The following is a 57671-nucleotide window of genomic DNA, read 5'->3' as shown; positions in this document are numbered from 1 at the left end:
GTACCGTACACTTTAAAGGTGAACTGGTTAATGCTGCATGTTCAGTAAATACTGATTCTTCCGAGCAGACGGTTAACCTGGGCCAATACCGTACCGCGAAGTTCACGAAAGTGGGTGACACCACCTCTAATATTCCGTTCACCATTGAACTGAATGATTGTGACCCGCTGGTTGCGAAAACGGCCGCAGTTGCGTTCACCGGTCAGATCGACGCGACCGACAAAACCCTGCTGGCGGTAACCTCTGGTAACAACGACAACTCCTCGAAGGGCGTGGGCATCGAGATCCTCGACAGCAAATCCACCACCCTGACTCCAGATGGTTCAACCTTCTCTGCCGCGCAGAACCTGATCGAAGGGACTAACACCCTGAACTTCACCGCGCGTTACAAATCAACGGCTGCGACCACCGAGCCAGGCCAGGCAAACGCTGACGCCACTTTCGTAATGAAATACGAGTAATTCCTCCGCACAGGGATGTTCAGGCCTCAGGGAAGAGGCCGTCATACGCAAAGGCCAGGAACGAAGGATGACAAGGACCGGAACACTACTGCTGTTAACCCTTGCGATGGCCTGCCAGGCCTCAGCACATACCGTGGTGATCGACGGCGGCAAAGTTCATCTCAGAGGTGAGCTGGTGAACGGCGGCTGCGCCGTGGCACCCGACAGCCAGAACATGCGCATCGAAATGGGGCAGTACCGAACCAATTCATTTTCCGGTGTGGGCAGTTTTTCCACGGTCAATGTGCCCTTCACCGTGCGGCTGCTGGACTGCAGCGTGGATGTCTCGCGCACCGTGGGGATCCAGTTTCAGGGCGTTACGCCAGCAGAAGATCCGCAGGTTTTTCTGGCGACATCGCGGCCAGGTGAATCACCGATAAGCAGCGGCGTCGGGCTGGCTCTTTTTGACGAACAACAACGTCAGATTATCCCGAACGCAACGGCCGTCAGCTGGTTGCCGGTGAATACCAGTGAGCTTGCGTTTCATTTTAGCGCCCGCTATCGGGCTATTTCCGAACACCTCGTGCCAGGCAATATTCAGTCGGATGTCTGGTTTACGTTGATTTATCCATAACACCTGCGAACACATTATTAAAGGTACGGTTGTGATGAATACCCTAATTAAACCAGGACTGTTTTTATCGTTAATTTTAATGATGGTTTCTGCATGCGCAAATGCTTCCGGCGGTATTGCGCTGGGGGCCACCCGCGTTATTTATCCGGCAGATGCAAAGCAAACTTCGCTGGCGATCACCAACAGCAATAAACAAGAGCGCTATTTAATCAACGCGTGGATCGAAAATGCGAACGGGCAAAAAGAAAAAACCTTTGCCGTGACCCCGCCGCTGTTTGTCAGCGAGCCGGACAGCGAAAACACGCTGCGCATTATTTATGCCGGGCCCGCGCTGCCTGCCGATCGTGAATCGCTCTTCTACATGAACGTGAAAGCGATCCCGTCCGTGAACAAAGCGAAAACGGAAAACAATAACGTGCTGCAGCTGGCTATCCTGTCGCGGATCAAGCTGTTTGTCCGCCCGACAAATTTGCCGATGCAGCCGGAAGAGGCGCTCTCGCAGCTGCGTTTTGAGCGCGTCGGCAACCACCTCAAAGTCAGTAACGCTTCGCCGTATTACATCACGCTGGTCAATATGAAGCTGGGCGGACAGACGCTGGATAACCTGATGGTTGCGCCTAAAAACTCGGCGCAGCAGGTACTGCCAGCCGCCGCAAGCGGTACGCTCTCCTGGCAGAGCGTGAATGACTACGGTGCCATTACGCCGGCGCGTAGCGTCAACCTGTGAGCAGAGTCAGCGCGATGAATAATCACCAGGGACGTTACTGCCCGGTCGCACTGGCGCTGATGGCAGCGCTCTGGCCACAGGCTGGCTGGAGCGAAAGCTACTTTAACCCGGCCTTCTTGTCCGATGACACCGCCAACGTGGCGGATTTATCGCGTTTTGAACAAGGTCACCAGCAGGCGCCTGGCGTTTATCGCGTGGATATCTGGCGTAACGATGAGTTTATCGCGACGCAGGATGTGCGCTTCGAGCAGGCCGACAATACACCGCCGGTTGCCGGTGGGCTGTCGCCGTGCATTACGCGCGTGATGCTGGAGCGTTTTGGCGTCAATATCGCAGCCTTTCCTGAGCTGGTTAACGTGAAAGGGGAGACCTGTATACCCCTGGCGAAGGCTATTCCCGGCAGTGAGATCGCGTTCAACTTTGCCTCGTTGCGCCTGAATATCAGCCTGCCACAGGTGGCGATGCAGAACAGCGCACGCGGTTATATTCCGCCCGATCAATGGGATGAAGGGATCCCTGCCGCGCTGGTGAACTACAGCTTTACCGGCAACCGCGGGAGCGAGGACGACAGCTATTATCTGAACCTGCAGAGCGGGCTGAACTATGGCGCGTGGCGTTTACGCAATAATGGCGCATGGCGTTACACGCAGAATAACGGGCAGCGGCACAGCAACTGGCAGAATATTGGCACCTGGGCGCAGCGCACCGTGATCCCGCTGAAAAGCGAGCTGGTGCTGGGCGACAGCAATACCGGTAATGACGTTTTCGACAGCGTGGGCTTTCGCGGCGGGCGGCTCTTCTCGTCTGACAGCATGTACCCGGACAGCCTGCAGGGCTACGCGCCAACCGTTCGCGGCATCGCCCGAACGCCCGCCAAAGTGGTCGTTCGACAAAACGGCTACGTTATCTATCAAAGCTATGTACAGCCTGGCGCCTTTGCCATCACCGATCTTAACCCAACCTCGTCAAGCGGTGACCTTGAGGTGACGGTTGAAGAAAAGGATGGCAGCCAGCAGCGCTATACCGTGCCGTATTCCACCGTGCCCCTCCTGCAGCGCGAAGGGCGCTGGAAGTATGACCTGGTGGCCGGGGATTACCGCAGCGGCAACAGCGAACAGGATACGCCATTCTTCACGCAGGGTACGTTAATTACCGGGCTTGGCGACGGCTACACGCTGTACGGCGGTACCCAGCTGGCGTCACGTTATACCGCGGTGGCCATCGGGGCCGGGAAAAACCTCGGTGACTGGGGGGCGGTGTCGCTCGATATCACCCATGCCCGCAGCCAGCTCGCGGATGACAGCCGCCATGAAGGGCAGTCGCTGCGTTTCCTCTATGCAAAATCGCTTAACGGATTCGGAACCAACTTCCAGCTGCTGGGCTACCGCTACTCCACAAAAGGGTTCTACACCCTGGACGATGTCGCGTGGCGTTCGATGGAAGGCTACCAGTATGCCGACAACCAGGATGATGACGGTGTGCCGGATGTGGAGAGTTATCACAACCTGACGTGGAATAAAAAAGGGCGTTTCCAGCTCAATATTTCCCAGTCGCTGGGGGATTACGGCTCGGTCTATATCTCCGGTAGCGAACAGACGTACTGGGGCACCGATGAGTCCAACCTCTGGTATCAGCTGGGGTACGCGGGCGGCGTGAAGGGCGTCAACTACTCCGTTTCCTGGTCATGGAACAAATCCGTCGGGATAGACGGCACGGACCGAATCGCGTCGTTTAACGTCTCCGTACCGTTCAGCCTCTTTACCCGCCAGGGTTTTCGTCGGGACAGCGCCATTGACCGTGCCTATGCCACGGCGTCAGCCAGCCGTAATAGTGATGGCGACACAAGCTGGCAAACCGGGGTCAGTGGGACGTTGCTGGAAGATCGCAACCTGAACTACAGCGTGACCCAGGGCCACACCAGCAATAACGGCTCAAGCGGAAGCGCCAGCGCGAACTGGCAGGCAACCTACGGCACGCTGGGGGTTGGCTACAACTACGCACGCGACCAGCACGATCTCAACTGGCAGCTCTCCGGCGGCGTGGTCGGCCATGCGGATGGCGTAACCTTCAGCCAGCCGCTGGGTGATACCAACGTTCTGATCAAAGCGCCGGGAGCATCGGGCGTGAGCGTGGAAAACCAGACCGGTGTGAAAACCGACTGGCGTGGCTATGCGGTGATGCCGTATGCCACCGTCTACCGCTATAACCGCGTGGCGCTGGATACCAACACCATGAGCAATAACACCGATATCGAAAATAACGTGAGCAGCGTGGTGCCGACAAAAGGGGCGCTGGTGCGCGCCAGCTTTGATACCCGTATTGGCGTGCGCGCCCTGCTAACCGTCACGCGCGGCAACCAGCCTGTGCCATTCGGTGCCGTGGTGCGTGAAACCCAGAGCGGCGTCACCAGTATGGTGGGCGATGACGGACAGATTTACCTGAGCGGCCTGCCGCTGGAAGGTGAACTGCTGATCCAGTGGGGCAACGGGATGCAATCCCAGTGTCGTGCGCACTACAGCTTGCCAGAAAAGAGCCTGCAACAGGCAATCACACTTAAGGGGATTCGCTGTGAGTAAAATCCATTGCCTGGCTTTATCACTTCTCTCTATTTTGCCCGTGGGGAATGCCTTAGCCACCGTGTGTGTGAATGAAAAGGGCGTCCCTACGGAGGTGCATTACGACCTGACGGATAAATTTAACAGTTCGAATAACCAGATCGGACAGGTGGTGACGCTCAGCGAGAAATCGCAGTGGGTGGGGGTGAACGCCGTCTGCCCGAAGGGTACCACCGGGAACACGACCAAACGTAGTTATGTTACTGATTACCCGGTCACGGGAACAAGTGATGGCTATCAGTACCTGAAGCTAAACGACTATCTGGATGGGGCAATGAAAATTACGGACAGCTTTGCTGGCGTATTTTATCCGCCCAAAAGTTACATCCAGATGGGGAGTCACCCGAACGTCTCTAAAAACAAACCGTTTGGCGTTCAGGATTCCAGCCTCGTCTTTCGCCTCAAAGTGACCCGACGGTTTATAAATATGGTGGTGATCCCGCGGGCGACCATGTTCCGCGTCTATGTCACCACTACCTCTTCTGATCCGTTAACCTCGCCGGTCTACACCATCAGCTACAGCGGGACCATTCAGGTGCCGCAAAGCTGCGCCATCAATGCGGGGAATATCGTGGAATTTGACTTCGGCGATATCGGGGCCTCCCTGTTCAGCAAGGCCGGGGCGGGTAACAAACCGGAGGGGGTAACCGCGCAAAGCAAAACTATCGCCATCAAATGCACCAACGTGGAAGCGAACGCAATGCTGACGATGCGCGTTGAGGCAGAAAAGGTCTCCAGCAACGCGGTGGTGTCGGATAACCCCGATGTGGGGTTTGTGATTGCCAACGAAAGCGGTACCCCGCTAACGCCCAACAACCTGACCAGCAAAATTCCGTTCCGGCTCGACGACAGTGCGCAGGCGCAGGTGGGGATCCGGGTCTGGCCGGTCAGCGTGACGGGGAATAAGCCTGCGGAAGGCCGTTTCACGTCGCGGGGTTATCTGCGTGTGGATTACGATTAAGGGGAAGAGATGCGGAACCGGAACTGGCATTTCGCCGCGATGACACTAATGATGCTTCACGCCAGCGCGCAGGCAGCCACTGCGCTGGGGGAGATCAATATTCAGATGTACGGCAACATTGTTGATTTTACCTGTGTGGCCGAGGGCAGCGATAGCGACAAGACCGTCACGCTGGGAACCTGGCCCACGAAACAGCTCAGCACCACGGGAAGCCGCACGCAGCCCATGCCGTTTACGCTGAAGCTGACCGGCTGTCCACCTGGTGCAGCGTCCATCACGTTTTCGGGTAAAGCCGACGGAAGCAATAATGGGTTACTGGCGCTCAATGACGCCAGTACGGCAAGCAACGTTGCCGTCGAGATCAGGGATGCGGATAAAACGCGTCTGGCACTTCAGGAGGCCAGCCAGCCGGTAGCGGTTGATGCGCAGGGAAATGCGACATTGTCATTTTATGCCAATTATATTGCCACTGCTGATAACCCTCAGCCCGGACGGGCTGATGCTGATGCCACCTTCATGATTAATTATAATTAGCGCTGACCGCACTCCCTGCAGCTCGGATAAGCTGCAGGGAGTGAATTCAGGTTATAGCAGTTCGTGTGCTTTGGCATAATCAATTAATTCAACGATGCTTTGCACACCCAGCTTGGAATAAATATTGGATTTATGTGCGCTGATGGTTTTGTTGCTTAATAGCAACTGCTCTGCAATCTCCTTATTGGATAAACCATTTGCCAGGTAACGTAATACCGTCACCTCACGATTCGATAATGGCATATCCGCGACCATCCCTTTCCCCGAACCCAAATGGTTTATAAAATTCAACGTTTCCGACGGGAAAAAAGAATAGCCCATCAGGATCATTTCAACGGCGTTGTAGATCTCGCCCAAATCTTTTCGTTTACTGACAAAACCATTTGCCCCGGCGCGAATGGCGCGTCCCGCGTAAAAAGACTCGGATTTTGAAGAGAGGAACAGGACCTTGATGTCTTTATTTAAATTTCTGATTCTCTTCAGTAAAGCGAAGCCATCTGTGCCCGTAAGTTCGATGTCCAGGATCACCAGATCGATAGGGTGGTTACGGATACAGTCAAGGACTTCATGGCTGTCGCCAGACTTGAGTTTGACTGTGATGTTTTTATTTTTCTGTAGCAGGACTTCTATCGACATTCTGACGATAGGGTGTTCGTCCATAATGATAACGGATGCCGGTTTCATTTTTAATGCCTCAGACTGTTAAAAGCGTTATGCCGAGTTTGGTTAAAACTCTCGAAATGCCGGAAGGATAAATGTGCAGATCCTTATACCGTAGTATTTCCCTGGAAAGAGCGAAAGCATCCTTGTTAACGTAGTGAAGAAATCTATGCCTCAGCGCGGTCATCTCATTTGGCTGGTGTTGGCAAAAAGGTTTTTCTTATTCATATTTGATACGCGTCTTATTATACCGTGTAAGTTTTTTCCGAAAACCCTGTAAATTACCCCTCGCTTATTACTTTGTATTATCTTCTGGATCCGAATAGCTATTTTTTTAAAATTAGATTAAATATCCTGTTATCTCATTTACCACATCTTTTGATCTTTATGTAATAACAAAAAATGACATATCACACTGTATGTTGATCAAATGTTAACAAATCGACGGCCGTTTTCAGGGGCTGAAAGCGGGATCGGATGGCGAAAAAGTGTTCACAGAGGGCACCAGACCTTCGTTTGAAAGTGATCGGGTCGCCGCCGGAAAGGGCACCCGTCGTACAGCAGAACATACTACAGACTTCGCTTTCGACTGCCAGGCAGTCTCGCCGAGCCGCTTGTTTTTACATCATTATCGTCTTATTAACTCCTTTATCAAACACTTAACGCACGGAGGAAAGTGCTGCAGATTATTCATTCTGTGACATTTCACATGGTTTAAGCCCGTAAATTAGGAATAGTTATAAAATTGAAATTATTGTTAAAATTTAACAAATAAGTAACATGATTGATAAGTAAATTCCTAAAGGTCTTTAGGAAATAAGGGCTTAGTGGGTGGGTTAGAAGGTGCAGTCTGAGAGGTTATTGAGAAGGTGCAGCAGTTCCTGGCGATGGGTCAGACCCAGTTTCAACAGAATGCAGCTGAGACGATAGATAATGCGGCTATAGGGGCGATTCTGCATCAACGCTATCTGGCGAAGGGTCTTCCCCCGCGATAACTCCTGCAAAATAGGCCATTCGGTGCGGGAGAACCAGTCTTTATCGCAGCCCTGGGGAGGGCTGGTATCCATCAGGCTGTGCTGGAAAGCAGACGGCGTCAGTTGACGTTCGAGCACGTGAAAAGGGCCCGCCGCTTTGCAGAACAGGCGAGTATCGTAATTATCCGCCCTGACTAACAGATAGGGCGTCAGAAAAGGGGGATAGAGGCTATGCCTTCTGAGCTGATCCAGCTTGTCGATCAGCGCAGTGGAGCGGCTTTCAATATCCACCACCAGACGGGCGGAAGGCCACTGGACCAGGGCGCTAAACGCATCCTCCAGCGTGGGATAGTCGCAACAGCTGCTCAGGGGAAATTGGCCGTTGAGAAAACCGGTGCGCAGAAAATGATCCTCCGTCACCAGAATGATAAACGGAGCGTCTGTTTTGCGGGGCTGGCTGATGGACTGGCTCAAAAATTCGAGCCGGTCGAAGAAGGGGGGAGCAAAAGGCGAGCGCGTAAATCCCAGTGCATCACTTCCTGTACGCCGCCGCCGGTAACGGCGCACTGTCATTCGCATGGCCTCCCCCCTGGAAATGGCTTTTTAATCCTCCGGCCATGTCCAGGACGGCCAGTAATAGCCCTGGCCGAGTTCTGCGCCTGCCTGCAGTGCCCAGGTACAATCCTGCTCAGTCTCAATACCTTCAATAAGCACTTTCCCGGCAAGCTGAAAGCACCGGGACACCAGTTGCCGTAGCGCGGGCGTGGCGCGTAAACGCCAGAATGCATCCTTATCGATTTTTACGCCGCTTAACGGTAACTGGCAGGATAAAAAGGGCGGGATGAGTGTTTCATCAATGTCATCCAGCCAGATACCGTGACCTTGTCTTATGAGCTGCAACAGGCTCCGGGTAACGGTCTGCCTCTGCGCGGCTGACAGCGTTAAAAAAGCACTGGGGTCGACAAGTTCAATATTCAGCGGCGGACATTTTATCCGGCTAATCCGCTGAAAAGCGTCGGGCTCTGTCAGGACGGTTATCGGCAGATTAATGAAAAAATTATTACAGTGCGGGGTATTTTTTAACGCGGTGAGCTGTGCTTCAAGCAGCGTTATCGACCAGTCTGCAGACTGATGGCGGAAAAAGGCTTCGCTATGTTGTGTTTCAGACAGGACGCTAAGGACCTCCACGCCGACCCTGCGTAAAGAGGAGAGGGCGACGATGGGCTCAAGTTTGATGCCGACGATGTCCTGAGAAAGGTACTGTAACCGGGGGGGCGTATAGGTCAGGTTTTGCGCTGTCACTCCATGGTCCTGTTGTCTGTCAGCCTCCAGGCGGCCGGGATACCTCACACTAGTGTGACGAGCTGACGCTCAGGAAAACAGCAGGCGTTACTTAAATGCAACTAAGCCTTTTCGCAGCGCGAAATTCTACGACGGAAAAGCGATGAATGTTGAAAAAACAGCCGTATTTACAATCGGCTAGCGGTAATTGCCCCTGAAAGCCGAAAAGGCATTGACTCACCTGTCATTGACCGTATAATTCCAGGCGTTTCACCACCGCGAAGTTCACTCTTCTCAGTGCGCCCTTAGCTCAGTTGGATAGAGCAACGGCCTTCTAAGCCGTAGGTCGTAGGTTCGAATCCTACAGGGCGTGCCATTTACTGCCTTCACCCTTTTTCGCTTCCACTCTCCCGTTTTACGCTAAATACACGTTTATGCCGATCTCATTCTGTCGATTAAATAATCGGGAAATAAATAGAACGCTAATGAATATTTGTTATTTTTCCAGCCTAAGGTTTTCTTAATCTTTATTTCATCCATTTTTATAATCTGGATTTTTATCATATTTATCCGCTGTATAAGAATATTTTACACTTTTACGACTAAACTTGATTGATACTAATTATCATTAGCGTTTTTGTATGCTTTAATCCTTTCCCACAACGCTATGCGTGGTAAATCACCCTGGTCTATAAAGGATATGTTCATGAATTCTCGCCTGTTGTCATGCTTCTCGCTTGCCTTGTTGTCTTCATCTCTTTTCCTTTCCACACAAGCACTTGCCGCTGATAACAACGAAGGTATCGTTGTTTATAACGCGCAGCATGAAAATCTGGTGAAGGCGTGGGTAGACGGTTTTACCAAAGAAACGGGTATTAAGGTGACGCTGCGTAATGGCGATGACAGCGAGCTGGGTAACCAGCTGGTTCAGGAAGGCACGGCATCACCTGCAGACGTGTTTCTGACGGAAAACTCGCCTTCAATGGTTCTGGTGGATAATGCCAAACTGTTCGCGCCACTGGATGCAGAGACCCTGAAGCAGGTGCCTGCGGAATTTCGTCCTGCGCACGGCCGCTGGATCGGGATTGCTGCGCGTAGCACGGTGTTTGTCTATAACCCGGAAAAATTAAGCGAAAAGCAATTGCCAACATCGCTGATGGATCTGGCGAAACCTGAGTGGAAAGGCCGCTGGGCGGCATCGCCGTCAGGCGCGGATTTCCAGGCGATCGTAAGTGCGATGCTGGCCCTGAAAGGCGAGCAGGCCACCCTTGAGTGGCTGAAGGCGATGAAAACCAATTTTGTGGCCTACAAAGGTAACAGCACCGTGATGAAAGCCGTTAACGCCGGCCAGATTGATGGCGGTGTGATTTATCACTACTACCGTTTTGTCGATCAGTCCAAAACGGGTGAAAACAGCAAAAACACCCAACTCTACTACTTCAAACATCAGGATCCGGGTGCCTTTGTCAGCCTTTCCGGCGGTGGCGTACTGGCGTCCAGCAAACACAAAGAACAGGCTCAGGCATTCATCAAGTGGATCACCGGCAAAGAAGGTCAGGAGAGCCTGCGCACCAATAACGCGTTTGAATATGCGGTTGGCGTGAACGCGGCCTCTAACCCGAAACTGGTTCCGCTGAAAGATCTGGATGCGCCGAAAGTGGAACCTTCAACGCTTAACAGCAAAAAAGTTATCGAGCTGATGACGCAAGCCGGCCTGCTGTGATCCTGAGAGTTAAGTGAACGCCTTATGTCTGGTCTGAGTCTCGACATCGGAAAAAACAGGATGCAGGAGCCTGCCCGCAGGCGACCTGCGCTGCCGATGGTTGCGTTAGCTGTCTTATTTTCATTAATGGCGCTTCTGCCTCTGGGTTTTATCATTGCCATTGGCATTGAGACGGGCTGGGAGACCATTAAGACACTGGTGTTCCGCCCGCGTGTTGCTGAGCTGCTCAGCAACACGCTGTGGCTGACGGCCTTAGCGGTTCCGCTTTGTATTGTGACCGGCGTGGCGATAGCCTGGCTCACGGAGCGTACCCGGCTGGCCGGGCGGGGAATATGGTCTGCGCTGGCGGTCGCCCCGCTGGCAATCCCCGCGTTTGTACAAAGCTATGCCTGGGTGAGCGTCGTCCCCTCCCTGCACGGTCTTTCCGCGGGAGTATTTCTCTCTGTTTTAGCCTACTACCCGTTTATCTACATGCCGGTTGCCGCGGTACTGCGCCGCCTCGACCCGACGCTTGAAGATGTGGCCGCGTCGCTCGGCACGCCGCCGTGGCGGGTCTTTTTCCGCGTAGTACTGCCGCAGCTCAAGCTTGCTATCTGCGGCGGGGCGCTGCTGGTCGCGCTGCACCTGCTGGCGGAATACGGCCTGTACGTGATGATCCGCTTTGATACGTTCACCACCGCGATTTATGACCAGTTTCAGTCTACCTTCAGCGGCCCGGCAGCCAATATGCTGGCGGGCGTGCTGGCCTTATGCTGTCTGGCCATCTTAATGCTGGAAGGGGTGACGCGCGGAAAAGCACGCTATGCGCGCATCGGCGGCGGGGCCGCACGTGAACAGAAACGCTGGCCGCTCAAGCCGGTCGCGGCCACGCTGGGCCAGCTGTTTTTCCTCACGCTGATCGTGCTGGCGCTGGGCGTACCGTTAATTGTGCTCTGTCGCTGGGTCTGGCTGGGCGGTATTGAGAACTGGATGAGCGTGGACCTCTGGCACTCCCTGCGCCAGACGCTCATGCTCGGCGTGGGTGGCGCACTGCTGACCACGGCCTGCGTGATCCCCATTGCGTGGCTCGGTATCCGTTATCCGCACCGCGTCTTCCGGATGCTGGAAGGGTGTATCTACATCACCAGCTCGCTGCCGGGGATTGTGACCGCTCTCGCGCTGGTAACGGTGACGATTCATTACGCCCGCCCCATTTATCAGACGGAAATTACGCTCTTCCTCGCCTATCTGCTGATGTTTATGCCCCGCGCGCTCATCAACCTGCGGGCCGGGATTGCACAGGCGCCGGTAGAGCTGGAAAACGTGGCGCGTAGCCTTGGCAGCACGCCTGCGAAGGCGCTGTGGAGCGTCACCATGCGGCTGGCCGCGCCGGGTGCCGCCGCGGGGGCTGCGCTTGTTTTCCTCGGCGTCAGCAACGAACTGACCGCCACGCTGCTGCTCTCCCCGCTGGGAACGCGCACGCTTTCCACCGGCTTCTGGGCGCTGACCAGTGAGATCGATTATGTTGCCGCCGCGCCGTACGCGATGCTGATGATCCTGATTTCACTCCCGCTGACCGCCATCCTCTACGTGCAGTCGAAAAAAATTGCAGGACTATGACATGCTTGAATTAACGTCCATTTCTAAATCCTTTTCCGGTGTGCAGGTGCTCGACAGCTTAAACCTGAGCGTTGCGCCGGGGAGCCGGACGGCGATAGTCGGGCCGTCCGGGTCAGGGAAAACGACGCTGCTGCGCATTCTTGCCGGCTTTGAAACGCCGGACGCCGGGCGGATAGTGATGCAGGGCCGAACGCTGTTTGACGAAAACAGCTTCGTTCCCGCTCATCTGCGCGGCATTGGCTTTGTTCCCCAGGAGGGGGCGTTATTCCCGCATCTCAGCGTTGCAGACAACATTGCCTGGGGGCTGGACGGCACGCGCCACGAAAAGCGCCAGCGCGTAGAGGCGCTGATGGAGATGGTGTCGCTGGACAGGCAGCTCGCGACCCACTGGCCGCATGAGATTTCTGGCGGACAGCAGCAGCGTGTGGCGCTCGCCCGCGCGCTGGCTCAGCGTCCTTCATTGATGCTGCTGGATGAGCCGTTCTCGGCGCTCGATACCGGTCTTCGCGCCATGACCCGCAAAGCGACCGCTGACCTGCTGGCGGAAGCGGGCGTTGCCTCGATTCTGGTGACGCACGATCAAAACGAAGCATTATCTTTTGCCACCCAGGTGGCAGTAATGCGTTCCGGGCGCTTTACCCAGGTGGGTACCCCGTATGACGTCTACACTCAGCCCGTTGATGAAGAGACCGCGCTGTTTCTGGGCGACGCGGTGATCCTGCCCGCTCAGCTTACCGCCGGCCATGCGGTGTGCGCGCTGGGTGAGATCCCCACCAACAATACGCATGCCACCGGGCAGGGCCGGGTCATGATGCGCCCTGAACAACTGCGCGTGACGGCGTGTGCGCCGCATGAAAGCCCGGTGTCGATAATTGATGTCGATTTTACCGGTCATTTGTCCACGCTCACCCTGGCGTTTGCCGGGCATCAGGAGCCTGTTGTTCTGAAGACTGTAAGCCAGCCTGGCTGGAATCCGGGTACGGCTGTGAGTATTGATGTTGCGGGAACCGCCCGCGTTTTATCGTTCTCCCGCCGCGCCTGAAAGACCGTCCCGGAAACGGGGCGGTTATGCCACGCTATCCCGTCCATACGTCCTCCTGCTTTCCCGCGCCTGTTAACCGATTTTCTCACGCAGTGACGTGCGTTTACGCTTGCCAACAATCATGTAATGCGTATAGTTCTCATTTGCATTGCACTTGATTACATTCTAAGGCCCGACAACGGGCCCTTTTTGCGCGCACGTTTAATGAGTTAATTATGAACAACACGAAAAGGCATAAAACGCTGCTGGCTCTCGCCATTGGCGCGGTCACGCACTCCGCCCTGGCGGCGGATGAAAAGAAAGAAGACACCCTGATTGTCCAGTCTGCGCCTGCCAGCGATTTTAAACCCGGCGGCGACCAGCTTGTGCCGGCGTTCCTTGACGGGCAGGTGGCGAACGGTGGACGCATGGGGATGCTGGGGCAGCAGAACGCCATGGACGTGCCGTTTAATATCATCAGCTACACCTCGAAGCTGGTAGAAGATCAGCAGGCGAAAACCATTGCTGATGTGGTCGCTAACGACGCGGGGGTGCAGTACGTGCAGGGTTACGGCAACAGTGCCGAAACCTTCCGTATCCGTGGCCTGAAGTTTGACGGAGATGACATGACCTTCGGCGGCCTGTCCGGCGTTCTGCCGCGTCAGGTGGTGGATGCGCAGATGGTCGACCGCATTGAGATTTTTAAAGGGGCAAACGCCCTGATGAACGGCGCGGCAAGTTCAGGCGTGGGGGGAATGATTAACCTTGAGCCGAAACATGCGGATGAAACGCCGCAGGCAAAAGTGGGCGTCGATTACACCTCCGATTCCCAGTTTGGCACTACGCTGGATGCGGGCCGTCGCTATGGGGACAACGACCAGTTTGGCGCGCGCGTGAACCTCGTTCATCGCGAAGGGGAAAGCGGGGTGCCCAACGATCGCCGCCGCACTACGCTGCTCTCCACCGGCCTCGACTACAAAGGCGACAATTTCCGCACCTCGCTGGATGTGGGGTATCAGAAGAAAACCTTCCATGGCAGCCCGACCAGCGTCAATATCTCCGCCGTGGATTTCGTGCCTGAACCGCCGAAAAACGATCGCAACTTCTCGCAGAAATGGGCCTACAGCAACATCGAAAATGAATTCGGGATGTGGCGCAGCGAGTACGACATTACCGATAACTGGACGGCCTATACCGGCCTCGGCGCACAGCACGCTCACGAAGAAGGGATTTACAGCGCGCCGAAGCTGCTGGATAAAAGCGGTAAGGCGACGGTCAGCCGTCTTGATACCAACCGCATCAGCGATTCCGTCAGCGGGATGGCGGGTATTCGCGGTAACTTTGCTACCGGCTTCGTAACGCATAAAGTCAACGTCGGTTACTCCGCGATGACCAAAAACGAAAAAATCGGCTGGAAAATGTCGTCGGCGGCGGATAACCCAACCACCAATATCTATCACAATACCGGTGTGGATATGCCGGACAGCTCCAGTTTCAACGGCTTAGGCGGAAATTACAGCGATCCGCTCACCAGCGGGCGTACCCGGACGCAGGGCTGGCTGTTGAGTGATACGCTGGGCGTGCTGGACGACAAACTGCTGTTTACCGCCGGGGCGCGTCATCAGAAGGTGGTCATTCGCGGATACAACAAAATTACCGGGCAGGAAAATAAAGCAGACGGTTTCGACGGCAGCCGCTGGATGCCTACCTACGGCGTGGTTTACAAGCCGTGGGAGGCGATCTCCCTGTATGCCAACCACACCGAAGCGCTGCAGCCGGGTCAATCAGCCCCTAACACCGCCACCAACTACGGGCAGAGCACCGGCATCGTTCACTCTAAGCAGAACGAAGTGGGCGTGAAGGCGGATTTTGGTCGCGTGGGCGGCTCCCTGGCGCTGTTTGAGATCAAAATGCCGTCGGCGATCCTCAACAGCAACGGTCATTATGGTCTTGATGCCGAGCAGCGTAACCGCGGCGTGGAGCTGAATGTGTTCGGTGAGCCCCTGCTGGGCGTCCGTCTGAACGCCAGCGCTACCTGGCTGCAGGCGGAGCTGACCAAAACCAACAACGGCCTCAACCAGGGTAATGATGCGATTGGCGTTCCGAATTTCTATGCCGTTCTGGGCGCAGAGTATGACATCAAACCGATTGATGGCCTGACCGCTACCGCGCGCGTGAACCACTCCGGCACGCAATACGCGGACCTGGCGAACACCAAAAAGCTGGACAGCTATACTACGCTGGATCTGGGTATGCGTTATCGCTTCGCCGTTAACCACAATCAAAATCAGATGACGGTGCGTGCGGGTATCGACAACGTGACCAATGAAAACTACTGGTCCAGCGTGGATGATTCAGGTACCTACATTACCCAGGGCGAACCGCGTACCTTTAAAGTCTCGGTGGGCTACGCATTCTGAGAACGCCGCTCGTTATCCGGGGCAGGGATGCCCCATTCCCTTGCTACCACCAGCCTGAAGTGTTAAAACGTGCCCCTTCTAAAAAAGAGACAGGGGTAGGGCGTGAAAGACGCGTCATCCGCTTCAGGCACCGGTAGCGCTGAAGCTTCGTCGGAACAGAATCCGACGCTGCAACGTGGTTTGCAAAATCGACATATACAGTTAATTGCCCTCGGTGGGGCTATCGGTACCGGGCTGTTTCTCGGCATCGGCCCGGCCATTCAGATGGCGGGGCCGGCGGTATTGCTGGGTTATGCCCTCGCCGGGATTATCGCCTTCCTGATCATGCGCCAGCTCGGCGAGATGGTCGTCGAAGAGCCTGTGTCAGGCTCGTTCGCGCACTTTGCGTATAAATACTGGGGCCCGTTTGCGGGGTTCCTCTCCGGCTGGAACTACTGGGTGATGTTTGTGCTGGTGGGGATGGCAGAGCTGACCGCTGCTGGCATCTACATGCAGTACTGGCTCCCGGATGTGCCCACCTGGATTTGGGCGGCGGCCTTCTTCATCATCATTAATGCCATCAACCTTGTGAACGTCCGTTTGTACGGTGAAACCGAGTTCTGGTTTGCGCTCATCAAGGTGCTGGCGATTATCGGCATGATCGGTTTTGGCCTGTGGTTGCTGTTCTCGGGTCATGGCGGTGAGCGTGCCACGATCGACAACCTGTGGCAGCACGGGGGGTTCCTGGCGACCGGCTGGAAGGGGCTTATCCTTTCGCTGGCGGTGATCATGTTCTCTTTCGGCGGGCTGGAGCTGATTGGTATCACTGCCGCTGAAGCGCGCGACCCGCATAAAAGCATTCCGAAAGCGGTCAACCAGGTGGTGTACCGTATTCTGCTGTTCTACATCGGTTCGCTGGTGGTATTGCTCGCGCTCTATCCCTGGGTTGAGGTGAAATCAAACAGCAGTCCGTTTGTGATGATTTTCCACGATCTCAACAGCAATGTGGTGGCCTCAGCATTGAACTTCGTTATTCTGGTGGCGTCACTTTCGGTCTATAACAGCGGCGTCTACTCCAACAGTCGAATGCTGTTTGGCCTCTCCGTGCAGGGGAATGCGCCGAAGTTCTTAACCCGCGTCAGCCGTCGCGGCGTGCCGGTGAATTCTCTGCTGTTGTCCGGTGCGATCACCTCTTTGGTGGTGGTGATCAACTACCTGCTGCCAAAAGAGGCGTTTGGGCTGCTGATGGCGCTGGTGGTTGCCACCCTGCTGCTGAACTGGATCATGATCTGCCTGGCGCACCTGCGTTTTCGTGCCGCGATGCGTCGCAAGGGACGTGAGACGCAGTTTAAAGCGCTGCTTTATCCGGCAGGAAACTATCTCTGCATTGCTTTCCTCGGGTTGATCCTTGTGCTGATGTGCACCATGGACGACATGCGGCTTTCCGCGATGCTGCTCCCGGTGTGGGTCATCTTCCTGTTTGTGGCATTTAAACTTTCCCGTAAGCAATAATGCATGCCGCCCTCTCCCGGTGGGAGAGGGCGAGCCGTCTGGTTTCTCATCCCAACGCGATTAACCTCTTTATCGTGACCCCTCTCCCAAATCTCTCCTGATCCACAGGATCTTTATTTTGTAATCGATTACTTTCCATGTGAGGGTATTTGTAATCGATTACTTTTCTAGGGTGAGGCTCATTATGGTGTCAACAACTGAAAGTAGTGGAAAGGTGATAGGGCAGCACCGGCTGCTGGTTCCGCGTCTGTCGCTGATGATGTTTCTGCAGTTTTTTATCTGGGGTAGCTGGTCGGTCACGCTGGGTCTGGTGATGACCCAGCACAACATGTCGTTGCTGATTGGTGATGCGTTCTCCGCTGGGCCCATCGCCTCTATTTTGTCGCCGTTCGTGCTCGGGATGCTGGTGGATCGCTTCTTCGCCTCGCAGAAGGTGATGGCGGTAATGCACCTGGCGGGCGCGACTATCCTGTGGTTCGTTCCGGGGGCGCTGATCGCTGAAAATGGTGCGCTGCTGATTGGCCTGCTGTTTGGCTACACGCTTTGCTATATGCCGACGCTGGCGTTAACGAACAACATCGCGTTTCACAGCCTGGCAAATGTCGATAAAACCTTCCCGGTGGTGCGCGTGTTCGGCACTATCGGCTGGATTGTCGCGGGGATCTTTATCGGCGTTACCGGCGTGGCCTCCAGCGTCACGATCTTCCAGGTTGCGGCGGCGAGCTCCGTGCTGCTGGCGCTCTACAGCCTGACGCTGCCGCACACGCCCGCCCCGGCAAAAGGGCTGCCGGTCCAGATTCGCGATCTGTTCTGCGCTGATGCGTTTGCCCTGCTGAAAACCCGCCACTTCCTGGTCTTTTCCGTCTGCGCAATGCTGATTTCCGTGCCGCTTGGCACCTACTACGCTTACACCGCCTCGTATCTGGCGGATGCCGGGATTGCTGATGTCAGCACCGCGATGTCGTTCGGCCAGATGTCAGAGATTGTCTTCATGCTGGTGATCCCGCTGCTTTTCCGTCGTCTGGGCGTGAAAGTTATGCTGCTGGTCGGCATGCTGGCGTGGTTTGTCCGTTACGCGATGTTTGCCATGGGGGTGAGTGAGGAGGGACGTTTCCTGCTCTATCTCGGCATCCTGCTGCACGGTGTGTGCTATGACTTCTTCTTTGTGGTGGGCTTTATCTATACCGATCGCGTGGCGGGCGAAAAGGTGAAAGGCCAGGCGCAGAGCATGATCGTGATGTTCACCTACGGCATCGGCATGCTGCTTGGTTCGCAGATTTCTGGCGCGCTGTATAACCGTCTGGTGGCGGGACAGGCCGTGCCGCAGGCGTGGGTCACCTTCTGGTGGATCCCGGCGGTGGCGGCAGCGGTGATTGCGCTGATTTTCCTTCTCACGTTCAAATATGACGATGACAAGGCGTAACGTTCAGGAGGTGGTATGAGAACGATTAAGGGACCCGGTATTTTCCTGTCGCAGTTTATCAGCGCAGAAGCGCCGTTTAACTCGCTGGATGGGCTGGCAGGCTGGGCAGCAGGTAAGGGCTACAAAGCCGTGCAGATCCCCTGCAATCATCCGCACATTTTTGACGTGGAGAAAGCGGCTGAGAGCCAGGCTTACTGTGACGACATTACCGGCACGCTGGCGGAGCACGGACTGGCGATCAGCGAGCTGTCGACTCATCTGGAAGGGCAGCTTATTGCGGTGAACCCGGTCTACGGCGACGCGTTTGACCATTTCGCGCCGGCAGACGTGCGGGGTAACGACGCGGCCCGTCGGGCGTGGGCAACCAGCAAACTGAATCAGGCGGCTGCAGCCTCCGCAAAATTAGGCCTGACAGCGCACGCCACTTTTTCTGGATCGCTGGCGTGGCCATTTTTCTACCCGTGGCCGCCGCACAACGCGCAGCGTTTTCAGGACGCTTTCCAGACGCTGGCAACCCGCTGGCGGCCCATTCTGGACACCTTTGATGAGCACGGCGTCGATGTCTGTTATGAGCTGCATCCGGGGGAAGATCTGCATGACGGCGTGACGTTTGAGCGTTTTCTGGCGCTGGTAGACAACCACCCGCGCTGCAATATTCTCTACGATCCCAGCCATATGCTGCTTCAGCAGATGGACTACCTGACGTTTATCGATCTCTACCATGCGCGCATTAAAGCGTTTCACGTCAAAGATGCAGAGTTTCGTCCCAACGGGCGCAGCGGTGCATACGGTGGCTACCAGTCGTGGATCCATCGCGCGGGTCGCTTCCGGTCGCCGGGCGACGGGCAGATCGACTTCACCGGTATTTTCAGCAAACTGACCCAGTACGACTACGAGGGCTGGGCAGTGCTGGAGTGGGAGTGCTGTCTTAAGGATGGCGATACCGGTGCCCGCGAAGGCAGCGAATTTATCCGTCGTCATATCATTCCGGTATCCGGGCGCGCGTTTGACGATTTCGCCGCGGGAGGCAGCCATGATTAACGTCGGGATCGTCGGCAGCGGCTTTATCGGCCCGGCGCACATTGAGGCGCTGCGGCGTCTCGGCAGTGTGCAGGTGGTCGCCCTGTGCGACAGCTCGCTTTCACAAGCGCAGGAAAAGGCGCGCCAGCTGAATGTGCCCCATGCTTACGGGAACGTTGAGGCGCTGCTCGCCCATCCGGATCTGCACGTGGTGCATAACTGCACGCCAAACCATCTGCACGCAGAGATTAACCGCCAGATTTTGCGGGCGGGTAAGCATGTTTTTTCCGAAAAGCCGCTGTGTATGACCCCGGAAGAGGCCCGCGAGCTGGTGGCACTGGCTGAGCAGGCGGGCGTGGTACACGGCGTCAGCTTTGTCTATCGCCAGTTTGCGATGGTGCGCCAGGCGGCCAGCATGAGGCGCGAGGGCAGTCTCGGTCGGCTGTTTGCCACGCATGGCAGCTACCTGCAGGACTGGATGCTGCTGGAAACCGACTACAACTGGCGGGTGGATGCCACGCTGGGCGGTGCGTCGCGCGCGGTGGCGGATATTGGCTCCCACTGGTGTGACACGGTGCAGTTTGTGACCGGGCGGCGGATCACCGACGTGATGGCCGACCTCACCATCGTCTGGCCAACGCGCAAGGCCAGTGCGGCGGGAAACCGGACCTTCACGAATGATCGCAGCGCGAACGATGAAGACAAACCGGTCACCACCGAAGATTTTGGCTCGGTGCTGGTGCGCTTCGACGATGGCAGCAAAGGCAGCTTTAACGTCTCGCAGGTCAGCGCCGGGCGCAAAAATCGGCTGACGTTTGAAATTAACGGCAGCGAACGGTCCGTGGCGTGGGATCAGGAGGTGCCGCAGCAACTCTGGATCGGCCATCGCGCGCAGGCAAACCAGACCCTCTCCGACGATCCAAACCTGATGAACCGTGACGTGGCCGAAAGCGCCCATTTTCCCGGCGGACATATCGAAGGCTGGCCTGATGCCTTTAAAAATATGATGGCGCAATTTTACCGCGCCGTGATGCAGGGGGAGATGCCGGCACAGCCGCTGTTTGCGACGTTCCATGACGGCGCGAACGTCATGTATATCATTGATGCGATAGTGAAAAGCCATCAGCAGCAGCGCTGGGTGCGCGTTGCCTATTGACGCGTTGCCCGGTTCGCCGGGCAACGAATTTATGGTAGCCTGCATAAAACGTTAACCGCAGGAAATGCCGTCGCTATGTCCATTCAGAAAATCGCTCAGCTTGCCGGGGTGTCCGTGGCAACGGTCTCTCGCGTGCTTAACAACAGCGATACCGTGAAAGCGAAAAACCGCGAACGCGTCCTGCAGGCGATCAAAGAGAGTAATTACCAGCCCAACCTGCTGGCGCGCCAGCTGCGGACTGCCCGCAGCTATATGATTCTGGTAATGGTGTCGAACATCGCTAACCCGTTCTGCGCCGAAGTGGTGAAAGGCATTGAAGAGGAAGCCGAAAAGAACGGCTACCGCATTCTGCTGTGCAACTCCGGCTCTGACATTGAACGCTCGCGTTCGGGGCTGAGTTTGCTGTCCGGTAAAATTGTCGACGGCATTATCACCATGGATGCCTTCTCAAAGCTTCCTGAACTGGCCGCCCTGATTGGCGCCGCGCCGTGGGTGCAGTGCGCCGAATACGCCGATGCCGGTGCGGTCTCCTGCGTCGGGATTAACGATGTGGACGCCTCGCAGCATGCCGTCAGCCAGCTTGCCGACGGCGGGCGCGGGCGGATCGCGATGATTAACCACGACCTGAGTTATAAATATGCCCGCCTGCGCGAGCGTGGCTATAAGAGCGTTATCCACCTGAAAGATCTGGCTTACCAGGCGGTGGAATACGCCAGCGATCTCAGCTTCGGCGCCGGAATGGCGGCGATGCAAAACCTGCTGAAGGAAAACCCGCCTGACGCGGTCTTTGCCGTTTCCGATACCCTGGCGGCAGGCGCATTGCATGCGATCCAGCAGGCGGGATTACGCGTGCCGGAAGACATTGCGGTAGTCGGGTTTGACGGTACGGAACTGGCGGAGATGATTTCGCTCACCACCATCGAACAGCCGTCGCGGGATATTGGGCGCAAGGCGGTCGATTTGTTGTTGAATAAAATCGATAACCCGGATGCGCCCACAGAAAGAGTGATGATGGACTGGCGCTTTATCTCCCGCGCCAGCGCCTGATTATTTCGCTATTACGCCAGCCAGCGAGCGAATATCGTTTCCGGTCGGAGACTGATGAATACGCAGACCAAATTCATCCACCACCGCGAATATATGGTCGAAAATATCGGCCTGAATCGCCTCATATTCCGCCCAGACGACCGTGTTAGTGAACGCGTATATTTCAACTGGCAGCCCGTTAGCTTCTGGCGCTAACTGGCGAACCATCAGCGTCATATCTTTACGGATCCGCGGGTGATTACGCAGATATTCATTTAAATAGGCGCGGAAGGTTCCAATATTGGTCATTTTGCGCAGGTTCAGCACCGATTCGCCTTCACCGTTTTCCTGATTCCAGAGCGAAATTTCTTCGTGACGCGCCGCCATGTACGGCTTAAGCAGCTTCGCCTGAATCAGCTGCTGTTGCTCCTGCTCGTCGAGGAAGTGGATGCTGGTGGTGTCTATATTCAGGCTACGCTTGATGCGTCTCCCGCCGGAGGCCGACATGCCGCTCCAGTTGATAAAGGCATCAGAGACCAGCGCCCAGGTCGGAATGGTGGTGATGGTGTTGTCGAAGTTGCGCACCTTCACGGTGGTCAGGCCGATGTCTGTGACCGTGCCGTTGGCTCCGTATTTTGGCATCTCCAGCCAGTCACCGAGTTTAAGCATGTCATTGGCGGAGAGCTGGATCCCGGCGACAAGCCCGAGGATCGGGTCTTTAAACACCAGCATTAACACCGCCGCCATGGCGCCCAGGCCGCTAATCAGAATGGCTGGCGACTGACCAATCAGCAACGAGATAATTAAAATCCCCACCAGAATAGCGCTCACCAGTTTTATCCCCTGGAAGATGCCCTTCAGCGGGAGCTGCGAGGCTGTCGCCATCTTTTGCGAAAGATTGAAAATGACGTCCAGCAGCGAGAAGAACGAGAGCAGGGCATACACCATCACCCACAGCCTGGCGCAGGTGGTGAGCATTTCCGCGGCTTCGCTGCCTTTTTGCAGCCACAGTACCGCCTGAACGTTGACAATTATCCCCTGCAGGGTAAAAGCGACGCGGTGAAATAACTTGTTCTGGGTAATGATTTGCAACCATAAATGGCTGCTGGCCTGCGCGCGCTTCTCAAAGGCCCGCAGGACCACTTTGTGCAGAATAAAATGAACGATGAGTGCGGTAAGAAAAATAATACCAAAGATAATCACTAAAGAGGTGGTGTGATTAATTTCAATGCCTAACTCTTCAACCTGAGCAATTAATTCCTGCATAACGTCTCCTGTATTGATGCAGCCCCATAATGGCGGCTGCGGATCTATTATGCAAATTCGTCAGGGTTATTTGACGGCGTGGCAGGTCGTCACCACCGGCAGGCACAGCCGATGGCGAACCCGCAGCGTCGCCAGCGCGAGGATCACCATCAGGCCAGTTTCCACCGCGAGGAAGAGGGTGATCGCCTGAGTGTAATCTCCGTGATGATTTTGCAGACCGTGCAGCAAAATCGCGCCAAAGATGGCCGGGCCGAGTCCAAGTGCCGCCTGCTGCAGCGTGCTCAAAATGGCGCTCGCCGCCCCGGCGTCATCAGGCTGAATATCGCGCATGCCAATACGATAAAAACTGTTCACGATCAGCGCCTGACCGTAGCCGACCAGCCCGGTCGCGGGTGCCAGCGTCAGCGCGGTATTGTGCATTCCCCAGAGGCGGAAGGTGACAATCAGCGCCAGCAGGCCCGCTATCTGGATCGCCAGACCGGTCAGCAGAATGGTACTGGTGCTGTAGCGGGCAATCAGACGCGGGGCAAACCACGCTGAAATAAAGTAGGTAACACCCAGGGCGATAAAACTGTTGCCAGACTGCCACGGCGCCATCCCCAGACCGGTTTGCATGGTTAACGCCATGCAGAACATAAAGCCGGACCAGACGCTAAAAAAGAGCAACGCAATCAGCACGCCAAAGCGGATACTGCGCAACTGCAGCAGGCGCGGCGGGATCAGCGGATGTGCATCGTCCCGCTCTTTTTTGCGGGCGTTGAGGGCCATTAACCCGGCAAGCGGAATAATGGCGATAAGCGCGACCTTGAGCGGCCAGGACCAGTGCCACTGCGGGCCAAGCGCCATCGGGAACAGCAGGCAGCAGAGGATGATCGCCAGCAGGACGGTGCCCGTCCAGTCAATGCTTGATGGCGTGTCGCGGCGGGTTTCCGGCACGTAGCGGCGGCTCATGGCCAGCACCACCAGACAAATCGGCACGTTGATAAAGAAGGCGTTGCGCCAGCCGAGGCCGGCAATGTCCGCCGATACCAGCCAGCCTCCGCCCATCTGGCCGACGATAAACGCGATGCCGCCGATGCCGCCAAAGAGGCTGATGGCCTTCGCGTGGGCCGTGCCTTTCAGCGTTACGTGCAGGGTGGCGAGAATTTGCGGCATGATCAGCGCCGCGCCAGCCCCCTGAAGAATACGGGCGCCCAGCAGTTGTTCAATGTTGCCTGCCATTCCGCACAGCAGCGAGGCCAGGCCAAAGCTCGCCACGCCCCACATGAAAAGACGACGGCGGCCAAGGTTATCCCCCAGCTTGCTGCCGAGGGCAAGGCAGACGGCAAAGGCCACACCGTAAAGGGCCACAATTAATTCCAGCTCGGTGGCCGTAGCGTGCAGCGAATGGGTGATAGCATCCAGCGCCACGTTGGTGATTGAGGTATCAATCAGCGGCAGCATCTGGCCGGTTAACAGCAATATCAGGCCTGCGCGGCCCGGTGAAACGACTGACGTATTCATGGTAACTCCATTGCGTCATTCAACAGATGGTCGTAGCATCAACGATCTGATAAACGGGTACCAGTTCTTGCTTATACTGGTACTGGCACTACCATGCAGGGGGATTTATGGCGCTGATGTCTGAACCCGTCGTCTCGCTCAAGGATGACACCCGAAAACAACTTGGTGCGTTTTTACGCGCCCGACGCGAAAGCCTCGATCCGCAGCGGCTCGGCCTGCCGCGCAGCGGTCGACGCCGCACGCCCGGGCTGCGCCGTGAAGAGGTGGCCCTGCTGGCGGACGTCGGGGTGACCTGGTACACCTGGCTTGAGCAGGGCAGGGACGTCAATCCGTCCAGCGCGGTGATGGCCGCCGTGGCAAAAGCGCTGCAATGTACCCCAACCGAAGCGCGCCATCTTTTTGTGCTGGCCGGGCTACCGCCGGGTGAAGCACCGCAGGCCACCTGCTGTGAAGGGATCAGCGAAGGCACGCGCCGCCTGCTTGATACGTTGATGCCGAAACCGGCCAGCATTCAGAAACCCAATTTCGACATCGTGGCGTGGAACGACAGCTTTGGTCATCTGATGGGGGTCGATTTCAATGCGATCCCCCCGGAAGACCGCAACTGTATTTATCTGTTCCTCACCCACCCGGCATGGCGCGCCCGTCTCGGCAGACGTGACGATGTGCTGCCCGTCTTTGTCTCCTATTTCCGGGCGGCGATGGCCGAGCACCGGGGTGACCCGCTGTGGGAAGCCAAACTGGCGCGCTTCTTTGCGGTGTCTGAGGAGTTTAAAAATCTGTGGCATCAGCGCAATGACGTGCGCGGTGTGGAAAACCAGCTCAAGTTGTTTACCCATCCGGAGCTAGGGGAATTTACCCTGCAGCAGATGTACTGGTACTCTGCTCCACGAAACGGTTCCCGGTTGCTGGTGTATCTGCCAGTGGATGAAGCCGGGGAGAGAGCAATGGAATGGCTGACGGAGCAGGCAAAATGAAGGTTACTGGCAAACAGGAGCGGCTGCTACGCCGCGCACTCAACGAGTGGCAACAGGAAGGCACATTAACCGCTGATGACCATCAGCGGCTGGCCGGTACGCTTCAACGCGTGACCATGGACTGGCAGCGGCTGAGCCGCTATGCCTTCTGGACGGCACTCGCCTGCGTCATTATCGCCATCGGCAGCCTGTTTTCGGACAGCGAAATGATGGCGCGCATTATCGAATTCTTCGCTTTTTCCTCCCTTGCCCGCATCGGGCTGCCGGCACTGATGGCCGTGCTGTTTTATTTGTGGGGCTTCAGCCGCCAGCGGCGGGAGACGCAGTGGCATTACAGTACCGAAGCGATTTTGTTCCTCGGAGTCTTGTTTACCGCCATCGCGCTCTGGCAGCTGGGTGAACGGCTGGATAACGGCAGCGGCCACATCGCGCCCCTGTTCCTGGCCGGCTGTGCCGTCTATGGCCTGGTAGGCTTTTTCGGCCGCTCCGGGCTGGTCTGGCTGTTCTTCTTGCTCTCGCTTGGCAACTGGTTTGGCGCGGAGACGGGCTATATGTCCGGCTGGGGCGCTTACTGGCTGGGGATGAACTATCCGGTGCGCTTTATCTTTTTCGGCGGCGCGCTGCTGGCCCTGTGCTGGATCCTGCGTGCTGTGCTGCAGTCCCGTCATCTCTACACCACCAGTAAAGCGATGGGGCTGACGTATCTCTTTGTCGCCCTGTGGATCATGTCGATATTTGGTAATTACGATATCGATAACTGGTACAGCGTGACCCAGGCCTCATTGCTGCCGTGGGCGCTGCTGTTTGCGGTGGCGGCGGTTCTCTGTATTTACATCAGTCTGAAAACCGACGACGGCATGCTGCGCGGGTTTGGCCTGACGTTCCTGGCCATTAACCTCTATACCCGCTACTTCGAATACTTCTGGGATGGGATGAACAAGGTGGTGTTCTTCCTGATTCTGGCGGCGTCGCTGGCGGTGATAGGGCGGTATGCGGAGCGGATCTGGCATGCCGGGCGTGCGGAGAAGTAAGTTTTACGCGTTTTTATCGGGAAGACGCAGAAAACGCCGTCTGCGTGAGATGCTGGTTCAATGGCGAAACCAGGCAGATGACGCGGGATTGAAAACGGGCCGCAGTTGCGGCCCGTTTGTCTTAGCACTCGGTCACAATCGTGCTCAGCGGCAGGCGAGATTTTGGCAGCGCGGCGTTGAAATCTTCCACGCTGTGGTGTCCAACCGGGACCACCACCAGGCTGGTGAAGCCTTTCTCTTTCAGGCCAAACTCGTCGTCGAGGATGGCGGCGTCAAAACCTTCAATGGGTACGGCATCCAGGCCCAGCGCGGCCACGCCTAACAGGAAGTTACCGACGTTGAGGTAAACCTGTTTCGCCATCCACTGGTCGTCATCTTTCAGATCCACGCGGTGCATATCGGCGAAATAGCAGCGACCTTTGTGATTCGCCGCTTTTGCTTCTGGGGTGTTGAAGCGACCGTCGGCCTCTTCCTGATCGACGACGCGCTCAAGCCACGCATCGTCCATGGCGGTTTTCGCGCAGAACACCACCACATGAGAGGCGTCCATCATTTTGCGTTCGTTGAACACGTAAGTGCCTGCCGCAGATTTGGCCACGCGCGCTTTACCTTCCTCAGTGCTGGCAATAATAAAATGCCACGGCTGGGAGTTCGTGCTGGACGGGCTGTACTGCAGCAGTGTTTTGATCTTCTCCGCTTCTTCAGCGGTCAGTTTCTTGCTTGGGTCAAACGCCTTGGTGGAGTGGCGTTTCAGGGCAACGGAAATGATATCCATAACAACTCCTGGTGATAAAATTCGCCCGCGTGCGGGCGCGAAAAGGAGTGCAGATTACCGTGCGAAGCGGGAAAAGATAAGTGCATTTTGAGCGCTTAATCTGTTCGTCTCAGACGAACAATCAGCGCGGCCTGATCCATTTCTGGTCTTTTTTCGGCAGCTTATCGACGACCAGATTCCAGGAATCGTTGATGAGATCGGCCACCAGTTCCGGCGTAACATCGTCGGTGCCGTAGAGTGAAATCCAGTGCTTTTTATTGAGATGATACCCCGGCTCAACGCCGCGGTAGATCTGCTGGTTTAACAGGGATTTTTCCGGATCGGATTTCAGGCTGACATGCGGTCGCCCGTGAGCAACCGCAACAATCATGAAAATTTTGCCACCCACTTTAAACACATCAAATTCCGGCCCGAACGGCCAGCAGTGTTCGGTGAACGGCAGTTCCAGCGCCACGCGTTTGGCGTGTTCCTGCAGCGATTTACTGTCCATCAATATCCTCGGAGGCGAGTCCACGCCACATGGCTTCAAAGCCCAGCGCTTTAAAATCGACGGCGCGGGACGGATCGCGGGTGGCAAATTCCATGGTGGTTTCGGCAAGCGATAAGAACATGGCATCACCAAAGGTACGAAACTCATCGGACATAAATACCGGACGCACTGCGCGACGGCACAGTTCATGCAGCTCCGGGAACATCTCCTGCACGGCCTGCTCCGTTTCTGCGCTGATCTTCTCGCTGACGCCAAGCTGGCGAATGGCGGCGTGAGCGACAGGATTACGGATGCCCCAGTCCACGTAGCTGTTCCAGATATTGCGGGTATGTTCTTTGGGGAGGGTGAGCGTGCGATCAAGCTCCGCCAGCATCGTCTGGCAGAGATCCTGCTTCAGGTGCAGATAGAGGGCATTCAGCAGATCGTCTTTGGTAGCAAAGTAGCGGAACAGTGTGCCTTCAGCGACGCCCGCGTTCCGGGCAATTAAGGCCGTTGAGGCGGCAATACCTGACTGTGCAAATGCAGCGGTTGCTGCGTCCAGTAAGGCCTGTTTTTTATCTTCACTCTTCGGACGTGCCACTAAATTGTTCCTCCTGTCAATTGTAAAAACCTTGATTGAAACACGTGCTTTGACAGGCTGCAACGCGCAATGTCAAAGATCGAAAACGTCTTGACGACTTTATCATCATATCTATAATGAGTGCTTACTCACTCATAATCAAGTTCAACCCGCGTAAACCATCGGATGGGGCGCGTTTTCGGGTCAGGATATGAAAAAGCCTCTATTCATCTGCGTGGTGTTCGTCATGATTATTGCTTCAGCTGCGAGTTTACCTTTTGTCCTGAATCCTGGATTTGGCCAGCCACCGCAGGGTGCGCAGCTTACCGAAGTGGAGGCCTCCCCGCAGTATCGCGACGGGAAATTCCACAATACGTTGCCGACACCGGGCTTCACCGGCGAGCAAAATATGCTGGTAGCGTGGTGGCAATTTCTGACCCGCAAAACCGAAAATGCCCGTCCCGCGCAGCCGCTGCCGCTGGTGAAAACCGATCTCGCCAGTCTGCCGCTGGAGCAGGACACGCTGGTCTGGCTCGGTCACTCGTCGTGGTATATGCAGCTGGCGGGTAAACGTATTCTGATCGATCCGGTGCTCAGTAACTATGCCGCGCCGTTCTCGTTCCTCAATAAAGCTTTTGCGGGCGAGTATCCCTGGCATGCGCAGAACATGCCGGAGATCGACCTGCTGATCATCTCCCACGATCACTACGATCATCTGGATTACGCCACCATCAGGGCGTTACTGCCGAAGGTGAAACGTGTGGTTACTCCGCTGGGCGTTGGATCTCATCTGCGCTACTGGGGCATGAAGCCGGAGATTATCGACGAGCGCGACTGGAACCAGTCGGTGCGCATCAGTGATGACTTATCGGTGCACGTCCTGCCGGCACGTCACTTCTCCGGACGCGGGATTAAACGCGATCAAACCCTGTGGGGGAGCTTTATGTTCGTCACGCCGGCGCAGAAAGTTTATTACAGCGGAGACTCCGGTTACGGCCCGCATTTCAGGGCCATCGGTGAGCAGTTTGGCGAGGTGGATTTAGCCATTATGGAAAACGGCCAGTACGATCGGGACTGGAAGTACATTCACATGATGCCGGCGGAAACGGCGCAGGCGTCGGCTGACATTAACGCGAAAGCTGTCGTGCCCGGTCATAACGGACGCTTTGTGCTGGCGAAACACACCTGGAACGATCCGCTGATCCAGCTGGCGCAGGCCAGCAAAGATAAAAATTATCGGCTACTGACGCCGGAGCTGGGTGAACCTGTTCACGTGAGTGATACCACGCAAACCTTTCGTGAGTGGTGGGAATAATGTTTAAGCGAGAAGCAGAGGGGGAGAGCAGTATGACCATTTCCGCTCAAGTCATCGACACCATCGTCGAGTGGATCGACGACAACCTGCACCAGCCATTACGTATCGAAGAGATCGCCCGCCACGCGGGTTACTCGAAATGGCATCTGCAGCGTTTGTTTATGCAGTATAAGGGCGAAAGTCTCGGGCGTTACATTCGCGAACGCAAGCTGCTGCTGGCAGCGCGTGACCTGCGTGAATCGGACGAGCGTGTCTACGATATCTGTTTGCGCTACGGCTTTGATTCGCAGCAGACGTTTACGCGTATCTTTACCCGTACCTTCAACCAGCCGCCTGGCGCGTACCGCAAAGAGAACCACAGCCGGACACACTGAACGTGTCGTTATGCAGAAATCCGACCGGGTAAGGCGCAGCCGCACCCGGTTTTTTTACTTACGATGCCAGTGAAAACCAGCGACGCCAGACGAAACGCAGGATGAAGAATTCGAGGGCGCCAAGCAGTAAAAACCACACGCAGAACAAAATGGTGTACAGCTGGTTAAGATCGACCATGTGGAAGATCGTCATCAGCTTTTTCGCCAGCACCAGCCCAAGCGACGGCGCAGGTAACAGCAGGCAGGAGAGCAGGGCCATCAACAAAATGCCCCCCGCTGTGAGCAGCGATTCTAACGGGTGTTTCATCTTAATGTTAATCGTCAGTTAAAAATGTCATTGTCCGGCATCGCGGAACGTAAAGCAATATAAACCCGGCAGACGTTTTTTGTTAAATAAAATGCACTTTTCTGCGAATAAATAACAGAAAGAGAATAATCTCTCAGAAGCGATTAAATTATTATCGCGTTATGTAAATAAATGTCCTTGTCATGCAAATAATTTTACAAACATATAAGTGCTATATCCAATTAACGTGGCAATAACAATGGCTGCGACAATGTATAACGCCAGGCGGCGTGCGCGATAAATACCAAACATGGTTCCTCCTCGTTTAGCGTTGGTTTAGAAATATTTTGTAAAAATCATCGTATTCGAATAATATTTATTAGTTTTGAATATCCCGGCAGTAATTATATTGCGGTAGATCAATTCTACCCGCAAGCCTTAAAAATGAATTTATTAAAGCCAGAAAGGAATTCAGGCTTCCGTCCACCGTATATTGAAGGAAAAATACGATGACCAAAAAAAATCTCTCTCAGAACATGCCACCTGCTGGTGGGCAGGCGTATCAGCAGACCGTTGAGCAAGTGCTTGCTAACAAGCAGAGCCAGGCAAGCGGCCTCGACCGTGCTGAAGCGCAGGCACGTCTGCATCAGTATGGCCCTAACGCGTTGCCGGAGAAAAAAGGCAAGCCCGCCTGGCTACGTTTTCTCGCCCATTTTAACGATGTGCTGATTTACGTTCTGCTTGCCGCGGCGGTATTAACCGCAGTTATGGGCCACTGGGTCGATACGCTGGTTATCCTCGGTGTGGCGGTAATCAACGCGTTAATTGGCCATATTCAGGAAAGCAATGCGGAAAAATCCCTGAAGAGTATTCGCAATATGCTCTCCAGCGAAGCGCGCGTCATTCGCAATGGCAATCATGAAACGCTACCGACAACTGAAATAGTCCCGGGCGATATTATTGTATTACGCGCGGGCGATCGTATTCCGGCGGATATGCGTTTAATCGAAGCGCATAATTTACGCGTGGAAGAGGCTATTCTGACCGGCGAATCTACCGTGGTGGATAAACACATTAATCCGCTGACCGGTGAATTACCGCTGGGCGACCGCACTAACCTGGTCTTTTCCGGTACGACCGTGAGTGCAGGGGGCGGCATTGGCGTGGTCATTGCCACCGGGCAAGAGACTGAACTTGGCCACATTAACCAGATGATGGCGGGTATTGAAAAGCATCGTACGCCGCTGCTGGTGCAGATGGACAAGCTGGGGAAAGCGATCTTCGCCATTATTCTGGCGATGATGGCGGCACTGTTTGTCTTCAGCCTGGTGTTCCGCGAAATCCCCATGGGCGAGCTGCTGCTCTCTCTGATTAGCCTGGCGGTCGCGTCCGTGCCGGAAGGTCTGCCAGCCATTATTTCTATCATCCTTTCTCTTGGCGTGCAGGCGATGGCACGCAAGCGGGCGATTATCCGCAAGTTGCCAACGGTTGAAACCCTGGGGGCGATGACCGTGGTCTGCTCGGATAAAACCGGCACCCTGACCATGAACGAGATGACGGTGAAAGCCATCATTACTGCCGACAGTTGCTACCGCGTGGACGGTAACAGCTACGAGCCGGTGGGGAACATTTACCTGGAAGGCAGCGACGAGCCGATGCAGATCCAGCCGGGCACCGTGCTGGAGCAGTACCTGCGCACTGTCGATCTCTGTAATGACAGCCAACTGATTCAGGACGAACGCGGTCTGTGGGGCATCACCGGTGGGCCGACCGAAGGGGCGCTGAAGGTGCTGGCGGCGAAGGCGCATCTTGAGCCGGTGATGACCACCCTGATTAACAAGATCCCGTTCGATTCGCAGTACAAGTACATGAGCACCCACTATCAGATTGGTCACGAGGAGCACATCCTGATTACCGGCGCGCCGGACGTGATTTTCGCGCTGTGTAAACAGCAGCAGGCCCGTAACGGCGCTGAAGCGTTCGACCGCGCTTACTGGGAAACCGAGATGGAGCGCTATGCACGCCAGGGGCTGCGTATGGTTGCCGCGGCGTTCAAACCGGCGAACGGTGAGCAGGCGCTGACGCATGACGATCTGAATCACGGGCTGATCTTCCTCGGTATTGCCGCAATGATGGATCCACCGCGTCCTGAAGCGATTGATGCGATTCATGCCTGCCAGCAGGCCGGGATCCGCGTGAAGATGATCACCGGGGATCACCCGCAGACGGCAATGAGCATCGGTCAGATGCTCGGGATCACCAACAGCGAGCAGGCGGTGACGGGCTACCAACTGGAGAAAATGGACGACGCTGAGCTTGCAGACGCCGCGGTGAAATATGACATTTTCGCCCGTACCAGCCCGGAGCATAAGCTGCGCCTGGTGAAAGCCCTGCAGGACAAGGGTGAGATCGTGGGCATGACCGGCGACGGTGTGAATGACGCTCCGGCGTTGCGCCAGGCGGACGTGGGCATCGCAATGGGCATCAAAGGCACCGAAGTGACCAAAGAGGCGGCGGATATGGTCCTGACCGACGATAACTTCGCCACCATCGCCAGCGCGGTAAAAGAGGGGCGTCGCGTTTACGACAACCTGAAGAAAACCATTCTGTTCATTATGCCGACCAACCTGGCGCAGGGGTTGCTGATTGTTATTGCGCTGCTGGCAGGGAACATTATCCCGCTGACGCCGGTACTGATTTTGTGGATGAACATGGCAACCTCCGCCACGCTCTCCTTTGGCCTGGCCTTTGAAGCCGCCGAGCGCAACATCATGAAGCGTCCGCCGCGTCAGACCGGACAGCACGTGATGGATGCGTACGCCGTATGGCGCGTGGCCTTCGTCGGGACCATGATTGCCATCGCCGCCTTTGCGCTGGAAGCCTGGCTGGCACCGCGCGGCCACAGCGCGGAGTTCATCCGTACCGTGCTGCTGCAGATGCTGGTCTGCGCCCAGTGGGTATACATGATTAACTGCCGCAACACTGAAGGGTTCTCCCTGAACCGTGGCCTGCTGGCGAACAAAGGGATTTGGCTGGTCACAGGCGTGTTGTTCCTGCTCCAGGCGGCAATCATCTACCTGCCGTTTATGCAGATGCTTTTCGGTACGGAAGCGCTGCCTCTGCGCTACTGGTTCGTCACGCTGGCGGTAGCCGCGGTGATGTTCTTCGTTGTTGAAATCGAGAAGCGACTGACCCGCAGGTTCCGTAAGGCTGCATAACCTTTTGCCCTCACCTTAACCCTCTCCCGCCGGGAGAGGGGATGCTGACCTCCCTTTCATTGGGCAGAGGGCCGGGGTGAGGGAAACACATCAGAGGTACATCCCCATGAAATTCCCGCTCCTGTTCGTCCTCCTCGCCCTCTTTCAACCCGCGTTTGCTGCTGCCATTCCGGTTCGCGTGGCGGTTGTGGAGCAAACGACCCACGCCGCTGAACGGCACGTGCCTGGCCGCATTGAAGCCATTCATACCGTCGAGATAAGAGCACGCACGGAAGGCGTGATTACCCAGGTTCATTTTCGCGACGGACAATACGTGAAAAAAGGTGACGTGCTGTTTGAGCTGGACGATGCCGAGCCACGCGCCGCCGTGCGTCTGGCACAGGCTGAGGTAAAGAGCGCGGAAGCCACGCTGCGTCAGGCGCAGCAGCAGCTTTCACGCTTTGAAAGCCTGGGCAACAGCAATGCCATCAGCCGTCACGACGTGGATAACGCGCGCATGCAGCGCGATGTCGCCAGCGCTGCGCTGGAGCAGGCGAAAGCTCGCCTCGAAACCCGTAACGTGACGCTGGCGTACACGCGCATCACATCGCCGATTGATGGCCGCGTGGGGCACAGCCAGTTCCATGCCGGCAGCCTGGTGAACCCGTCAAGCGGCGTGCTGGTGGATGTCGTGCAGCTTGATCCGATCCGTATCGCCTTTGCGCTGGAAGAGGGGGCGTTTGCCACCAAAGCCGGACAACATGCGGATATCAGCGCCCTGAAGCGCGCCTGGCAGGCGCGGATTGACAGCAATGGTCAGCGCCTGAGCGGTGAACTGACCTCCGTGGACAATCGTATCGACCCGCGTACCGCCAGCGTGATGCTGCGCGCCGAATTTGCCAACCCGCGCCATCAGCTGCTGCCGGGCGGCAATGTGAATGTCTACCTGCGTCCGGCAAGCGCGCAGCCGGTGCTGACAGTGTCCGCTGCGGCGGTACAGCAAAACGGCGAGGGATTCTTTGCCTGGGTGGTTAACGCAGAAGGCAAAGCCGAAAAACGCCCGCTGAAGATTGCCGGACAGATTGGCCAGCAGTTTGAGATTTCATCCGGCTTACATCCCGGTGAGCGAGCGATCACCGACGGTGCCCAGCGCGTACAGCCTGGCGCAGCCGTCCAGATACTGAATTAAGGAGCCATCATGCTGACGTTTTTCCTCAAACGCCCGCGCTTCGCGATGGTGATTGCGCTGGTGATAACCCTGCTGGGTGCCATCGCGCTGAAGATTATCCCGGTGGAGCAGTACCCGCAGATCACCCCACCGGTGGTGAATGTCTCCGCCAGCTGGCCCGGTGCCAGTTCGGCTGACGTGGCGGAAGCCATTGCCACGCCGCTGGAGACTCAGCTTAACGGCGTGGATCACATGCTCTATATGGAATCCACCAGTTCCGATGAAGGTGCCTACAGCCTGAACATCACATTTGCGGCAGGGACCGATCCGGATCTGGCCGCCATCGACGTGCAAAACCGCGTGGCGCAGGCTGTGGCGCAATTGCCCACCGAGGCGCAGCAAAACGGCGTGCAAGTGCGTAAACGCGCTACCAATCTGATGATGGGGGTAAGCCTTTACTCACCGGACAATACCCACACGCCGCTTTTCGTCAGTAACTACGCCAGCACGCAGGTGCGTGAAGCGCTGGCGCGTTTGCCGGGCGTCGGGCAGGTGCAGATGTTTGGCGCACGCGACTACAGCATGCGTATCTGGCTGCGTCCGGATCGCATGAACGCCCTGAACGTGACCACCGATGACGTGGCTCAGGCGTTACGCGAGCAGAACGTCCAGGGGGCGGCAGGCCAGGTCGGAACGCCGCCGGTGTTTAACGGCCAGCAGCAAACCCTGACGATTAACGGCCTGGGGCGTTTAAATCAGGCTGAGGACTTTGCGGACATCATTATCCGTGCGGGGGAGATGGGCCAGCTGGTGCGCCTGAAAGATGTCGCCGCGATTGAACTGGGGTCGCGCAGCTACAGCTCCGGCGCCCAGCTGAACGGGCATGACTCCGCCTATCTTGGCATCTACCCTACGCCGTCCGCCAACGCCCTGCGCGTAGCCGATGCGGTTCGCGCGGAGCTGGCGCGACTCTCTGCACGTTTCCCGGACGATCTGACCTATGAAGTAAAATTTGATACCACCACCTTTGTCGCCGCGACCATCAAGGAGATTGGTGTCTCGCTGGCGCTGACCCTGCTCGCCGTCGTGGTGGTGGTTTCCTTATTTCTGCAGAGCTGGCGTGCGACGCTGATTGTGGCGCTCGCTATTCCAGTGTCGCTGGTCGGCACCTTTGCGGTGCTCTATACCCTCGGTTATTCGGCCAACACGCTCAGCCTGTTCGCCATTATTCTGGCGCTTACCATGGTGGTGGATGACGCCATTGTGGTGGTGGAGAGCGTTGAAACGCTAATGGCGGAAGGGCAAAGCCGCACGGCGGCTACCGCACAGGCGCTGCGCCAGATTGCCGGGCCGGTGATTGCCACCACCCTGGTGCTGCTGGCGGTGTTTGTGCCGGTGGCGCTGCTGCCGGGGATCGTGGGGGAGTTGTATCGCCAGTTCGCAGTCACGCTCTCCACCGCCGTCACGCTCTCAAGCCTGGTGGCGCTGACCCTGACGCCAGCGCTCTGTGCGCTGTTGCTGCGCCCGCGCCCGAAGAAGCCAGCCGCGGTTTACCGCGTTTTCAACCGCGGACTGGATACCACGCGCACCGTTTATACCCGCATCGTTAACTGCATTAACCTCCGTCCGTGGCTGGTGCTGCTGGCAACGGCCGGTGCGGCGGGCGTGGTGGTGTTCAGCTTTATGTCAATGCCAAAGGGCTTCCTCCCGCAGGAAGATCAGGGCTACTTCTTCGCCAGCGTGCAACTGCCGGAAGCGGCGTCGCTGGAGCGTACCGAAGCGGTGATGACCACCGCGCGGGAGCTTATCGCCAGACACCCTGCGGTCGAGGATGTGATTCAGGTCTCCGGTTTTAACATTCTCAACGGTACCAGCGCGTCTAACGGCGGGTTTATCTCCATCATGCTGAAGACATGGGGGGAGCGTCCGCCGCTTGATGAGGTGATGGGAACGCTGCAGCGTCAGCTGCTGGCGCTGCCGGAAGCGACCATCATGACCTTCGCCCCGCCGACGTTGCCGGGGCTGGGCAACGCCTCCGGCTTCGACCTGCGTATTCAGGCCCAGGCGGGGCAAAGCCCGGCTGAGCTGGAACGCGTTACCCGCAACGTTTTGATAAAAGCTAACCAGCATCCGCAGCTTAACCGGGTGTTTACCACCTGGAGCAGCAACGTGCCACAGTTGACGCTGACCGTTGATCGCGAGCGCGCTGCCCGCCTCGACGTGCCGGTCTCGCGCATCTTCAGCAGCCTGCAAACCGCCTTTGGCGGCACGCGTGCCGGGGATTTTAGCGTTAACAACCGCGTCTACCACGTGGTGGTACAGAACGAAATGCAGTGGCGCGAGCGTGCCGGGCAAATCAGCGAATTGTTCGTGCGCAGCAATAACGGTGAGCGGGTGCGTCTGAGTAATCTTGTCACGATTACCCCGACCGTTGGCGCACCGTTCCTGCAGCAGTATAACCAGTCCCCGTCGGTGTCAGTGAGCGGGTCGGCGGCAGACGGCGTGAGCAGCAGCACGGCGATGGCCGTGATGAGCGAGCTTCTGGCGGAAAACCTGCCTGCCGGGTACGACTATGCCTGGAGCGGGATGTCTTATCAGGAGCAGCAGACCGGAAATCAGGCCATCTGGATTGTCCTGGCCGCGGTGGTTATGGCGTGGCTGTTCCTTGTCGCGCAGTATGAGAGCTGGACGCTGCCCGCGAGCGTGATGCTCTCAGTCCTGTTCGCCATCGGTGGCGCGCTGGTGTGGCTGTGGATCGCGGGATACGCCAACGATGTGTATGTGCAGATTGGCCTGGTGCTGTTAATCGCGCTGGCGGCCAAGAACGCGATCCTGATCGTCGAGTTTGCCCGCGCACGGCGTCATGAGGGGATGGCGATTGTCGATGCGGCCCGTGAAGGCGCCTCACGCCGCTTCCGGGCGGTGATGATGACGGCGGTGTCATTTATTATCGGTGTGCTGCCGATGATGCTGGCGTCCGGGGCAGGGGCGCAGAGCCGCCGCATCATTGGCACCACGGTGTTCAGCGGGATGCTGGTGGCCACCGTGGTCGGCATTCTGTTTATCCCGGCGCTGTTTGTGCTGTTCCAGCGCCTGCGTGAGTGGGGACATCGCCTTACGGACTCGTCGCCCACAGCTCGCAATGTTTCTGAACCAGAGAAATAAGCGAACCGCCGTCTGCGATAAAATCGCGCATGCGCTGCGCCTCGCTCTTGCCCTGTTTTAACATCAGGGCTATTTCCTTAATCGCGCTCGTCGCGCCGAGCTTCTCGGCCGACGGCGCAACCTGCTCCAGCAGCCACGCAATATCTTCCGCTACGGTTTTGTGCTCACCAGTCTGCACGTCTGTCAGAATGCCCTCTAACCCATAACGACACGCCTGAAAACGGTTAAAGCGGTACAGCAGAAAATCCTTTTCCTGATGCTTATAGGGCCGCGTGGTCAGCAGCCAGTGAGACGTCGCCTGAATCAACCCGGCGATGTTGATCGCGTGGCCGAGCGTCAGCGGTGTATCCATCACCCGCACCTCGACCGTGCCAAAATGCGGGCTGGGGCGAATATCCCAGTGCAAATCTTTAATGCTGTCGATCATGCTGGTGGCGTTCAGACGACGAAACAGCCCTTCGAACTCTTGCCAGTTGTTCACCCACGGCATCTGTCCATTATCCGGAAATCCCGAGAAGATATTGAGTCGCGACGAGGCGAACTTCGTGTCCGTACCCTGCATATAGGGTGAGGACGCCGCCAGAGCAATAAAGTGGGGGACAAAGCGCGACAAACCATGCAGCAGATAAATAGCGTCGTCGCCGGTCCGACACCCGACATGCACGTGCTGGCCGAATACCGTCGCCTGCAAAATCAGATAGCCAAACCGTTCGAGCGTGACGTTATAGCGCTCGTCATCGCACACCTCCTGACGCTGCCACTTCTGAAAAGGGTGCGTCCCACCGCCGCAGATCTGAATATGCTGCTCCGCAGCGGCGCGCAGAATACTTTGCTGCATCACCGAGATTTGTGCGGCGGCCTGATCAATGTTCTGACACACGCCGGTGGCGATTTCGAGCATGCTCTCGGTGATATCGTGCTTCACTTCCCCGCCTTTGATGTCGTCTTTGACGGCAGCGATAAGGGCGGAGGAGTCCTGGCTCAGATCGTACCCCGGCGGGTTAACCACCTGCAGTTCAAGTTCAATACCAAGGGTATAAGGTTCAGAGGAATGGAAATCGGGTAATGGCATGGTGCACTCCGTTGTCGTAGATGAAATGAGTATAGACAACGGGTATGGCTCCCACTTCAGGCGGTGGTATAAAGGGACGTGTGGCGGCTATGCTGAACGCCACGGCACACTGATTAGGGCTTTAGCGACCAGGGGAGTTAACAATGTCTGACTATCCAACCATTGCACTGATTGGACCCGGTGCAATCGGAACCACTATCGCTGCGGTGCTGCATGAGGCTGGCCGCACGCCGCAACTGTGCGGACGTACCGCACACCCGCAATTACGTTTGCGGCACGATGAGGGTGAAATCGTGGTACCCGGGCCGGTATTAACCGATCCGACGGTCATCGATCGTCCGTACGATCTGGTTTTTATCGCAGTGAAAACGACCCAGAACGCCGACAGCACGGGATGGCTGAACGCGCTGTGCGATGAAAACACGGTGGTTTGCGCGCTGCAAAACGGCGTCGAGCAAAAGGCCCAGCTTGCACCGTGGGTCAATGGCGCGACGGTACTGCCGTCGGTGGTCTGGTTCCCGGCGCAGCGTGAGCCGGATGCCTCCGTCTGGCTGCGCGCCAGTCCGCGGTTGACGCTGCCGGATGTGCCGCAGGCAAAACGGGTGGCTGATGCGCTGAACGGCACGCGCTGCGCGGTAGACTTGTCGGCAGATTTTCTTACCGTCGCATGGCGCAAGCTGCTGCAAAATGCGGTTGCAGGCCTGATGGTGCTTGCGAATCGTCGTGCCGGGATGTTCTCCCGTGAGGATATCAGCGAGCTGGCGCTGGCGTATTTGCGCGAGGGGCTTGCCGTGGCCCGAGCAGAAGGCGCGGTGCTGCACGATGACGTTGCGCAGGAGATCCTGGCGAATTTCCAGCGCGCACCTGCCGATTTGGGCACGTCTATCCTCGCCGATCGTCAGGCCAACCGTCCCATGGAGTGGGATATCCGCAACGGCGTGATCCAGCGCTATGGTCGTGCTCACGGTATTCCCGTTCCGATTAGCGATGTGCTGGTTCCCCTGCTTGCTGCAGGCAGCGAAGGGCCGGGTTAACGGCCGCTGACTTTTCGTTCGGCAAAATAGTGCGCGGGCGTGGTGCCCATGGCTTTCCTGAACATGGTGATAAACGCATTCACGGATTCATACCCAAGCGTTGTCGCCACGTTCTGGACCGGGACACCGCTTGCCAGCTCCTGCAGAGCAATAATCAACTGTAGCTGCTGACGCCAGCGGCCAAAGCTCAGCCCGGTCTCGCGCGCCATCAAACGCGCAAAGGAGCGCTCGCTCAGCGCCAGCCGTTTCGCCCATGCTTTCAGGGTGCTTCTGTCGTCAGGATGGCTGACCAGCGCGTCGGCCATGGCGCGAATTTTGGGATGGGCTGAAACGGGCAGGCTCAGCTTCTGCTGCGGCATGCTGGCGAGCTCATCAAGCGTTACTCTGGTCAGCCGCGCGGCATGGCTCTCTGGCGGATAATCAACGCGTTCATGCGTCAAACGGTCAACCAGCGCTTTGATTAACGGGGAAATGGCCAGTGTGCAGCATTTCTCCGGCAGCGCGGCGGCACCGGGCTCAATAAACAGATAGTTGAGATGAGCATTCCAGGTCGCTTTGGCGCTGTGTGCGATCCCGCCAGGGATCCAGACGGCACAGTCTGGTGGCACGATCCAGATATCATTTTCCGCATGACAAATCACCGCGCCATACAAAGCAATAATCAGCTGCCCCTTACGGTGGGTGTGCACCGGCACTTCCGCGGCGTACTCCACGAAATCCAGATGTCGGGCTACGGCCGGGCATGCGGTGGCGTCAGGGTCGAAGAGCGTATTGGCAAGTTGAGGTTTCACGTTTCTGGCAATATTTAGGTATTTTTTGACAGAATAGAGTATTTAAGCGGGTTCGCAAGCCAGTAATAATTCTGGCATGAACACATTAAACGCTTTTCATTTTCATTCGTGGCGCGGCATGCGTGAGCGCTTATCTCCCGTGCTGCGTAACGATGCCAGCGCGCTGCTCTATTCCGCGAGAAGTTTTGCAGCGGCGATGCTCGCTTACTACATTGCGCTGTCGATAGGCCTCGAACGTCCATCATGGGCCATTATTACCGTCTATATCGTGTCGCAGACGTCGGTGGGTGCCTCGCTGAGCAGAAGTCTCTATCGTCTGGCCGGCACCGTTGTGGGGGCCTGCGCCACCGTTGCGATCGTACCTGTCTTCGTCAATATGCCGATCCTCTGCAGCGTGATGCTGTCGGGCTGGATCACGTTCTGCCTCTATTTATCTCTGCTGGAGCGCACCCCGCGGGCGTATGCCTTTGTGCTGGCCGGGTACACTGCGAGCCTGATTGGTTTTCCTGCGGTATCCGACCCCGGCGGGATTTTTAATATCGCCATTATCCGTGTGCAGGAGATTGTCATTGGGATCTTCTGCGCGGCGCTGATACATCGCTATGTGTTACCCGCGCGTATCTCCGGCCTGTTCAACAGTAAGTTATCGCAAACCCTGCGCGCCGCGCGTGAGCGGGTGGCTGACACCCTCGCAGGCAAACCCGTCGCGGTTTCAGACCCGCTGCATCTGGCGTTGGCGCTGCAGTTTCTGCAGGGTATAAGCCACCATATTCCGTATGATTTTGCCCTGTCTGCTCCGGTGCGGCAGGGCAGAAAGGCTATCCATGACCGACTGGCGCGGCTGGTCATCGTCAACTGTGAATTACGCGATCGCTTACCGGTGACGGTGCCTGCCGGGTTGCAGGTATTGCTCGACGACGTTCAGGCCTGGCTGGGGGATAAAGATGCTGCACGCCACAGCACGGCAGATGCGTTAATAGCACGCAGTGAACAGCTCGCAGAGCGCTACGCTGCACAGGCCCGGACGATGAACGACGCGCTGCTGGCCAGTTTTGTCCGTTATCTGACGCAGGCCATTACGCTGTTGCAGCAGTGCGAACGTCTTTCTGATGCCATCCACCATGCGAAGCCCGCCCACGGACTGACGGCGGGCAGGGCAGTTAAAGGGTATGTTTTTCATCGCGATCCTCTTACTGCCGCCCGCACCGCGCTGGGCGCGTTCGCCATTATCCTGAGCGGCTGCCTGGTCTGGATCTTCTCCGCCTGGCCCGATGGCAGCACGGCGGTCTCTATCCTTGGGGTCTGCTGCACGCTGTTTGGCAGTTTCGACACCCCGGCTCCGCACATTGTGAAATACATTATTGGCTCGTTCTGGGGCGTCTTGATTAGCCTGCTGTACAGCTTTGCGCTGCTTCCGCAGGTGAGCGATTTCCCCGTGCTGGTGGCCGTGCTGGCGCCGGTATATCTGCTGGCCGGGTCGCTTCAGGCACGTCCTCCCACTACGTTTATGGCGATGGGGATCACTCTGACGCTGCCAGTATTGTGCGAGCTGGGTGCCCACTACAGCGGAGATTTTGCCACGGCGGCCAATACCGCCATTGCGCTGTTTGCCGCAACCGGCTTTGCTGTTATCAGCATGAGCCTGCTGCAAACCGTGCAGGCCGACGCGGCCATCGCGCGTCTGCACACGCTGTGCCAGCGCGATATTCGTCGCAGCGTGAAGGGCAAGCTTCTGCTGGATGAGACGCACTGGACCAATCTGATGATTGACCGCGCTGCCCTGTTACTGCCGCGCCTGCAGCGCAGCGGACGTGCCTCAGAGCAGGTGCTGAACCCGCTGCTGCGCGCGCTGCGCATCGGCCTTTCGGTGATGCATTTACGCCGCTGCGGTATGCCCGCGAGCAGGGAGATCAGCGCGCACCTGTATCACCTGAGCGACACCGACGCCTTGCGTGAACACATCGCCGACCACATCCGCCTCTGTTTGCCTGCCGCAGATGCACAAACGCGCCAGTTTGTCGGCCATCTGGTGGATTTACATTGCGCATTACGGAGGGCAGACGATGGTCAATGATCTGAATATCGGGGGCGTTTTTATCCCGGGACTGCTTGTCACCGCGCTCGCGGCGCTGGCCTGCACGCTGGCACTCATCGCGCTTTTATCGCTCAGCAGGCTCTACCGTCGTTTGCCTTTTCGCCCGCTGCTGGACGTTTCAACTTATCTGGTCACCTTTTTCCTGCTGATGCAGGGCCTGACCGCGCTGGGGTTATTTAGATGAAATCATTACTTTCTCTGGTCGGTCGCTATGCGCTGACGTTATGTGCCGTCGCGGCGGCCACGCTTCTGGCTTTTATGATGTGGAAACATTATGCGCAAACGCCCTGGACCCGCGACGGCCGGGTACGGGCGGATGTGGTACAGATTGCGCCGGACGTATCCGGGCCGGTAATCCGCGTGGCCGTCCGGGATAACCAGTGGGTTAACCGGGGCGATGTGCTCTACGCTATCGACCCGCACTGGCTCACGCTGGCGGTGGCCAGCGCGCAGGCGGAGGTGGAATCCAGACGGCATGAGATGGTTATGCGACAGGATGCCGCCAGACGACGCTCACAGATTAAAGCCGCGATATCCAGCGAGGATTTGCAGCAAACGGGCAGCGCCGCGAACGTCGCGGTGGCGAATTATCACGGTGCGCTGGCCGCGCTGGAGCTGGCCGAGCTTAATTTGTCCCACGCCACCGTACGGGCTCCCGTCTCGGGTTATATCACCCATCTGCGGCTTCGCCCGGGGGACTATGCCACCGCGGGGGAGACTAAGGTCGCCATCGTCGATGCGCACAGTTTCTGGGTGGTGGGGTATTTCGAGGAGACCAAACTTCGACATATTCGCGTTGGGGACACGGCGCATATCGTGTTGATGGGCTATGACCCGGTGATTGCCGGGCATGTTGAGAGCATCGGCCATGGGATCGGTGATAACAACGATGAGACGGGCGGGCTTGGGCTTCCCGACATCGAGCCGACGTTTAGCTGGGTGCGGCTGGCGCAGCGCGTCCCGGTGCGCATACATATTGATGCATTGCCGAAGGGGATTGAGCTGGTAGCCGGGTTGTCGGCGAGCGTGGAGGTGGTGCGTTGAGGGCGACGGGAGTCCCTGTTTATATTGCGGCATAACGGCGATATCAGGGCAAATATCCTGCACCCTGACGCTTATTGGATATACTTCATGTGGCAGGTTGTGCTGTTTCCGGATTTTTCAGCCAGAGCGGAGACACCGCATCGTACATCCTGCAACGGGATCCAATGAAAATGTTCACCATGAAACAGTTATGGAGGTGTGGAAGATGGGATTATTAAGTTTTGTGAAAGAAGCGGGCGAGAAAATCTGGGATGCCGTATCCGGCGGTAGCAAGGAAGATCAGGCCGACAAGCTGAAAAAACATATTGATAGTCTTAACCTGCCTGGTGCCGAAAAGGTCAACATTAATGTCGCGGACGACGGTACGGCGACGGTGACCGGCGACGTGGGCTCCCAGGAAGATAAAGAAAAAATTCTGGTGGCGGTAGGTAACGTTACCGGGATTGGTCAGGTCAATGATAGCGTGACCGTCACCCAAAGCGGGGTGGAAAGCCGCTATTACACGGTGAAATCCGGCGATACCCTGAGCGCCATCTCAAAAGCGATGTATGGCTCTGCCAATGAGTATCAGCGTATTTTTGAAGCCAATAAACCGATGCTGACGCATCCCGACAAAATCTACCCGGGTCAGGTACTGATTATCCCGGCTAAGTAAGCCGTCAATCAGGACGTGTTAGCGATGTTTGTAGGGAGTCTGTGATGGGGTTATTAGATCAAATCGGCAGCCTGGCCGGCGGGCAGGGCGGTAAGACGGAGCAACTCCAGGCGATCATGACCTGGATTGAGCAGCAGGGCGGCATTCAGGGGATCCTCGAAAAATTCCGCAATGGCGGCCTGGGCGGCGTTGTCGAGTCGTGGCTTAGCCAGCAGAGTAATCAGTCGGTCAACAGCGAACAGATCACATCGGTGTTTGGATCGCCTGCGCTGCAGGATCTCGGCGCAAAACTGGGCGTGGATTCTCAAACCGCGTCGACGCTGATTGCTGAATACCTGCCTAAAATCGTCGACGGCCTTTCACCGCAGGGCGAAGCCCCGGCCCAGGGCGACCTGATGTCTGCGGGACTTAACCTGCTCAAAGGTAAGTTCCTGAGTTAGTGCAATCCTCAGCGTCATGACGCCGTGTACATACCAGGCCTGAATACAGGCCTGGTATGTAGTATCAGGCTTAATGGGAAGAGACAAATATCGACGCCTGCTGCACAGGTGGAACGGCGAAATTACGCTGCATGCGTTTTATTTCCTCTGCGGGTGGCAAACCAAACAGCCGCTTGAATTCACGATTAAACTGCGACGGACTTTCATAACCGACGGCGTAGCTCGCGGCGGCGGCGGTAATATGCTGACGCACCATCAACATCCTTGCCTGGTGCAGGCGCACCGATTTCACATACTGCATCGGCGGCATACCGGTTATCGCTTTGAAATGGGTGTGAAACGTCGGCACACTCATTCCGGCCTCCATCGCCAGTTGATTAAGCGTTAACGGCTCAGCGTAGGCGGCATGGATGTGCTGCAGTACCTTGCCAATTTTGCCGAACTGCCCCTGTAAGGCCAGCGCGGCGCGCATGGCCTTGCCCTGGGCACCCGTCAGGACGCGGAAATAGAGCTCTCGCACCCGCGCCGGGCCGAGGATCGCCGCCTCAAGCGGATTGTTCAGTACTTCAAGCAGGCGCAGCACGGCCGTTTTTACCGCGTCGTCCATCGGGCTCGACATCATGCTTTGCGGCGCAGCGGGAGGATGTGGGGCGTGATGCTGCTCAATCTGCAACATCAGTTCAGCGGCAAGCTGAAAATCCAGATGCAGATATATCGCCAGTAAGGGGTGTTCTGCCGACGCGTCGGTTTCCATCACAAACGGCACCGGAACTGACACGGCCAGATAGTGCTGTTCATCATACAGATAGGTCTGCTGACCGAAAAAGCCGCGTTTGCTGCCCTGGCAGACAATCACAATCCCCGGATCGTAAAGCACGGGCGTTCGCGCAAGCGGGCGGTCGGCACGCAAAATTCGCACATCAGGTAACGCCGTCAGGTTGTATCCCTCCTGCACCGCCAGTGCTTTTACTAAGGTAATCATCCCGGACATCACTGCACCTCATAAAATCAGGCAATAAAAAGAGAAGATACGGCCTAAAAATACGGCAGGGCAGAGAATACCATGCAACCTTCACTGTTCATGGGAGTAATTTATGGCATCTGCAAAAACAATCTTAATCACCGGCGTTAGCAGCGGCTTTGGTCGTGCTCTGGCGGAGGAAGCCCTCGCCGCAGGCCATCGGGTCGTGGGGACCGTGCGCACCCCCGAAGCAAAGCAGGCATTCGAGACACTCGATACGCAGCGGGCATTCGGCTGCCTGCTGGATGTCACGGACTATGCGCACATTGATGAAGTGGTTACGCAGAGTGTATCTACCGTCGGTCCGATTGATGTCCTTGTGAACAATGCCGGTTACGGTCACGAAGGCATACTGGAAGAGTCCTCGCTCGCAGACGTGCGCCGCCAGTTTGAGGTGAATGTGTTTGGCGCCGTCGCGATGATCAAAGCCGTGCTGCCGGGCATGCGCCAGCGTCGTCACGGCCATATTCTTAATATCACCTCGATGGGCGGTTTCATCACTCTGCCCGGCATCAGCTATTACTGTGGCAGTAAATTTGCGCTCGAAGGCATATCAGATACGCTGAGCAAAGAGCTTGCTCCGTTCAACATACATGTCACTGCGGTGGCACCGGGCTCGTTTCGCACCGACTGGGCAGGACGTTCGATGGTACGCAGCGCGCGCAGCATCCCGGACTATGACGCGTTATTCGATCCTGTCCGCCAGGCTCGTCAGGAAAAAAGTGGTCAGCAACTCGGCGACCCCGTAAAAGCGGCGCGCGCCATGCTGGCTATCATTGAGAGCCAGAACCCGCCGACGCATTTATTGCTTGGCAGTGATGCTTTGAGTTTAGTGCGGGAAAAGCTCGCGCGTTTAGGTGAGGAAATCGATCGCTGGGAAGCGTTAACACGTTCAACGGACGGCTGAGCGGCGAATACGGGGATATGATTACAGGCCGGTTTGCCACCGGCCGGTACCGGTCGCGGCGAAAGCCGCGACACTAGGTTGATTGCTGGCGTTCAGGGCAGACGGTATTGCGACGCCATGCCCCGGGGGCCTGGCCATACTGACGCTTAAAGCTGCGGTTGAAGGACTGCTGGGAGTCAAAGCCCAGCGCGATCGCCACGTTCAGGATCGGTTCATCGCTGTGGGTTAAGCGCTCGACCGATTTTTGCAGCTTTTGTGCACGAATATACTCGGCCAGCGGATACCCGGTATGTTCCTTGAAGATCCGCTGGAGATGCCATTTCGAGTAGCCGGCGCGCCTGGAAACGGTATTAATGTCCAGGCGGCTTTCAAGGTTGTTGTCGATCCAGTCGAGTAGATCATGAATAAATGCGTCAGTGTTCATGGTTTCCCCCACGCCGCGTTTTAAAAAGCATTTTTGTCTGTTGCATTTAAAGATGACTCGCTCTGACATTAAATGCAAGTTTTATTGTTGCATTTAAATCCTTGCCGAAAACGCGCCTTTTGCCCCTGAGCCAAATAGCACATAAAGTGTATTAATTATTCTTGCACTAAATCTGACGCCTTCCTACAATCGCCGCGATAGTGTATTCGCAACTGTTACAGTTTTGTGGCGATGAACGACACAAATAGTCTCAAGCCAGTCCGGACAAAGGAAGTGGCGCCGCGTCTCCCGCAGCGTCTTGCCCGGCGGCTACCATTACCGGAATAAAAATAATGAGCCTGCAAAAACCCTGGGTTAACGTTCATCTGACGGCGCTGGGAGCGATGTTCCTCTCCATGCTGCTTGTCGGATGCGATGACGGCGTGGCACAAAATGCCGTCCCACAAGCGCCCGCCGTGAGCGCCGCTGACGTGGTAGTGAAATCCATCAGTCAGTGGGATAGCTTTAACGGCCGGATTGAAGCGGTGGAAAGCGTTCAGCTGCGCCCCCGCGTCTCCGGCTACATTGATAAAGTGAATTACACCGACGGCCAGGAAGTGAAAAAGGGCGAGGTGCTGTTCACTATCGATGACAGAACCTATCGCGCTGCGCTGGAACAGGCGCAGGCCACCTTAACGAGAGCCAAAACGCAGGCCAGCCTGGCGCGCAGTGAGGCTAACCGTACCGATAAACTCGTCAATACCAACGTCGTCTCCCGCGAAGAGTGGGAGCAGCGCCGTTCGGCCGCCGCTCAGGCGCAGGCCGACATTCGCGCCGCGCAGGCAGCAGTTGACGCGGCACAACTTAACCTCGATTTCACCAAAGTGACCGCGCCTATTGATGGTCGCGCCAGCCGCGCGCTGATCACCAGCGGTAATCTGGTCACCGCGGGTGACAGTGCCAGCGTCCTCACCACGCTGGTCTCCCTGAAAACGGTTTACGTCTACTTTGACGTGGATGAGGCAACCTACCTCCACTATCAAAATCTCGCTCGCAGCGGGCAGGGCGCGTCCAGTAACCACCTGGCACTCCCGGTTGAGATTGGCCTGGTGGGGGAGGAGGGTTATCCCCATCAGGGCAAGGTGGATTTTCTTGATAATCAGTTAACGCCGAGCACCGGCACCATCCGTATGCGCGCGCTGCTGGATAATGCGCAGCGTCAGTTCACGCCAGGACTGTTTGCCCGCGTACGCCTGCCGGGCAGCGCTGAATTCAAAGCCACGCTTGTCGACGATAAAGCGGTGCTGACCGATCAGGATCGCAAATATGTTTATATCGTTGATAAAGAAGGTAAAGCGCAGCGCCGCGATATCACGCCGGGACGTCTGGCCGCCGGTTTACGTATCGTGCAGCAGGGGCTGAACCCTGGCGATAAAGTCATCGTCGACGGTTTACAAAAAGTGTTTATGCCGGGTATGCCGGTTAACGCGAAAACCGTTCCGATGACCGCCAGCGCCGCGCTTAACTGATCCCTTACCCGAGAATCCGACATATGGACTTTTCCCGCTTTTTTATCGACAGGCCGATTTTCGCCGCAGTACTGTCGATTCTGATTTTCATCACAGGATTAATCGCTATCCCGCTGTTACCGGTGAGCGAATATCCTGACGTCGTACCGCCAAGCGTGCAGGTGCGCGCGGAGTATCCGGGTGCCAACCCGAAAGTGATTGCAGAAACCGTGGCGACGCCGCTGGAAGAAGCCATCAACGGCGTTGAAAACATGATGTACATGAAATCCGTTGCAGGCTCTGACGGCGTACTGGTAACCACCGTGACGTTCCGCCCGGGTACCGATCCGGATCAGGCGCAGGTTCAGGTGCAAAACCGCGTGTCACAGGCCGAGGCGCGTCTGCCGGAAGATGTACGACGTCTGGGTATTACCACCCAGAAACAATCACCGACGCTGACGCTGGTGGTGCATCTGTTTTCGCCGGGCGGCAAGTACGATTCACTGTATATGCGTAACTACGCCACGCTTAAAGTGAAGGACGAACTGGCGCGTCTGCCGGGCGTGGGCCAGATTCAGATTTTTGGCTCTGGCGAATACGCGATGCGCATCTGGCTGGATCCCGACAAGGTGGCAGCCCGCGGGTTGACGGCCTCGGATGTCGTGACGGCGATGCAGGAGCAAAACGTTCAGGTTTCTGCCGGGCAGCTTGGCGCCGAGCCGCTGCCGAAAGAGAGCGATTTCCTGATTTCCATTAACGCCCAGGGGCGTCTGCATACGGAAGAAGAGTTTGGCAATATTATTCTGAAAACGGCGCAAGACGGCTCGCTGGTACGCCTGCGCGACGTGGCGCGTATTGAAATGGGCTCAGGCAGCTATGCGCTGCGTTCCCAGCTCAACAACAAAGACGCGGTCGGGATTGGTATCTTCCAGTCCCCGGGCGCGAACGCCATCGATTTGTCTAACGCCGTGCGCGCGAAAATGAACGAACTGGCCACGCGTTTCCCGGAAGATATGAAATGGGCAGCACCGTACGACCCGACGGTTTTCGTTCGCGATTCCATTCGCGCGGTTGTGCAGACCCTGCTGGAAGCGGTGGTGCTGGTAGTACTGGTGGTGATTCTGTTCCTGCAGACCTGGCGCGCGTCGATTATTCCGCTGATCGCGGTGCCGGTATCGGTTGTGGGGACGTTCAGCATTCTCTACCTGCTTGGCTTCTCACTCAATACCCTGAGTTTGTTCGGGCTGGTGCTGGCTATCGGTATCGTCGTGGATGACGCCATCGTGGTGGTGGAAAACGTCGAGCGAAATATCGAAGAGGGGCTTTCTCCGCTTCAGGCGGCGCATCAGGCGATGCGTGAAGTTTCGGGGCCGATTATCGCGATTGCGCTGGTGCTGTGCGCGGTGTTTGTACCGATGGCGTTCCTCTCCGGGGTAACCGGCCAGTTCTACAAACAGTTTGCGGTGACTATCGCGATTTCGACGGTGATTTCCGCCATCAACTCGCTGACGCTCTCGCCGGCACTGGCAGCGCTGCTGTTAAAACCGCACGGCGCCCCGAAAGACTTCCCGACCCGGCTTATCGATCGTCTGTTCGGCTGGCTGTTCCGTCCGTTTAACCGCTTTTTCCACCGTAGCTCTAATGGTTATCAGGGACTGGTGGGGAAAACGCTCGGACGCCGTGGCGCGGTGTTTGTTGTTTATGTGCTGCTGTTGTGCGCGGCTGGCGTCATGTTTAAAGCGGTCCCCGGCGGGTTTATACCTACCCAGGATAAGCTGTATTTAATTGGCGGCGTGAAAATGCCGGAAGGTTCTTCACTGGCCCGCACCGATGCGGTGATCCGCAAAATGAGCGAAATCGGGATGAATACCGAAGGCGTGGATTATGCGGTCGCTTTTCCTGGGCTTAACGCGCTGCAGTTCACCAACACGCCGAATACCGGGACGGTCTTCTTTGGTCTGAAACCGTTCGATCAGCGTAAACACACGGCGGCGGAAATTAACGCTGAGATCAATGCCAAAATCGCTCAAATTCAGCAGGGCTTTGGTTTCTCCATTTTGCCACCGCCGATTTTAGGGCTGGGGCAGGGGTCGGGCTATTCGCTGTACATCCAGGATCGTGGTGGTCTGGGCTATGGTGCGCTGCAAAACGCGGTGAACACCATGTCCGGTGCGATTATGCAGACGCCGGGGATGCATTTCCCGATCTCAACCTACCAGGCTAACGTTCCGCAGCTGGATGTGCAGGTTGATCGAGATAAGGCGAAAGCGCAGGGCGTGTCGCTGACCGATCTGTTCGGTACGCTGCAAACCTACCTGGGATCGTCTTATGTGAACGATTTTAACCAGTTCGGGCGTACCTGGCGCGTGATGGCGCAGGCCGACGGGCCATTCCGCGATAGCGTGGAAGATATTGCGAATTTGCGCACCCGTAATAATCAGGGCGAAATGGTGCCAATCGGCAGTATGGTGAATATCAGCACCACCTACGGGCCGGATCCGGTGATCCGTTATAACGGTTATCCGGCGGCGGATCTGATTGGCGATGCCGATCCGCGCATTCTCTCTTCGGCACAGGCGATGACGCAACTGGACGGAATGTCTAAGCAGATCCTGCCGAACGGGATGAATATTGAATGGACGGACCTGAGCTTCCAGCAGGCCACTCAGGGCAACACGGCGCTGATCGTCTTCCCGGTCGCGGTGCTGCTGGCTTTCCTGGTGCTGGCCGCACTGTATGAAAGCTGGACCCTGCCGCTGGCGGTGATCCTGATCGTTCCGATGACGATGCTGTCCGCGCTGTTTGGCGTCTGGCTGACCGGGGGCGATAACAACGTCTTCGTGCAGGTGGGGCTGGTGGTACTCATGGGGCTGGCATGTAAAAACGCGATTCTTATCGTTGAGTTTGCGCGCGAGCTGGAGCTTCAGGGGAAAGGGATTATGGAAGCGGCGCTGGAAGCGTGCCGCCTGCGTTTACGCCCGATTGTGATGACCTCCATCGCCTTTATTGCCGGGACGATTCCGCTGATCCTCGGCCACGGCGCAGGCGCAGAAGTGCGCGGCGTCACCGGGATCACGGTGTTCTCCGGGATGCTGGGCGTGACGCTGTTTGGTCTGTTCCTGACGCCGGTGTTTTACGTGACGCTGCGTAAATTCGTTACGCGCGGCAAACCGGTCAACGAGGTTTTACCTGCCTAGGTTTTTACAGGGCACAAAAAAACCGCCTTCTCGTTAAGGCGGTTTTTTTTCGTATCAGGAAGGGTATGACTACGCTTTTTTATGCAGGCCTTCAATTTCAGGCACCGGATCGCACCCGCTGGTATCGGCTTTTTTGACCTTTTCCAGCGCGCTGGCCACGGTATGTTGAGCCAGAACCTCTAACGAAGCCTGCTCTGCTTCATCGGCGATAGATTTGAAGTACCAGCACGCATTGGCGCTGACGACGCAGCGAGCCGGTACGTCAGGACGCGACGCCCACAGCTTTTTATCTTCTATGACAGAAACATAGATATCACGCAGGGTGATCTTATCCGCCGGACGACCAAGATGAATAGAACCGTTACGGCCAAGGGTTGAGACGATAATGCCGTCACGCGTAAGCGGAACCATTAACTTGCGGATAAAGCTCGGATTTGCTTCCAGTCCGTAGGCCAGAATCGCACTCGTCGAACGTTCACCCGATTGCTCCGCCATCGCTACGCTGAGAACCATCTGCAAAGCTGTCGGGAAGCGGTAATCTAACATTTCATTGTCCTGGGTTGCGGTGAATCTTGTTCTTTTTGGCACCGCAGAGGTGAATAATCAATAAGTAACAATATAACAAATACGGCAATTTTTTTGAAGCAGACAACGCCTGACCTGGCCCGTAAAAAAGCGTTTACGCTTCGCGTCGAATGGCAGCATAAGACCCATCCATACGCTTTACCGATTGTATAAGCATCGTCTATTTCATCATGGCGACTGATAAAAATATTATGAAAAAATGCTGATCGAATCGCCGCTGATTTTTTGAGCACATAAAGGGAATGACATTACCCTCGTCAGAAGAAAAGGAGTCAGACCTATCCTGTCATTCATACATTAAAAAGCGGGAACGGGTCTGGTTTCTGTTTGAGTTGCCCGGCAATCTCGTTGAGTTTCAAGAGTGCTTGTTTTAACTGGCTGAACTCCGTTCCGCCAATACATAACCTGACGCCGTACTGATCCGACTGTTGACCCACTTCAGTCGAGGCCGGTGCTGTCACTTTGATGCCTGTCGCCAGCGCTGCATTGTAGAAAGAGTGCGCGTCATCGCGTGAAAACGGTAACCAGAGATGAAAGCTGGGCAGCCCCGAGCGATAAACGTGCTCCCCTAAAATGTCGATAGCGAGTTGGTAACGACGCCGGGTTTCGTATTCAATTGCGAGGGTGACGGTTTCTGCTGTGCCATCAATCAGCCATTGCTCCATGATGGAGCTGCTTAGCGGAGAGACCATCATCGCTGTTGCCCTCAGCATGGATTCTGCTCGTAAATATAGCGCCTCAGGTACCAGTAGCCCGCCAATCCGCAATGCTGGATTAAGGATCTTAGATAAGCTATTCACATATAAGGTGATATCGGGGGCTATTTTGGCAATCTGGGGCAATTCTGTCGTGCTCATCAGCCGATAAACATCATCCTCAATAATCTTTATGCCCCTTTCCCGACAAACCCGAACCAGTTCCTGACGGCGGGCCAGGCTCATAATGCGTGTGGACGGACTTTGTAAGAGCGGCGTGACATAGACAGCACCGCCTTTTTCCGCATTTTCATCGAGGATCTTTTCCAGAACAGAGACATCCATGCCTTCGTCATCCATCGGGATCCCCACTAATGTGAGCTTCAGTAAATGCGACAGCTGAATCAGCCCTGAATAGGTTTGAGCCTCAACGTACAGTCGGCCAAAAGGTTCACAGACCGTAGACAACGCTACAGAGAGCGCATGCTGAGCACCGTTCGTTAAGATGAGATGCTGGTAATCTGCCGGGACACCCAGACGACTGAACCACTGCGCAAGAAGCCGCCGGTGTTCATCATGGCCTGTTGCCGGGGCGTAAGTGTTAAACATATCCATGTCAGGACGCCGGGCGAGGGTGGTGAGTGTCTTACTCAGTGACCGGGAGGTCAGTGCTGCCGGCGGGGTGTTTTGCGACAGGTCGATAAAGGTTCGGCTTCTGGAATTGGCCAGCGCGACAAACATTCCGCTGCCCTTAACGCTTCGAACCAGACCCCGTCTCTCCAGGATCCCATAGGCTTTCGTTACAGTACCCACCGCGATACCGAGCGTATCTGCCAGTTCACGATGTGCCGGAAGGCGCGCGCCGAGCCTCAGCAGGCCTGAAAGAATATCGTCTGACAACGCCTGGACCAGCCGATCGGTAGGGGATGAATTGCCTTCTGCAAGATGGGGTTGCCACGGAGAACGTTCGCGCATGAGATTACCATAAGTGTAATGTGACACTATTTATATTTACTGATAGTGTCACATCTTTTATTCTGGCGCCAGTATTTGAAATAGACGAAATGAGCGAAACGCATGAGTGAACAACGTGCGGATGTCAGTTCTGCCAGACCATTACTGGATAAGAGTGAAACGAAGAAAAAAGAAATCCTTCGTGGCCTGAAAGATGGGTTACCCGTATTACTGGGTGTGATCCCGTTTGCGCTGGTGTTGGGCGCGCAGGCAAGCCATAAGGGGCTCACGCCTCTCGACGTTCCCTTGATGACAGGATTAAATTTTGCCGGCGGGTCTGAATTTGCCGCCATACAAATCTGGACGTCGCCGCCACCTTTTTTACTTATTATGGCCGTAACATTACTGGTAAACAGTCGTCATATTTTAATGGGGGCGACGCTGGTTCCCTTACTTTCTCGTTTTCCAAAACGAAAAGTCTTACCTGCGCTTTTTTTTATGACGGATGAGAGTTGGGCACTCAGTTATAATGACGCGCATTCCAGAAATAACAAAACGGCGCCGCTGTTCAGCATGCCGTATTATATGGCGGTCTCTTTATCTTTCTATACGATGTGGGTTTTCTGTACCGCACTTGGCGCGTTAATTGGCCCGGTGCTGGGCGATGTTCACCAGTATGGTTTTGATATGGCCTTTCCGGCGGTCTTTCTTGTGTTAGTCAGAGGCATGTGGAATGGCATTCGTAAAGCTGTGCCCTGGATAGTCAGTCTGGTCGTCTCCGTGGCGGTATGTCATTTTATTGCCGGCCTGTGGTACGTCATTGCTGGCCCTTTAGCAGGATTAGCCGTTGCCGCATTTTTAGGGGGAGAGGATGCCTGATTATCAGACCTTCATCGCCATCGTATTAATGGCACTCACCACGTATGCAACGCGTGTGACCGCTTATCTTATATTACGAAACCGGGTGCTTACGCCCAGGGCGATGACGGTACTTAAATCCTCTCCCGGTTGTGTCATGCTGGCTTTCATTGCGCCTTTTTTTGCCTCCGGAAATCCCGCAGATCTGATCGCGTTAGGGTTAACGTTGGTTGTTGCAATGCGCTTTTCAATGCCGGTGACGGTGATCTCCGGCGTGATGTTTGCCTTTATACTTCGCTATTATTTAGGGTAAGTTTCCAGACCTGCCGCGCAACCAGAAACAGAACCGACTTCTTACGTCCCTTTCCCCGCCGCTGTGCGCGACGTGGTAATGTTGGCGTCGAACAGGTTCTGCGTTGAGGATCCCGCTATGACCACGTTTTATCAACTGACAGCCACCCGTCTGGATGGACAGCCTGTCGCTATGCTCGACTTCGCTGGCAAGGTGGTGTTGGTCGTGAATACCGCCAGCCAATGTGGCTTCACGCCACAATACGGCGGCCTTGAGGCGCTTTATAAGAAATACGCCGCCCAGGGGCTGGTGGTGCTTGGGTTCCCCTGCAACCAGTTCGGTAAACAGGAGCCCGGCGATGCCGACGACATTGCCAGGACCTGTCACATTCATTACGGTGTGAGCTTCCCGATATTCGAGAAGATCGAGGTCAACGGAGCCGCAGCGCATCCGGTGTTTCGCTATCTGAAAAACGAATTGCCCGGCGTGCTGGGGGGACGAATCAAATGGAACTTCACCAAGTTCCTGATCGGACGCGACGGTAAACCGCTCAAGCGTTTTGCGCCGATCACCACCCCCGAGAAAATGGAAGCCGCAATCCTTGCTGCGCTTGAACGCTAAGTATTGTGATCATGATGGCCTGAACTCAGGAGGGTATTCATTGCAGGGGCGTTTACTGCGCATCGCAGACACCATGTCCGCATCTAAAATAGCACTCACGGAAAGATGTCACTCCCTCTCCTCATGCTATATCTCCATAAACATACCCATTAATGAAAGGACGTATGGAGATGCTGAGAGGCAAAAGAGCGGTTATTACGGGTGGGGGCAGGGGATTTGGTCAGGCGCTGTGCGTATGGCTGGCGCGGGAAGGCGTAGAGGTAGAATTTTGCGCGCGGCGGGCTGATGATATTCAAAAAACCTGCAGCATCATCACTGCTGAAGGCGGTATGGCAAAAGGGTATATCTGTGATTTAACCCGGCCTGAATCCCTTTCTGCGTTTTCTTCATAGCTATTAACTTCAGACAAGCCCATCGATATTTTTAATTCTCAATGCTGCCCAGTGGTTGTCAGGAACGTTAGACGACCAGCCTGATACCGACATTATTAATACCGTCAGTTCCGGCCTGACAGCGTCGATTCTTCTGACGCAGGCTCTGATGCCTGGATTAAGACGTTCAGACAGTGCTGATATCGTCTCAATTATCTCTTCCTGCGGGATCCCGAATTTCACGGATTCAATTGCGCACCCCGCTTTTTTCGCCAGCAAACATGGGCTCAGCGGATTTACAACAAAACTCGCACAGCAATTGTCCGAAGAAAATATACGGGTTACCGGACTGTACCCTCCTGATTTCGAACTTACAGGGTTAGATTCGAGTGTCGATAGTCAATGCAGAATGGGAGAGCGGCTCTTGAACGGGCGATCGGTCTGGGAAGCGATTCGTTTTGTGTTGGTTCAACCGCGTAGTTGCCATATAAGTAGCCTCTACTTTCAAGGTCCAACCCGCGAAGACCTGAGTGATAGGGTCTAAATCGGGTGATGTTAAACAGAACAGTATTCGTACAGAGCAGCGTTGATACCAGATGAAACAGACTGCTCTGTGCCCTAAGTGGATGCGTTGAGTCAATATGGGGATTATGACAATTCAGGGATTATGACAATTCAGAGATACCGACAGGATACCCGGAAGATGACATTAAAGTGGTGAAATTGCCTCAACAACATGCTGGAAAACGTAAGGGTCAGAAAGTAGCTTAAATTCTTCATCATCCGGGTAAGTGACCGCCACATGATAGTTTTCTCCAGCAAATGCCTTCACTGACTGCAGATCCTGCCAGTAAGTTGCCAGAAAGAAATGCTCCCAACTTCCCTGCGTTTCTCTGCGAACGAACGCGCCTTTGTTCCCCGATATGCTCCTGGAATGCTCTACCCCTGTTTTTTCAAGGTGTTTTGCAAAACCTTCCGCATGTTCAAGCGGAACACATCCATGCCAGGTCCTTACAATCATTAGTGTTCTCTCTTTAGGGATGGTGAGGGTATAACCATATCATCAGAAAGCACCTCATGGTGTGATTAACGAAGAACGCTATCTCGCACATCGATTTATAGGACATTCTTCACCTTGCTTCAGACTGAATCTCATGACCACGATAAATTTAGGTCACTTCCGCTCCTCGCTCGTAGGTGATCGTACGGCTCTTATGTCGGTCCGCTTTGTGTCAGAAGCGGACCTCCGTTACTCTTCTGAAGAGGAAGCACAGAAATATTTAGGTCTGTTGGGTAATAATTACGATATATAATAAA

The 57671-nt window shown here is 56.0% G+C and carries 50 protein-coding genes, 1 tRNA gene and 1 pseudogene (1 of these 52 running past the window's edge); 36 read left to right on the top strand and 16 right to left on the bottom strand.

Annotated features, from left to right (window positions below):
* The 6 genes from fimA to sfmF form a co-directional block, all read left to right on the top strand.
* Window positions 1-461: the 3' portion of a type 1 fimbrial major subunit FimA gene (fimA, locus tag QLG09_RS18660; protein ID WP_282489277.1), read on the top strand. It extends 103 nt beyond the left edge of the window; the window shows 461 of its 564 coding nt (coding positions 104-564); its start codon lies beyond the left edge, outside the window; it ends in the stop codon at window positions 459-461.
* A 67-nt stretch (window positions 462-528) separates the two neighbouring features.
* Window positions 529-1074, top strand: a complete 546-nt coding sequence (gene fimI / locus QLG09_RS18655; protein WP_020885157.1) for a type 1 fimbrial protein subunit FimI — start codon at window positions 529-531, stop codon at window positions 1072-1074.
* 34 nt (window positions 1075-1108) lie between these two features.
* A complete protein-coding gene (gene fimC / locus QLG09_RS18650; protein ID WP_020885156.1) occupies window positions 1109-1801 on the top strand; it encodes a type 1 fimbria chaperone FimC in 693 nt (230 codons plus the stop codon).
* A gap of 14 nt (window positions 1802-1815) precedes the next feature.
* Window positions 1816-4377: a fimbrial biogenesis usher protein gene (locus tag QLG09_RS18645; RefSeq protein WP_020885155.1), complete on the top strand. Its 2562-nt coding sequence runs from the start codon at window positions 1816-1818 to the stop codon at window positions 4375-4377.
* Window positions 4370-5377: a type 1 fimbria D-mannose specific adhesin FimH gene (fimH, locus tag QLG09_RS18640; protein ID WP_020885154.1), complete on the top strand. Its 1008-nt coding sequence runs from the start codon at window positions 4370-4372 to the stop codon at window positions 5375-5377. The genes QLG09_RS18645 and fimH overlap by 8 nt, the downstream gene beginning before the upstream one ends.
* A gap of 9 nt (window positions 5378-5386) precedes the next feature.
* Window positions 5387-5911, top strand: coding sequence for a fimbria assembly protein (gene sfmF / locus QLG09_RS18635; RefSeq protein ID WP_032681530.1), 525 nt, complete (start codon window positions 5387-5389; stop codon window positions 5909-5911).
* Window positions 5912-5962: 51 nt separating this feature from the next.
* Here the strand turns inward: sfmF and fimZ are convergent, their stop codons facing one another.
* From fimZ to QLG09_RS18620, 3 genes are all read right to left on the bottom strand, one after another.
* Window positions 5963-6595 carry a fimbria biosynthesis transcriptional regulator FimZ gene (gene fimZ, locus QLG09_RS18630; protein ID WP_014168952.1) on the bottom strand — a complete coding sequence of 211 codons (633 nt, stop codon included), beginning with the start codon at window positions 6593-6595 and terminating at the stop codon, window positions 5963-5965.
* 812 nt (window positions 6596-7407) lie between these two features.
* Window positions 7408-8124, bottom strand: a complete 717-nt coding sequence (locus QLG09_RS18625; RefSeq protein WP_049023171.1) for a response regulator transcription factor — start codon at window positions 8122-8124, stop codon at window positions 7408-7410.
* 24 nt (window positions 8125-8148) lie between these two features.
* Window positions 8149-8847 carry an EAL domain-containing protein gene (locus QLG09_RS18620; RefSeq protein WP_049023170.1) on the bottom strand — a complete coding sequence of 233 codons (699 nt, stop codon included), beginning with the start codon at window positions 8845-8847 and terminating at the stop codon, window positions 8149-8151.
* A 278-nt stretch (window positions 8848-9125) separates the two neighbouring features.
* Between QLG09_RS18620 and QLG09_RS18615 the strand changes: the two genes are divergently transcribed.
* From QLG09_RS18615 to QLG09_RS18570, 10 genes are all read left to right on the top strand, one after another.
* A tRNA-Arg gene (locus QLG09_RS18615) sits at window positions 9126-9202 on the top strand.
* A gap of 330 nt (window positions 9203-9532) precedes the next feature.
* Complete coding sequence (locus QLG09_RS18610; protein WP_049023169.1) at window positions 9533-10549, top strand: iron ABC transporter substrate-binding protein; 1017 nt, start codon at window positions 9533-9535, stop codon at window positions 10547-10549.
* Between the two features lie 24 nt (window positions 10550-10573).
* Complete coding sequence (locus QLG09_RS18605; protein WP_032677575.1) at window positions 10574-12148, top strand: iron ABC transporter permease; 1575 nt, start codon at window positions 10574-10576, stop codon at window positions 12146-12148.
* A gap of 1 nt (window position 12149) precedes the next feature.
* The gene (locus QLG09_RS18600) at window positions 12150-13190 is read left to right on the top strand and encodes an ABC transporter ATP-binding protein (RefSeq protein WP_282489275.1); all 1041 of its coding nucleotides are present in this window, start codon (window positions 12150-12152) and stop codon (window positions 13188-13190) included.
* Window positions 13191-13405: 215 nt separating this feature from the next.
* On the top strand, window positions 13406-15589 hold the full coding sequence (locus tag QLG09_RS18595; protein WP_050737445.1) for a TonB-dependent siderophore receptor: 2184 nt from the start codon (window positions 13406-13408) through the stop codon (window positions 15587-15589).
* 102 nt (window positions 15590-15691) lie between these two features.
* The gene (gene pheP / locus QLG09_RS18590) at window positions 15692-17080 is read left to right on the top strand and encodes a phenylalanine transporter (RefSeq protein ID WP_014168959.1); all 1389 of its coding nucleotides are present in this window, start codon (window positions 15692-15694) and stop codon (window positions 17078-17080) included.
* Window positions 17081-17264: 184 nt separating this feature from the next.
* A complete protein-coding gene (locus QLG09_RS18585; protein WP_050737444.1) occupies window positions 17265-18503 on the top strand; it encodes an MFS transporter in 1239 nt (412 codons plus the stop codon).
* 15 nt (window positions 18504-18518) lie between these two features.
* Window positions 18519-19544: a sugar phosphate isomerase/epimerase gene (locus tag QLG09_RS18580; protein WP_050737443.1), complete on the top strand. Its 1026-nt coding sequence runs from the start codon at window positions 18519-18521 to the stop codon at window positions 19542-19544.
* A complete protein-coding gene (locus tag QLG09_RS18575; RefSeq protein WP_050737442.1) occupies window positions 19537-20679 on the top strand; it encodes a Gfo/Idh/MocA family oxidoreductase in 1143 nt (380 codons plus the stop codon). The genes QLG09_RS18580 and QLG09_RS18575 overlap by 8 nt, the downstream gene beginning before the upstream one ends.
* Window positions 20680-20754: 75 nt before the next feature.
* On the top strand, window positions 20755-21726 hold the full coding sequence (locus QLG09_RS18570) for a LacI family DNA-binding transcriptional regulator (protein ID WP_025204778.1): 972 nt from the start codon (window positions 20755-20757) through the stop codon (window positions 21724-21726).
* On the opposite strand, the gene QLG09_RS18565 is transcribed toward QLG09_RS18570, so the two are convergent.
* Window positions 21727-22971 (bottom strand): mechanosensitive ion channel family protein, encoded by a 1245-nt coding sequence (locus QLG09_RS18565; RefSeq protein WP_020885139.1) that lies wholly within the window; start codon window positions 22969-22971, stop codon window positions 21727-21729.
* Window positions 22972-23037: 66 nt separating this feature from the next.
* The gene (locus QLG09_RS18560) at window positions 23038-24474 is read right to left on the bottom strand and encodes an MFS transporter (protein WP_032681520.1); all 1437 of its coding nucleotides are present in this window, start codon (window positions 24472-24474) and stop codon (window positions 23038-23040) included.
* 107 nt (window positions 24475-24581) lie between these two features.
* On the opposite strand from QLG09_RS18560, the gene QLG09_RS18555 reads away from it, so the two are divergent.
* Window positions 24582-25451 carry a helix-turn-helix transcriptional regulator gene (locus QLG09_RS18555; RefSeq protein ID WP_014168966.1) on the top strand — a complete coding sequence of 290 codons (870 nt, stop codon included), beginning with the start codon at window positions 24582-24584 and terminating at the stop codon, window positions 25449-25451.
* Window positions 25448-26482, top strand: a complete 1035-nt coding sequence (locus QLG09_RS18550) for a hypothetical protein (RefSeq protein WP_050737441.1) — start codon at window positions 25448-25450, stop codon at window positions 26480-26482. Before QLG09_RS18555 ends, QLG09_RS18550 begins: the two co-directional genes overlap by 4 nt.
* A gap of 121 nt (window positions 26483-26603) precedes the next feature.
* Here the strand turns inward: QLG09_RS18550 and nfsB are convergent, their stop codons facing one another.
* From nfsB to QLG09_RS18535, 3 genes are all read right to left on the bottom strand, one after another.
* Window positions 26604-27257 (bottom strand): oxygen-insensitive NAD(P)H nitroreductase, encoded by a 654-nt coding sequence (gene nfsB / locus QLG09_RS18545; protein WP_047357037.1) that lies wholly within the window; start codon window positions 27255-27257, stop codon window positions 26604-26606.
* A gap of 121 nt (window positions 27258-27378) precedes the next feature.
* On the bottom strand, window positions 27379-27747 hold the full coding sequence (locus QLG09_RS18540; RefSeq protein ID WP_020885135.1) for an MmcQ/YjbR family DNA-binding protein: 369 nt from the start codon (window positions 27745-27747) through the stop codon (window positions 27379-27381).
* Window positions 27737-28327, bottom strand: a complete 591-nt coding sequence (locus tag QLG09_RS18535; RefSeq protein ID WP_020885134.1) for a TetR/AcrR family transcriptional regulator — start codon at window positions 28325-28327, stop codon at window positions 27737-27739. The genes QLG09_RS18540 and QLG09_RS18535 overlap by 11 nt, the downstream gene beginning before the upstream one ends.
* A gap of 190 nt (window positions 28328-28517) precedes the next feature.
* Here QLG09_RS18535 and QLG09_RS18530 point away from each other — a divergent pair, with 190 nt between their 5' ends.
* Both QLG09_RS18530 and QLG09_RS18525 read left to right on the top strand, forming a co-directional pair.
* Window positions 28518-29621, top strand: a complete 1104-nt coding sequence (locus QLG09_RS18530) for an MBL fold metallo-hydrolase (protein WP_050737440.1) — start codon at window positions 28518-28520, stop codon at window positions 29619-29621.
* Between the two features lie 32 nt (window positions 29622-29653).
* Entirely contained in the window at window positions 29654-29995 is a 342-nt protein-coding gene (locus QLG09_RS18525) for a RamA family antibiotic efflux transcriptional regulator (RefSeq protein WP_020885132.1), read from the top strand.
* 58 nt (window positions 29996-30053) lie between these two features.
* Here the strand turns inward: QLG09_RS18525 and QLG09_RS18520 are convergent, their stop codons facing one another.
* A complete protein-coding gene (locus QLG09_RS18520) occupies window positions 30054-30302 on the bottom strand; it encodes a DUF1158 domain-containing protein (protein WP_025204775.1) in 249 nt (82 codons plus the stop codon).
* 488 nt (window positions 30303-30790) lie between these two features.
* Here QLG09_RS18520 and QLG09_RS18515 point away from each other — a divergent pair, with 488 nt between their 5' ends.
* The 3 genes from QLG09_RS18515 to QLG09_RS18505 all read left to right on the top strand — a co-directional run bounded on the left by QLG09_RS18515 (window position 30791) and on the right by QLG09_RS18505 (window position 37811).
* A complete protein-coding gene (locus QLG09_RS18515; RefSeq protein ID WP_047744073.1) occupies window positions 30791-33499 on the top strand; it encodes a cation-transporting P-type ATPase in 2709 nt (902 codons plus the stop codon).
* Window positions 33500-33605: 106 nt separating this feature from the next.
* Complete coding sequence (locus tag QLG09_RS18510) at window positions 33606-34667, top strand: efflux RND transporter periplasmic adaptor subunit (protein ID WP_063858397.1); 1062 nt, start codon at window positions 33606-33608, stop codon at window positions 34665-34667.
* 9 nt (window positions 34668-34676) lie between these two features.
* Entirely contained in the window at window positions 34677-37811 is a 3135-nt protein-coding gene (locus tag QLG09_RS18505; RefSeq protein WP_282489269.1) for an efflux RND transporter permease subunit, read from the top strand.
* Here the strand turns inward: QLG09_RS18505 and QLG09_RS18500 are convergent.
* Entirely contained in the window at window positions 37762-38883 is a 1122-nt protein-coding gene (locus QLG09_RS18500; protein WP_232929647.1) for a YbdK family carboxylate-amine ligase, read from the bottom strand. The two genes, QLG09_RS18505 and QLG09_RS18500, sit on opposite strands and share 50 nt — an antisense overlap.
* 143 nt (window positions 38884-39026) lie before the next feature.
* Between QLG09_RS18500 and QLG09_RS18495 the strand changes: the two genes are divergently transcribed.
* Window positions 39027-39917 (top strand): oxidoreductase, encoded by an 891-nt coding sequence (locus tag QLG09_RS18495; RefSeq protein WP_047366343.1) that lies wholly within the window; start codon window positions 39027-39029, stop codon window positions 39915-39917.
* On the opposite strand, the gene QLG09_RS18490 is transcribed toward QLG09_RS18495, so the two are convergent.
* Window positions 39914-40708 carry a helix-turn-helix transcriptional regulator gene (locus QLG09_RS18490; protein ID WP_025204769.1) on the bottom strand — a complete coding sequence of 265 codons (795 nt, stop codon included), beginning with the start codon at window positions 40706-40708 and terminating at the stop codon, window positions 39914-39916. The genes QLG09_RS18495 and QLG09_RS18490 overlap by 4 nt on opposite strands.
* A 118-nt stretch (window positions 40709-40826) precedes the next feature.
* Here QLG09_RS18490 and QLG09_RS18485 point away from each other — a divergent pair, with 118 nt between their 5' ends.
* The 5 genes from QLG09_RS18485 to QLG09_RS18465 all read left to right on the top strand — a co-directional run bounded on the left by QLG09_RS18485 (window position 40827) and on the right by QLG09_RS18465 (window position 44942).
* On the top strand, window positions 40827-42782 hold the full coding sequence (locus QLG09_RS18485; protein WP_152691345.1) for an FUSC family protein: 1956 nt from the start codon (window positions 40827-40829) through the stop codon (window positions 42780-42782).
* Entirely contained in the window at window positions 42772-42987 is a 216-nt protein-coding gene (locus QLG09_RS18480) for a DUF1656 domain-containing protein (RefSeq protein ID WP_020885123.1), read from the top strand. The genes QLG09_RS18485 and QLG09_RS18480 overlap by 11 nt, the downstream gene beginning before the upstream one ends.
* Entirely contained in the window at window positions 42984-43847 is an 864-nt protein-coding gene (locus tag QLG09_RS18475; protein WP_049023157.1) for an HlyD family secretion protein, read from the top strand. Before QLG09_RS18480 ends, QLG09_RS18475 begins: the two co-directional genes overlap by 4 nt.
* 205 nt (window positions 43848-44052) lie before the next feature.
* Window positions 44053-44502 (top strand): peptidoglycan-binding protein LysM, encoded by a 450-nt coding sequence (lysM, locus tag QLG09_RS18470; RefSeq protein ID WP_020885103.1) that lies wholly within the window; start codon window positions 44053-44055, stop codon window positions 44500-44502.
* Between the two features lie 44 nt (window positions 44503-44546).
* A complete protein-coding gene (locus QLG09_RS18465; protein ID WP_020885102.1) occupies window positions 44547-44942 on the top strand; it encodes a YidB family protein in 396 nt (131 codons plus the stop codon).
* Window positions 44943-45012: 70 nt separating this feature from the next.
* Here QLG09_RS18465 and QLG09_RS18460 read toward each other — a convergent pair whose 3' ends face one another.
* Window positions 45013-45933 (bottom strand): AraC family transcriptional regulator, encoded by a 921-nt coding sequence (locus tag QLG09_RS18460; protein WP_196087672.1) that lies wholly within the window; start codon window positions 45931-45933, stop codon window positions 45013-45015.
* 103 nt (window positions 45934-46036) lie between these two features.
* Here QLG09_RS18460 and QLG09_RS18455 point away from each other — a divergent pair, with 103 nt between their 5' ends.
* Window positions 46037-46870, top strand: coding sequence for an oxidoreductase (locus QLG09_RS18455; protein ID WP_049023155.1), 834 nt, complete (start codon window positions 46037-46039; stop codon window positions 46868-46870).
* Window positions 46871-46943: 73 nt separating this feature from the next.
* Here the strand turns inward: QLG09_RS18455 and QLG09_RS18450 are convergent, their stop codons facing one another.
* On the bottom strand, window positions 46944-47294 hold the full coding sequence (locus tag QLG09_RS18450; protein WP_032679651.1) for a helix-turn-helix domain-containing protein: 351 nt from the start codon (window positions 47292-47294) through the stop codon (window positions 46944-46946).
* A gap of 332 nt (window positions 47295-47626) precedes the next feature.
* Here QLG09_RS18450 and QLG09_RS18445 point away from each other — a divergent pair, with 332 nt between their 5' ends.
* Window positions 47627-48802 carry an efflux RND transporter periplasmic adaptor subunit gene (locus tag QLG09_RS18445; RefSeq protein ID WP_014168988.1) on the top strand — a complete coding sequence of 392 codons (1176 nt, stop codon included), beginning with the start codon at window positions 47627-47629 and terminating at the stop codon, window positions 48800-48802.
* A 23-nt stretch (window positions 48803-48825) separates the two neighbouring features.
* The gene (oqxB, locus tag QLG09_RS18440) at window positions 48826-51978 is read left to right on the top strand and encodes a multidrug efflux RND transporter permease subunit OqxB (protein ID WP_079231319.1); all 3153 of its coding nucleotides are present in this window, start codon (window positions 48826-48828) and stop codon (window positions 51976-51978) included.
* Window positions 51979-52047: 69 nt separating this feature from the next.
* Here the strand turns inward: oqxB and QLG09_RS18435 are convergent, their stop codons facing one another.
* The gene (locus QLG09_RS18435) at window positions 52048-52524 is read right to left on the bottom strand and encodes an Rrf2 family transcriptional regulator (RefSeq protein WP_020885097.1); all 477 of its coding nucleotides are present in this window, start codon (window positions 52522-52524) and stop codon (window positions 52048-52050) included.
* 329 nt (window positions 52525-52853) lie between these two features.
* Complete coding sequence (locus tag QLG09_RS18430) at window positions 52854-54233, bottom strand: PLP-dependent aminotransferase family protein (protein ID WP_282489266.1); 1380 nt, start codon at window positions 54231-54233, stop codon at window positions 52854-52856.
* Between the two features lie 102 nt (window positions 54234-54335).
* Between QLG09_RS18430 and QLG09_RS18425 the strand changes: the two genes are divergently transcribed.
* The 4 genes and pseudogenes from QLG09_RS18425 (at window position 54336) to QLG09_RS18410 (ending at window position 56898) form a co-directional block, all read left to right on the top strand.
* Window positions 54336-55091 (top strand): AzlC family ABC transporter permease, encoded by a 756-nt coding sequence (locus tag QLG09_RS18425; RefSeq protein ID WP_282489265.1) that lies wholly within the window; start codon window positions 54336-54338, stop codon window positions 55089-55091.
* Window positions 55084-55383, top strand: a complete 300-nt coding sequence (locus tag QLG09_RS18420) for an AzlD family protein (RefSeq protein ID WP_014168994.1) — start codon at window positions 55084-55086, stop codon at window positions 55381-55383. Before QLG09_RS18425 ends, QLG09_RS18420 begins: the two co-directional genes overlap by 8 nt.
* Window positions 55384-55500: 117 nt before the next feature.
* On the top strand, window positions 55501-55983 hold the full coding sequence (locus QLG09_RS18415) for a glutathione peroxidase (protein ID WP_079231316.1): 483 nt from the start codon (window positions 55501-55503) through the stop codon (window positions 55981-55983).
* 170 nt (window positions 55984-56153) lie between these two features.
* A pseudogene (locus QLG09_RS18410) lies at window positions 56154-56898 on the top strand (SDR family oxidoreductase).
* Between the two features lie 165 nt (window positions 56899-57063).
* On the opposite strand, the gene QLG09_RS18405 reads toward QLG09_RS18410, so the two are convergent.
* Window positions 57064-57375, bottom strand: coding sequence for a hypothetical protein (locus QLG09_RS18405; protein ID WP_025204747.1), 312 nt, complete (start codon window positions 57373-57375; stop codon window positions 57064-57066).
* Window positions 57376-57671: the final 296 nt, after the last annotated feature.

Origin of the sequence: Enterobacter sp. V89_11, assembly GCF_029967775.1 — a bacterium.
GTDB lineage: Bacteria > Pseudomonadota > Gammaproteobacteria > Enterobacterales > Enterobacteriaceae > Enterobacter > Enterobacter ludwigii.
This window is presented reverse-complemented; position numbering and strand designations above follow the sequence as displayed.

Coding starts and splice junctions, on each gene's coding strand:
- QLG09_RS18455 (WP_049023155.1), top strand. CDS start 46,037: ATGGCATCTGCAAAAACAATCTTAATCACCGGCGTTAGCAGCGGCTTT.
- fimZ (WP_014168952.1), bottom strand. CDS start 6,595: ATGAAACCGGCATCCGTTATCATTATGGACGAACACCCTATCGTCAGA.
- QLG09_RS18480 (WP_020885123.1), top strand. CDS start 42,772: ATGGTCAATGATCTGAATATCGGGGGCGTTTTTATCCCGGGACTGCTT.
- fimC (WP_020885156.1), top strand. CDS start 1,109: ATGAATACCCTAATTAAACCAGGACTGTTTTTATCGTTAATTTTAATG.
- QLG09_RS18420 (WP_014168994.1), top strand. CDS start 55,084: ATGCCTGATTATCAGACCTTCATCGCCATCGTATTAATGGCACTCACC.
- fimI (WP_020885157.1), top strand. CDS start 529: ATGACAAGGACCGGAACACTACTGCTGTTAACCCTTGCGATGGCCTGC.
- QLG09_RS18565 (WP_020885139.1), bottom strand. CDS start 22,971: ATGCAGGAATTAATTGCTCAGGTTGAAGAGTTAGGCATTGAAATTAAT.
- QLG09_RS18580 (WP_050737443.1), top strand. CDS start 18,519: ATGAGAACGATTAAGGGACCCGGTATTTTCCTGTCGCAGTTTATCAGC.
- QLG09_RS18510 (WP_063858397.1), top strand. CDS start 33,606: ATGAAATTCCCGCTCCTGTTCGTCCTCCTCGCCCTCTTTCAACCCGCG.
- QLG09_RS18450 (WP_032679651.1), bottom strand. CDS start 47,294: ATGAACACTGACGCATTTATTCATGATCTACTCGACTGGATCGACAAC.
- QLG09_RS18460 (WP_196087672.1), bottom strand. CDS start 45,933: ATGTCCGGGATGATTACCTTAGTAAAAGCACTGGCGGTGCAGGAGGGA.
- QLG09_RS18425 (WP_282489265.1), top strand. CDS start 54,336: ATGAGTGAACAACGTGCGGATGTCAGTTCTGCCAGACCATTACTGGAT.
- QLG09_RS18505 (WP_282489269.1), top strand. CDS start 34,677: ATGCTGACGTTTTTCCTCAAACGCCCGCGCTTCGCGATGGTGATTGCG.
- nfsB (WP_047357037.1), bottom strand. CDS start 27,257: ATGGATATCATTTCCGTTGCCCTGAAACGCCACTCCACCAAGGCGTTT.
- QLG09_RS18500 (WP_232929647.1), bottom strand. CDS start 38,883: ATGCCATTACCCGATTTCCATTCCTCTGAACCTTATACCCTTGGTATT.
- QLG09_RS18465 (WP_020885102.1), top strand. CDS start 44,547: ATGGGGTTATTAGATCAAATCGGCAGCCTGGCCGGCGGGCAGGGCGGT.
- QLG09_RS18540 (WP_020885135.1), bottom strand. CDS start 27,747: ATGGACAGTAAATCGCTGCAGGAACACGCCAAACGCGTGGCGCTGGAA.
- QLG09_RS18575 (WP_050737442.1), top strand. CDS start 19,537: ATGATTAACGTCGGGATCGTCGGCAGCGGCTTTATCGGCCCGGCGCAC.
- lysM (WP_020885103.1), top strand. CDS start 44,053: ATGGGATTATTAAGTTTTGTGAAAGAAGCGGGCGAGAAAATCTGGGAT.
- QLG09_RS18570 (WP_025204778.1), top strand. CDS start 20,755: ATGTCCATTCAGAAAATCGCTCAGCTTGCCGGGGTGTCCGTGGCAACG.
- QLG09_RS18610 (WP_049023169.1), top strand. CDS start 9,533: ATGAATTCTCGCCTGTTGTCATGCTTCTCGCTTGCCTTGTTGTCTTCA.
- QLG09_RS18430 (WP_282489266.1), bottom strand. CDS start 54,233: ATGCGCGAACGTTCTCCGTGGCAACCCCATCTTGCAGAAGGCAATTCA.
- QLG09_RS18550 (WP_050737441.1), top strand. CDS start 25,448: ATGAAGGTTACTGGCAAACAGGAGCGGCTGCTACGCCGCGCACTCAAC.
- QLG09_RS18530 (WP_050737440.1), top strand. CDS start 28,518: ATGAAAAAGCCTCTATTCATCTGCGTGGTGTTCGTCATGATTATTGCT.
- QLG09_RS18520 (WP_025204775.1), bottom strand. CDS start 30,302: ATGAAACACCCGTTAGAATCGCTGCTCACAGCGGGGGGCATTTTGTTG.
- QLG09_RS18435 (WP_020885097.1), bottom strand. CDS start 52,524: ATGTTAGATTACCGCTTCCCGACAGCTTTGCAGATGGTTCTCAGCGTA.
- QLG09_RS18645 (WP_020885155.1), top strand. CDS start 1,816: ATGAATAATCACCAGGGACGTTACTGCCCGGTCGCACTGGCGCTGATG.
- sfmF (WP_032681530.1), top strand. CDS start 5,387: ATGCGGAACCGGAACTGGCATTTCGCCGCGATGACACTAATGATGCTT.
- QLG09_RS18485 (WP_152691345.1), top strand. CDS start 40,827: ATGCGTGAGCGCTTATCTCCCGTGCTGCGTAACGATGCCAGCGCGCTG.
- QLG09_RS18525 (WP_020885132.1), top strand. CDS start 29,654: ATGACCATTTCCGCTCAAGTCATCGACACCATCGTCGAGTGGATCGAC.
- QLG09_RS18605 (WP_032677575.1), top strand. CDS start 10,574: ATGTCTGGTCTGAGTCTCGACATCGGAAAAAACAGGATGCAGGAGCCT.
- QLG09_RS18445 (WP_014168988.1), top strand. CDS start 47,627: ATGAGCCTGCAAAAACCCTGGGTTAACGTTCATCTGACGGCGCTGGGA.
- QLG09_RS18555 (WP_014168966.1), top strand. CDS start 24,582: ATGGCGCTGATGTCTGAACCCGTCGTCTCGCTCAAGGATGACACCCGA.
- QLG09_RS18595 (WP_050737445.1), top strand. CDS start 13,406: ATGAACAACACGAAAAGGCATAAAACGCTGCTGGCTCTCGCCATTGGC.
- QLG09_RS18585 (WP_050737444.1), top strand. CDS start 17,265: ATGGTGTCAACAACTGAAAGTAGTGGAAAGGTGATAGGGCAGCACCGG.
- QLG09_RS18495 (WP_047366343.1), top strand. CDS start 39,027: ATGTCTGACTATCCAACCATTGCACTGATTGGACCCGGTGCAATCGGA.
- QLG09_RS18405 (WP_025204747.1), bottom strand. CDS start 57,375: ATGATTGTAAGGACCTGGCATGGATGTGTTCCGCTTGAACATGCGGAA.
- QLG09_RS18475 (WP_049023157.1), top strand. CDS start 42,984: ATGAAATCATTACTTTCTCTGGTCGGTCGCTATGCGCTGACGTTATGT.
- QLG09_RS18625 (WP_049023171.1), bottom strand. CDS start 8,124: ATGCGAATGACAGTGCGCCGTTACCGGCGGCGGCGTACAGGAAGTGAT.
- oqxB (WP_079231319.1), top strand. CDS start 48,826: ATGGACTTTTCCCGCTTTTTTATCGACAGGCCGATTTTCGCCGCAGTA.
- QLG09_RS18600 (WP_282489275.1), top strand. CDS start 12,150: ATGCTTGAATTAACGTCCATTTCTAAATCCTTTTCCGGTGTGCAGGTG.
- QLG09_RS18515 (WP_047744073.1), top strand. CDS start 30,791: ATGACCAAAAAAAATCTCTCTCAGAACATGCCACCTGCTGGTGGGCAG.
- QLG09_RS18560 (WP_032681520.1), bottom strand. CDS start 24,474: ATGAATACGTCAGTCGTTTCACCGGGCCGCGCAGGCCTGATATTGCTG.
- QLG09_RS18415 (WP_079231316.1), top strand. CDS start 55,501: ATGACCACGTTTTATCAACTGACAGCCACCCGTCTGGATGGACAGCCT.